Raw genomic sequence first — 57671 nt, forward strand, 5'->3', positions numbered from 1 at the left:
CATCACGAGAGCGCCGTAAACTCTCGCCAGAGGGGCCCGGCACCAGAAGTTTGGTCCGCAACGCAAGGCACTGGGCGTTGCGTGACAAGCCGGTTTTAACTCAGCCCGACCACGCGTCAAGCCCCAAATCTCCCGGCCGTATATGACTTGGGGCGGTGTGTGGCGGATTTCCAGTGGCAGTCAAGACATCAAGCGAAAATTGCTGGAACCGGCCAAGGACAGCGGATGAAAGCCTGCGAGTGACCTGCATCAATGGCTCATTGCCGAATTCGCTTATATTCGCTGTGTTCGAGTATCCGAAGGAGGGGATCGTGGACAGTCGTTGGATTATCGTGATTGCGCTCTTGCTTGACGTCTTTGCCGTCATACCCGGAGTTTTCTCTGCGGCCCATGCGCAGGATTACCGGGCGATGAGTTGCGAGGATCTGTGGTACGCCCGCAACGAGATTTATGCGGAGCGGGGTTATTGCTTCAAGACGCAGCGCGCCCGCGCCGTCTTCGGGCGCGGATGCTTCCCGCCTTATGGCGATCTCTCGCCGACGGAGATGCGGGAAGTGGCAAGGATTGAGCAATGGGAGATGCGGAAGGGTTGCAGGTGACGGGGGTCAGTCGCCGAGTTCGATCGAGAATTCGGGATTTCCCGCCAGCGTGTTGCTGACCGTGCAGATTTCTTCTGCGGCATGGACGATCTTCCGGCGGGTGTCGGCGTCGAGGTCCCCCGCGATGGTCATGCGGACGTCGAAGCGCGTGACCCGCGAGGGTCCCTCATAGGCCTTCTCGCCCTTCACTTCGGCCGTGATGTTCGTGACCTTGTCCATGACATGCATCTGAGTCGCTGCTATGCGGGCGCTCATGGCGAGGCAGGCGGCGAGCGATGCGTAAAGCAGATCGACCGGATTGAAGCCCGGTTGGCTCGGACCGGTGACGATATCGATCTCGCCTCCGGTGGCAGATACGACATGGGGAAAACCGCGATGGCCGAGCGTTGCCGTTGCGCCGGTTTGTCTCGTTTTCAGTTCCGTCATGGCCGCGACCCCTTTTCCAGTCGGTCATGACTTACGCTCGTCGGGACCGCGGGGCAAGCCGCCCGCTGCTCCGGCAGCATGAATGGCGTTTTCAGGACCGGACGAAAAAGCCCACTGTTGCCGCACGTCCGGCTGCGTCGATGACGGTCAGCGTTGAATAGCCGACACCCTCCGGTCTCCATTCCGTCGTGCGTCGGCGGGTGGGTTCCGAAAGCGGCTTGCCATTGGCAAGCCAGCGAAAGGGTGCGCGCCCGGACTGCAGTTTCAAGGCAAGGGGCAGCGGCGCGCCATCGGGACCGGTGCCAAGTTCGATCTGGGCGCCCTCGGGCGGATAGACGATCTGCGGGGGTTTTTCGCGCGTCGAGGCAGAAAGGAGACCGCTGGGATCGAGCGAGAACCGACGCTGGCTGATCGGCAGTTCCGACTGGGCGATGCGGTTTGCGCCGCGCGGGGTGGAGGGAAGCGGAGTGCCTGAAAGGCCCGATTTCGAAAACGCCTCGAACAGCAGGGGAGCCGCCGTCGCGTAACCGGAAATACCGGGTACGGCAGCGTTATCGGGGCGGCCGATCCAGACGCCGAGGACATAACGGCCATCGAAGCCGACCGACCAGGCGTCACGGTAGCCATAGCTGGTGCCGGTCTTGTAGGCGACGCCGATGGCAGGGCTGCCGGATGGCGGCAGTACGCCCGAGAGAATGTCCGCGACATTCCATGCCGCGACGGGTTCGAACAATGCGGCGACGTTTTCGATCTCGCCGGGCTGGTCGTTGATGCCATCACCCAGCCGCACCGGCGTCTGGCGGTTGGCGAGGCCGGCATAGAGCTGGACGAGTTCCTTCAGCGTCAGGCCGGCTCCTCCGAGCGCAATGGCAAGTCCGGGCGCTTCCGCGGTCGGCAGGCGCGGACGCACCTCGGCGCGACGCAGCCTTACCATCAGCTTCGAAGGGCCGAGCGCATCGAGCAGCCGCACCGCCGGTACGTTCAGAGAGAGTTGCAGAGCCTGACGGATGCTGACGTCGCCCTGATAGCTCATGTCGAAATTCTTCGGCCGGTAACCGAAGAAGTCCGCCGGCCGATCCTCGACAATGGTCTCCTGCGCGACCAGACCTTCCTCGAAGGCCAGCCCGTAGATGAAGGGTTTAAGCGTCGAGCCGGGCGAGCGGTTGACGCGAGTCATGTCGATCCAGCCGGAGCGGGAGGCATCGAAATAATCGGCCGCGCCGATCTCGGCGACGATTTCCCCGGTCTCGGCATCAGCCATCAGCATGGCGAGCGACACCTTCGGGTCGAGACGCTGGGAGGTTGTCCGCGCAACGGTTTCCAGCCGCTGCTGCACATCCCGGCGAAGCGTCGTTCGATATGTCGTTTCAGCCGGAGCCTTGCGTCTTGCTGCTTCCGCCAGATGGGCGGCGAGCGCCGGCAGTTGCAGGCGTTTTTCCGGCAGGGGAGCGATTTCGGCGCGGGCGATCTCGCCGGGTTCCAGCACGCCGGCGGTGTTCATGCGTTGCAGTACGCGCTTGCGGGCCGCTTCGGCGTTTTCCCTGTAGCGGTCGGGGCGGCGTCTCTCCGGCAGTTGCGGCAATGCGACCAGCAGGGCGGCTTCCGCTGTCGAAAGGCGTTTCGGTTCCTTGCCGAAATAGGCAAGGCTTGCCGCCCGCACGCCTTCGAGATTGCCGCCATAGGGCGCGTGGGTGAGATAGAGGTCGAGGATCTCCGATTTTTCCAGCCGCCGTTCGATCTGCAGGGCGCGGGCGATCTGTATGAGCTTCGCCGTCAGCGACCGCTCTCGGCGCGGTTCGATCAGGCGGGCGACCTGCATGCTGAGCGTCGAGCCGCCCGAAACGATGCGGCCATTGGTCAGCAGTTGCCAGCCGGCGCGCCCGAACGCCATGAGGTCGATACCGGAATGCTCGTAGAACCGCCGGTCCTCATAGGCGACCAGCATTTTCACAAGCCGCGGATCGACATCGGCAGCCGTCGTTTTCAGGCGCCACAGCCCGTCCTTCGTCGCGAAGGCGCGCAACAACTGCCCGTCGGTATCCAGCACTTCGGCCGAGACCGTGGCGGCCTCCGGCAATGGCGGCGGAAAGGCGCGGTCAGCGGCGTCGAGGGCAAAGAGTGTTGCGGTCGCTGCGACGGCAGCAACCGCAAGACCCAGACCCGCGACGCGCAGCTTTCCCATCACCGCTTTCCCGTTACTCCGCTGCCGAGACCTGCATGCGGCCGGTGGCCGTGCGGGCCGAGAACTGCGGCCGGTACATGTCCTCGACCGAGGCTGCCGGATGTTCGTATGTGCCGGGCGTTACGGCGCGGACGACATAGGCAAGGGTGATCTCGCCGTTCTCGCTGGCCGGCCGGTTGATCGCCGCGACGAAACGGTCGTTGCGGAATTCGAGGTGGGCCGTTTCCGTCTCGCCGATCCAGTCGAAGTTGGCGAGCGCCGCACTGTCGACGAGGCTCGGATTGTCGATCTCGAAGCCGGCGGGAAGCAGGTCGGTAATCAGCAGTTGCGCCGGCCAGTCGTCATTTTCGGTGACGGTGAGAACGACCACATAGCGCTCGTTCTGTGCGGCTTCGCTGACATTCGCCTCCTCGCCATCCAGCGTGTAGTAGGTGCGGGTGATGTCGAAGCCCTCGCCGCCTGCCGGTAGCGGAGCCTTGGGTGCCGCGACCGTGGTGATCGCTGCCGAAACCGGATCGCTGCTCTTGTTGGTCAGCGTAACCGTATGCTGGAGCAGGGCATCGCCGGTGATGCTTGCCTGATAGGCGCCGTTATGCTGTGCGCCGTTGATATCGAGCGACAGGCCGTCATCTCCCTTCTGCAGGGCGCGTGCGGCCAGCAGAAGCCAGGTCTGTTCCTGGGTGCTGAGATACTGTTTTTCGCGCCATTCGTCGGTCACGACCTTGGCGAGTGCGGGCACGATTGGCGGAACCGGACGGCTTTCGGCGGCAAGAGCGAGCACGGCCGCTCCGTCCCGCAGCGACGAGCCATAGTCCGAACGGTTGAGGCTGACCCTGGTCAGGCGCGCTTCTTCCGACATGCCGGCAGCATCGAGGAAGACCGAGCGCGAGCGTTCGGCATCGCCATAGAGCGAAAGTGCCGCGGCCAGATGCGCCTTCGAAAGCGGGGTCGGGAAATCGCCGAGCATCGTATCGGCGTAGTAGCGCAGGTCGCTGATCGCGGCCTTGCGATTGCGCGCCAGCACGTAGAGCGAATAGGCGATCTCGTTGCCGCGGCTGCGGATATCGGCGTCGTAGCCGATGCGGTTCTGCAGGTTTTCGATTGCCTGCAGCATCGCCTGTTCCGGCACTTCGAACCTTTGCTCGCGGGCGCGGGTGAGAAAATCGGTGACATAGGCATCGAGCCACAGGTCCTCATAGCCCGGAGCCCAGAGGCCGAAGCTGCCGCTGGAGGACTGGTAGGAGAGAACCCGGTAGATCGCGTCCTGCACCCGCTTCTTCACATCCGCGTCGTCGGGAAGGCCGGAAACCGCGGAAAGTTCGCTCAGATAAAGCAGTGGCAACGCCCGGCTGGTGGTTTGTTCGGCGCAGCCATAGGGGTAGCGGTCGAGACCCATCAGCAGGGCCGGAAGGTCGAAGCCATCGGCACGGCTGACATTGAGGCTGACCGCCGCATCCTGGAGCAGGCTGTCGGCCAGCAGGTCGGCATCGACGGTCAGGCTCTTGCCGGGGGCGAGAGACAGGACCCGGCGTTCCGTCACCGGAAGGGATGCAGGACGGACGGGAACCTCGAGGCTCTGGTCGAGCGACAGGCCGGAAGCATTGGAGAGCGCAATGTCTATGGTCGCCGCACCCGGCTCGACGCCGATGACGGGCAGTGTCACGACCGTCTTGCCGCCGGCTTCCAGGCTGATTGTCTGGGTCGCGGCCTGCGGATCGATGCGAACCGCATCGTTGGACGACACCGCAAGGGTGTAATCGCCGGTCGGAGCATCGGTTGCGGCGATATCGAGGCGCAGTTCGGTCTCATCGCCGGGGGCGAGGAATTTCGGCATGCTGGCCGTGACCACCACTGGATCGCGGATGATGACATCGGTTTCGGCGTGGCCGACGCCGGATTTCGACCAAGCGACGGCCATCACTCGGGCCGTGCCGTTGAACTGCGGGATATCGAAGGACACTGCGGCGCGGCCATCGGCATCGAGCTTCACCGGACCGGCAAAGAAGGCGACCAGCTTTTCCTTCGGCGGATTGCCCTGAAGCGGGCTTTGTGCGCCGTCACCGCCAGTGCGCAGGCGTCCCATCGCGCCAAGCGATCCGTCGATCAGGCGGCCGTAAAGGTCGCGGATCTCAAGACCCAGCCGACGCTGGCCGAAATACCAGTCTTCCGGGTTCGGGGCTTCGTAACGCGTCAGGTTGAGGATGCCGACATCGACGGCGGCGACCATGACATAGGCTTCCTCGCCAATGCCCGCACCTGCCACCTCGATGGGGATTTCCAGCGGCTGGCGCGGCAACGTCTGTTTCGGCGGGTCGAGCTTGATCGCCAGTCGGTCCATGCCCGGATCGACCTTCAGCCAGCTTACGCCGATGGCGCGCGCCGGCATGCGGCTTTCCTGCGCGTCGCCGGGCCGGAAAAGCGTTGCGGTGACATAGGCTCCGGCACCGAATTCCGCGGTGACGGGAATGGTGACTTCGCCTCCATCGGCGGGAATGGTCGCCACCTGCGTGGTGACGAGAGATTCGGTGCCGACGGTTACAAGCAGTTCGCCGGCAAAGCGCGGCGAGACCTTCAGCGTCGCCGTATCGCCGATGGCGTAGCTTTCCTTGTCGAGCCCGATTTCAAGCGCATCGGGTGTTTCCGTGGTGCTCGCCTCGACAAACCAGCCGGCGTCGAATTCCACGCTGGTCGCGGGGCCGTTGAGGATCGCCGTTTCGATTTCAAGGCGGTAGCGACCCCATTGAACCGGAGCGGAAACTTCGGCTCCATTGGCGGAAATATCGACGGTACCATCCGCCACCTGCTTGGTGGTGATGATCGGCTCGTAGCGCCAGGATGTGCCCTCGCGATACCACTGGTAATTCCGCTCGAGGCTGACGAGTTTCCACTTTGCGCCGGAAAGCGCCTGACGCTTACCGTCGGGACCGAGCGCGATGACGTTGAATTTCGCGATCGAATTTTCGGCAAGGTCGCCGGTGAATTCGGGCTTGATGCCGATCATCGGGCCTTCGGGGCGAACCGGAAGCGTGAGCTTGCGCTCCACGGCGCGGCCGCCGCCTTCGACAAGGCGCAGGACGACTTCGGCGTTGAGAAGCTGCGTCGTCGATGGCAGTTCGCCGAGTTCGACATCGAAGGTCGTCTTGCCGTCCTCGTCCAGCGGTTCCAGCGCTTCGAGCGGCACCTGGGTTTCTTCGCCGGCCTCTTCGTCCGCAAGGCCGAAGACATAGCGCTCATAGTCCGGATGGCTGCGGGTCGGGCGGATATTGACCTCGCCCTCCAGCGACAGGCCGGCGGCAGGTGCGCCGTAGAGATAGCGTCCGTCGACGCTGACTGCGACGGAGGCGCCGGGTTCGATGTCCTTCGCTTCGCTGGTGATGTCGAATTCCAGCCTGTCCGGCACAAAGTCGTCGACCAGGAAGGTCTTGCGAGCGATCGCTTCCTTCTTTGGATCGGTATGGATCGCGAGGCTCCATGTACCGCGCATGGCGTTGGCGAGCAGCGGCAGGTCGACGGCATAGCCGCCAAGCGTTTCGCTGGTCACCACCATGCGGCGGAATTCAACGCCATCCGGCCGGGAAAAGATGAAGGTGAGCGGCAGCCGGTCGATGGAGTCGGCCTCGATGTCGCGGGCGAGCGCCGCTGCATGCACGGTCTCGCCGGGGCGGTAGATGCCGCGTTCGGTCCATGCGAGCAGATCGATTGCGCCGGGAGCAGGCCGGCCTGTGACGCCACGGTCGGAAAGGTCGAAGCCTGCGCGGGTCATGTCGAGGAAGACGTTGTCGTCGTCCTGCAAGCGGGCGGCGATAACGGCCGGGGCAAGCGCTGCGCCGGCACGGATGAGGCCGGCATCGAAGCGGGCATGGCCATCGTCATCCGTCTTCGCCGTCGCCAAAACCTCATTGTTCTTGGCGATCAGCTGCAGGTCGACGCCCGCCAGCGGTTTTGCCGTCGCAAGAGAGCGGGCGAAGACGTGCAAGCCATCGGTGCCGGCGAAGGTGGATAGCCCGATGTCGGAGACGACGAACCACTGGGTCGCGCGGCTGTCCCAGTTCTCGGTATTCGCGTTGGCGACAGATGCCGTCATCACGTAAATGCCGGGCTTGCGCTGGGGCAGGGCCTCGTCCACCGGGAAGCTGGTAACGACGTCCTTGTTGAGTTCGGTGGCGATATCGATAGAACCCTGCCAGACAAGTTCGCCTGTTTCGCTTTCGATGCGGTCGGCGCTGTAGCCGTCGAGCTGGGTGAGGAACTGCGAGGCGGAAAGCAGGGGAGCGACGTTGCGGTCGCCGATGCGATAGAGCTTGAGGCTGGCGCTGTCGGCGTTGACCGAAACCAGCGGAATGCCGCGCCGCGCCGTGGAGGGCAGGACGAAGCTGTCGCCGGTGAAGCGAACCGATGCGGAACGGTCGCGGACATAGATTTCGAGATCGACCTGCGCCTCGAGGCTTTCCTCGACGGAGGAGGGTAGGCCGGCGCGGAGCGCCAGCTTGTAGCGGGCGCCATGCGTCAGGCCCTCGACGCAGATCTGGTTGTCCTTGGCCTCCAAGGCCTTGGGTGCTGCACCGTCGAGCATCACGAAGGGCGTGTAATCGACCCCGCGCTTGACCAGCGGGTCGGAGAATTCGACGCAGGCGCGCGGCGTCAGGCTGTCGGCATCGACGCTGTTGGAGACGACACGGAAGCCCTTGCGGGAACGCAGGTCGTTATAGGCGGCCTGCACGGTCTTGGCGGTGACGAGCTTGAGGCTTTCCTTGTAGGCATTCAGCGCGTTGCGGTAGTCCTCGGAGTTTTCCAGACCCTTGGCGAGAGTGGCGAGCGCATCGGCGCGGGTCTGTGTGTCGCGGCTCAAGAGGTAGCCGTTGAGTGCGGCGAGTACACCTTGCCCGATGACGCTGCCGTTGCCGGTAATTGTATTGGTAGCACGGGCCATTTCCAGCCAGATGGCGGTGTCGTCAGGCGTGATCGCGAGCGCACCCTTGAAGGCGTAGAGCGCCGCGTCGATGTTGTTGTTTGCGAACGACTGACGGGCGATGACGAGCAGGGCGCCCTGGCCGAGCTGCTGCTGGTCTTCTCCGAGTGCGAGGTCTGCGCGCTGCGTGCGGGCATCCTCCATCAACTGGTCGGAGACGAATTCCGGTCGCTTGGCTGCCCCGAGGTCCTCCTCAACGCCTGCTTCCACCACGCGACCGGCAATGGCGCCGGCAAAGGTGTTGAGCTGGTTGAAGTCGGACTTCAGGAAGCACCATTTCACCTTTGGATTGTAGGTGAAAGCGCGACAGGCGCCGTCAGCGATGCAGCTTGCCTCGCATTCGTCGAGTGAGAGGTTCTTTTCCGTTCGAAGGTCGAAGCCGAAGTAATCGCCGTCAGGCGTGGTGACGATACTACGGGTGTCGGCCGCGACTACAGGCGTCGCCAGCAGCGAGATTGCCAGGAATCTTGCGAGAAAACCAAAAGCCTTGCGCCCAGACATCCTGTCCCTCCCACGCTGACCGTTTTATTAGGAGGTACTCTTCTTCCATAACAACAGCTTGTCAATTGGACCGAAGATGAGGCTGTGCGCGGGGACACAGGCTCATCTATGCCTCTTTCGTTCCCGAACGGACGTCTACATATGCGAGACGCCCGGCGCCCCAGCCGTTGATCGCGGCGCCGAGACCGATTGCGACGAAAAGTAGAGCCGTTGCCGAAAAACTCCCGCTCCAGCTCCTGGTGAGTCCGACCAGCAGGGGGCCGATGGCTGCCAGAAGATATCCGACGAACTGCGCCATCCCCGAGAGATGGGCAGCGACGTGGGAATCCGGCGAACGCAGGACGATGGCGGTCATGGCGAGGGCGATCAGGCCGCCCTGGCCGATGCCCTGCAAGATGGCCCAGATCCATATCGTCGAGAGGGGTGCAAACAGAAGGCCGAGCAATGCGACGACCGCGATAATGGCCAGCGCCACATTGATGAGCCTCTGGTCACGACTGCGCACGGCGATCTGCGGCGAAACGATACAGGACGCCGCCTGCACCATTACGGAGACCGAAACGATGGCGCCCGCGGTCACCCCGTCGATACCGCGTTCGCGCAGGATGGGGACCAGCCAGCCGAAGACGCAATATGCGAGCGCCGATTGAAGTCCCATGAACAGCGTGACCTGCCAGGCCAGTCGATCGCGCCAGAGGCCCTCGATGCAGGTGCCGCTGCCCTTGGCCGGTTTTGTGCTTCGCAACGCCTGCGGCAACCAGATGAGCGCCACCGCGAAAGCGGGCAGGGCCCAGAAGGCGAGCGCTGCACCGAGCGAGCCATTGAAGGCTTTCTCCACAGGCAGGCTGAGGCCGGCGGCGCCGGCAGCCCCGGCGCAGAGCGCCATGGTGTAGAATCCGGTCATCAGCGCCGCGCGATCGGGAAAATCCCGCTTGACCAGCCCCGGCAGGAGGACATTGCCGATAGCGATGCAGGCACCGGCAAGGGCAGTGCCGAAGAAGAGCAGGGGAACCGACGAAAGGCCCCGTAAGGCCGTTCCGGTGGCCAGGAGAAAGACGGCAAAAAGCAAGGTTCTTTCCGCGCCGATCCTCTGGGCAAGACGGGGTGCCAGCGGAGAAAAAAGGCCGAGGCAGACAACGGGCACTGTCGTGAGCAGGCTCGCGCCGAAGGCGGAGAGTCCGAGTTCCGAACGAATTTCGGGCAGCAGGGCCGATGCGCTGGAAAAGACGGGACGAAGGTTGAAGGCAATGAGCACGAGGCTGACCGCCAGAAGCCAGCGAGTGGCCGGACCCGTGACCCCGGTGACGGCGGAGGACGAAGGCGTGTCTTCGGCGTCGATCAGAAGCTCGTCCGCGAGGTCGAGCACATGGCTGTCGGCATTGTCGGTCATCAGTCGTCCCGCCGGTCGAGATAGGCAAAGACCGGGGCCATGAAACGGCGCACAGCGGCGTCTGCCTTGTCGGGCTCGCCGGTTTCGATCGCATCGACGATTGCCATATGGGCGGCCATGTCGGGTTCGGGCAGGTCGCCCGCTGTCGTGGCTTCGATGGTTTCCGTGATCGAGGCAGAGAAGAAGTCGTAGAGTTCGACCATAGCCCGGTTGTCGGACGCTGCGACGACGGCCCGGTGGAAGGCGAGATCGCGCGCAATGAAGGCGGCGCGGTCGCCTTTATCGGAGTTGCCGCGCTGGGCGAGCAGGGCGCGCAGGCGGACGATGGTTGCGGCGTTGGCGCGGAGTGCGGCAAGGCGCGCTGCCTCGACGTCCAGAGCGCAACGGGCCTCGAAACGATCCCGCAGGCTGGCGCGCCGGGCGGCATCCAGCGCACCATCGGTTCCTACAAGGGAGCGCACATAGGTTCCCGAACCGTGGCGCACGTCGAGAAGTCCCTGCGAGGCCAGGACCCGCACGGCCTCACGAATGGTGCCGCGGCTGACGCCGAGCGTTTCCGAAAGGGACGCTTCATTGGGAATGCGAGAGCCGACCGCCCAGCGGCCGCTGCGGATCTCCGCGCGCAACGCTTCGGTGGCCGTATCCGAAAGACTGATTTTTTGAAGCGCCTTCATGGTTCGATGATTAAGTCATCTGATGATTTTGGTCAAGCGCGTGGCTCGATGCATCCGACAGGCTGTCACATCAGGATAGCTGCTCGCCGCGGCCGAACTGACGGGCGTTGAATTCGCGAACCTGTTCCAGAAGCCATTGGGAAAAGGCGGAGGCGGGCGGGTAGGCCATCTTCGATAGGGGCCTGACAAGGTAATAGGCGCTGGCGCTCCTGACCTCGTGGTTCCAGGCGCGCACCAGTTGCCCGCTGGAAAGCTCGGGTTCGATCAGGAAGGTCGGCACGAGAGCGATGCCGAGATCGGCGAGGCAGGCTTGCACCACATTGGAAATCTGTTCGAAGCGCATGCCGCCGCCGCGGCCGTTCGGTATGTCCAGGCTCGCGAACCAGTGCTCCCAGGCGCGGGGCCGCGACGCGAGATCGAAGAGCGGCATGGAGAGCAGGTCTTGCGCACGGGCAACCGGATGATCGCGAAGAAAGGCTGGGCTGCAGACGGGCGCCACCATCTCCTGCATTAGGAACTGGCAATCGGTGCCGGGCCAGTTCGGTTCGCCGATATGGATGGCCGCGTCCAGTCCGGAGCTTTCGAAATCGAACTGCCCGATGCGGGTGGCGAAATCGATGATGATGGAGGGGTTGCGGGCGAGAAAATCCGGAATACGCGGCATCAGCCAGCGGGTGCCGAAGGTCGGCAGCATCGCAAGGCGCAGATGGGTGTCGCCCGCCTTGGCCATCGCTTCGAGAGAGAGCGTGCGGATGGTCGCCAGCGCGTCGCCGATGCCCTTGGCGTAGTCGCGGCCGATGGGGGTCAATTCGACGCCCCGGTTGTTGCGTTCGAAGAGCTTGACGCCAAGCTGATCTTCCAGAAGGGATATCTGCCGGCTGATGGCCCCTTGGGTCAGCGCCAGTTCGTTGGCCGCGGCGGAAAAGCTCCCAAGCTTCGCCACGGAATCGAAGGCCGCGAGCGCGCTGGTGGAGGGCAGGAAACGGCGTTGATGGGTCAGCATCCGATATGAATAGACCTGATGGCAGCATGAGTAAACATGGCTTGCGCAGGGGGGCGAATTCGTCAATCTGGCCTAAAATCTGAAGAGGATATGAGTGATGAGCGACATGCGGCCTTTTTCCTGGAGCGATCCTTTCCTAATGGCAGAGGCTCTTTCCGAAGACGAGCGGATGATCCAGTCGGCGGCGGCGTCCTTTGCCGAAAGCGAGCTTCTGCCGCGGGTGAATGAGGCCTATCTCGGGGAGACGGTCGAGCCTGGAATCTTCCGCCTCATGGGGCAGGCCGGACTGCTCGGGGTGACGCTGCCGGAAAAATACGGTGCAGCCGGTGCGAACTACGTATCCTACGGTCTCGTCGCCCGAGAAGTTGAGCGCATCGATTCCGGCTATCGCTCGATGATGAGCGTGCAGTCGTCGCTGGTCATCCATCCGATCTACGCCTACGGCTCCGAGGAGCAGAAGGACAAGTACCTGCCCGGCCTCGTGTCGGGTGAACTGATCGGTTGCTTCGGCTTGACCGAGCCGGATGCCGGCTCCGATCCGGGCGGCATGAAGACGCGCGCCGAAAGGATCGAGGGCGGTTATCGCCTGCGCGGCTCCAAGATGTGGATTTCCAACGCGCCGATCGCCGATGTTTTCGTCGTCTGGGCGAAATCGGAGGCGCATGGCGGCGAGATCCGCGGTTTCGTGCTTGAAAAGGGCATGAAGGGCCTGTCGGCGCCGAAGATCGGCGGCAAGCTTTCCCTGCGTGCCTCGGTGACCGGCGAGATCGTGCTCGATGGCGTCGAGGTCGGTGAAGACGCATTGCTGCCGGGCGTCTCCGGCCTCAAGGGGCCGTTCGGTTGCCTTAACCGCGCCCGCTACGGCATCTCGTGGGGTGTGCTCGGCGCGGCTGAAGATTGCTGGTTCCGCGCCCGTCAGTATGGCCTCGACCGCAAGCAGTTCGGCAAGCCGCTGGCCGGCACCCAGCTCTATCAGAAGAAGCTCGCCGATATGCAGACGGAAATCACGCTTGGCCTTTTCGCCTCGCTGCGCGTCGGTCGGTTGATGGACGAGCATCAGTTCGCGCCCGAGATGATCTCGATCGTCAAGCGAAACAATTGCGGCAAGGCGCTTGATATCGCCCGCATGGCCCGCGACATGCACGGCGGCAACGGTATCCAGATCGAATACCATGTCATGCGCCACGCCCAGAACCTGGAGACGGTCAATACCTACGAGGGAACCCATGACGTGCACGCACTGATCCTCGGCCGGGCCCAGACCGGCATTCAGGCATTCTTCTGAGTCCGGGAATGTCGTTTCGCGGGCGTCCGCCGGCACGCATTGCGGCAAGATATTTTTCCCGAGGAATCCAAGGCTCGTCACTGACGAGCCTTTTTCGCTTCCGGCATCGCTGACGACCCCTTTGCCGAAAGGCTACTCCAACGCGTAGGCCGATGGCTTTTTGCGCTTCGTCAATGTCAGGCAAAACGTCATTGTTCTTCAGCAATATGTCATGTAGCTGTCGGACAGCGGATTGACGTCCTGTTATAATTTTAGAAAATACTGAAATACTGTGCCCGGTGTCCTCCATAAGGTTTCCGCGAAGGGTTGGCCTTAGGCGCGGCGCCAGCTTCGGGGAGGAAGCGGAATGTTCAACGTCGCGGTATTGGAAGGGCAGGCTCTCGATCTTTTCAGGCATGAACATCCCTGGCTCGGTTTTCCGAAGGCGATCCGAAACGTGACCCTGTTCCTGGATGACAATGGCGGCCCCACGCGTCTCACTGCGGAGGCCACCGACCAGGACGGAAACGCATACGCCTTCGATGTCGACAGCCTCGGTGTCGACACGCTTCTGTCACTGATCCGATTTGCTCCGAGAGGTGTCGAAAAAGTCGTCGAGACTCCAGAGGAAGCGCAGGTGTGGCGGATCCTCGAAAATCTGCCGCTTGCTGACGAAGGCGAGCCAGATGACGTAACACTGGAAGCAGAGCGGATGCGCATGCTGGAGGAGGCCTACGGTATCGTGCGCGAGATGGCCGCACGTGCTTTTCGCGAGAAAGGCGCTACTGCCAGCTCGCCCCAGGACGGGACTCGACTCGATAAGGCGGAGCGAGAACTGCCGAAGTGTCTGACAGAACTGACGGAGGCTCATAAGCCGCTTTTCCTGGAAGTGGACCTGTGGCGTCTGGCCGCTATCCTCAGGGACGAGGTATCGATGCCCATCGACATCGAGCTGAGCAACGACCGGCTTTCCGCACCCGGCGCGCTTGAAGATTTCGCTCCAGATACGGTAATCGGCGAGGCGGGGAGAGATTCCCTGATCCAGGCGCTCTTCGATCTTTCGCCCGTGGCTTTCTCGATTTCCACCACCGGGCAGAACTGTTCGCGCTATGTGCGCGTCAACAAGGCCTATCTCGATCTCGTCGGAAAGTCCTGGGAGGAGATCAAGGGCCATGAAATGGTGTCGTCAGGCCTTGTCGTCGACAACGAGGCGCGCGGCGCGCGCCTTGCGCGCCTCGACAAGGAAGGGGGATATGCTGGCGAACGTGCGGAAATCCGTAACGCCGCCGGAGAGATCATACCCGTAATCATCACGGCGAAGCGGTTGTCCATTGCCGGACAGTCATACGATTTCGAAGTCCTGACGAAAGCGCTTCCATAGGATCTTGAATGCGCTTTCCGTCCGGCGCATTTCCCGCTTCAAAATCGCCTATTCCGGTCAGTGTCTTCCGGCCCGGCCGGGTGTCGAGGAGTAGGTCGCCGAGACCGGGTCACTCGCAGGGAAGGAGTCTTCGAGACCTTCTTCGAGTTGATCCTCCAGTTCTTCGCTGTCCTGGGCCCGCCGCGCGCTGAGGACAGCATCGGAAATGCCGGTCTCTTCCGGGCCAAGGGGATCGAAACCACCTCTTTCCTTGCTGTCCGCCCCCGCGAAGGAACCGACCTGAAGCAGCAATGCTCGCGCCTTTTCCAGAGCGTTGTGCCGATCGATTCCGCCCGACGCGGTCTGCTTCATATGGACCGAAATAACCTCGCCACCGTCGCCGACGAATTCAACCGTGAAGCCCGGTCGTCGGCCCGCCTCCTCGTGAACCTGTGTGCTGATGACCTGCATTGTCTTTCTCCCTGGGAAGACTGCGACGCCAACCGGAACAGCCGGAGCGCCCCTTGCCGGTTAGGCAGCCCCGTAACGAGACCAAAGAACTCTTTTCGGGAACTGCACGTATGGCATGGGATAACGCGGTTGCGCGATGGAGGTTCCGCGTTCACAAAAATAACCGTGAAACAATTCGTTAACCAAGAAACTCGTTCATTTATGGGAAACCGAACAATACCGGGCCGGCCGCGTTGTGTCGCAAAAGGAGACAGGCAATGCAGTCGAAAAAAGAACCCCTCGAGGCCGATACGGTCCTTATTGTCGAAGATGATGCCCTCATTTCCATGGATGCGGCGGAAAGCGTCGCGCGGGCCGGCGTGAACGTCATGACGGTGGAAACGGTCGCCGATGCACTCGATGTCCTGGATCATGAACGGATCTCGGCGGCGATCCTCGACTTTCATGTACGCGACGGCGCTGTCACCCCGGTCGTCGAAAGATTGCGACGGTCGGGTGTGCCCTTCCGGATCGTATCGGGGTCGCCGCTTTCCGAAATCGCTGCAAAAGGTATCCCGGTCGACCTTTGTGCCCAGAAGCCGGCGGACTATCTGAAGGTTCTCATTTCTCTGATTGGAGAGCGGCCCTGGGTTTCGCTCAGAGCCAGCCATTCATAGTCACGCAGGGCGGCGCTGGTCCAGAAGCCGGGTCAGTGTGCGTTCGACAACATCGACCATTACCATCGTCTGGTGGTCGACTTCTATGTTCAGCTCGTCGCCCGGCTTGTAGCGTGGGAACGTCGTCTGGCGCAGCGTTTCGGGAATGAGGTTTATGGTGAACTCGTTCCTGTCTGCATCGGCCACCGTCAGGCTTGCGCCGTTGACGGCGAGGAAGCCCCGGGGGAAGACGTATTTCGCCCATTCCTCCGGCACCGCGAAGCGAATGAAGGCGCCCGGCATTTCCATCTTTGCATCCACCAGTTTCGCGGTTGTCGCGATGTGTCCTGCGATGGCGTGCCCGCCGTTTTCGTCCGTCGGCTTGGCGGAACGCTCGATATTGACGTCATCCCCTTTGTGCAGGGCGCCAAGGTTGGTGCGTGACAGGGTGGCGTCCATGGCGTCGAAGGTCACGGTGTTGCCATCGATCGATGTTGCCGAGAGGCAGACGCCTTCGACCGAAACGCTGCCGCCGATCTGCAAGCCTTCCAACAGGTGCTCGGGAATTTCGACGGAGAGCGTGGTATAGCCGTCGTGACGGGTGATGTCGGTGATGGGAGCCACGGTCTGAACGATACCGGTATACATTGCCAATCCTGCATTTTTGGCCGGCGGGGTGTCGCCGGATAGGTCGTGAAATCCCCTCAAAGGTAATGCCTGCCCGGTCAAAGACAACCGGGAAATCGGAACGCTGCGTCAAGATTTTCTGAACAGCCTTGCGGAGATGTTCCGCAAATTGCAAACCGGGCTCTCCTTTGCGATGAAGCAAGGGAAGGTTCGGTGAACCGGAGCAGGCGGAAGGATTGTCTCATGCAGCCTTATGACTATTGGCAGGAGTTTTATCCGGCCGGCAGTTTCGACCCCGCCGGCCCGCATGAAGCGAGCTTTCCGGCGACGCTTGGTGACGGACGTCAGTTGCTGCTGCCGATCAGGATGCTTGCCGGCGGGCAGCAGGCAATCGCCTCCCTGATTATCAATCAGGCGAGCTTTTCCGTCCTGCGCCTTCTGGCTACGGACATCGCCTCAAAGCTTCGTGCCTACCGGCCGGACGTGGTCGTCGGCCTGCCGACGCTCGGCCTGACACTTGCCGCTGCCGTCGCCGAGGCACTCGGCCACCCGCGCTATGTTCCGCTCGGAACCTCGCGCAAATTCTGGTATGACGAAAAACTCTCCGTGCCCCTGACCTCGATCACCACGCCGCACCAGCAGAAACGGCTTTATGTCGATCCGCGCATGCTGCCTCTCATGACGGAGCGTCGGGTCGTGCTGATCGACGATGTGATGTCGAGCGGTGCGTCGATGGCAGCGGGTCTTTCCCTTCTGGCGACGGTCGGCGTCGAACCGGCGGCGGTCGGAGCGGCCATGCTGCAGACGGATCGCTGGCGGGCTGCCATTGCCGGCGCCGGCACCCATTGGCCGGAGCGTGTGGTCGGCGCTTTCTCTACGCCGCTTCTTGTCCTTGGTCCCGAAGGTGGCTGGATCGCCGAACCCATTCGCCTTTCGGAGCGTTGAACGGGGGTAATCGCACAGTTATACCGGACGGTGGGCAATTCTGTCATCGCCATCTGATTTTCTTTGATCTGTCATAGTGGAACGGTAGCTTCGGGCATGTCGAAAATTCTCTCCATCGCACTCAACCCCGCTATCGATATTTCCAGTGACGCCGACGAGGTGCGCCATACGCACAAGACCCGTACCCACAATCAGCGCCAGCATGCCGGCGGCGGCGGTATCAATGTCGCCCGGGTTATCGTCGAACTCGGCGGCCATTGCGAACTGCTTTATCTTTCCGGCGGGGCGACCGGAGAATTGCTGGAAACCATGCTCCGGCCGCTCGGCATCCGGCAGCATGTAATGAAAATCCATGATCCGGTGCGGGTCGCCTATAACGTGCATGAGCTTTCGACAAATCTCGAATACCGTTTCGTGCCGGAGGGGCCGCTGGTCAGCGATGCTGAACTCGCTTCCGTTTTCGATATCCTGGAAAAGTGCGACGCGGATTATGTGGTGGCCAGCGGCAGTCTGCCGCGAGGCGTTCCGGCCGACACCTATCTTCGCATGGCTGAAATTGCTGCCCGACGAAACCAGCGCTTCGTGCTGGACACGTCCGGCGAGGCATTGCGCGAGACACTGGCAAGCTGCCATGTGTTCCTGGTGAAGCCGAGCCTTGGGGAACTGGAAGGCCTTGTCGGACGCAAGCTCGATCACGAAAGCGTCGGCCCGGCCGCCCAGGAAGTCATTCGCCGTGGCGCGGCGCAGTATATCGCCGTCACGCTCGGCGCTGACGGGGCGGTTCTGGTCGGTGCCGACAGCATCACGCGGGTTCCAGCCATCAAGGTGGCTGTTCAGTCGGCGGTCGGCGCTGGCGACAGTTTCGTCGCAGGCATGACATGGTCGCTTGCCGAGGGAAAGGATATCGTCGAAGCTTTCCGTCTCGGCATGGCCGCCGGCGCCGCTGCGGTCATGACCTCCGGCACGGAGCTTTGCCGCCGCAGGGACATTCTGGACCTTTATGTGGCCAACAGGGGCTGATGTCACCCGTGATGGATCGCGAACATCGTCCCTCGGGTAGCTGACAGGATGAAGAACCTCTGCGCGCCGTCATGCACGGACCTCTCCCGAAAATCTGCAAGCGATCGATTTCTTTGATGTAAGAAGATCCTCGGCACGCGGCCGAGGATGGCGTCGGGATAGAACGGTGCGCCTCGCTTAGCGACGTCCGAGTGCTGCTTCCGTTTCCGCGACCTTGCGTTTGACCTCCATGAAACTGTCGGGGCTGACAGACATGGAGTCGATCCCGCATTTTACCAGGAACTCGGCAAATTCCGGATGATCGCTCGGCGCCTGGCCGCAAAGGCCGATCTTGGCTCCGGCCTTGCTGGCTTCCGCAATCACTTTTTCGATCATCCACTTCACTGCTTCATCCTGTTCGTCGAAGAGGTCGGCAAGTTCGCCGGAGTCGCGGTCAACGCCAAGGGTCAGTTGGGTGAGGTCGTTCGAGCCGATCGAAAAGCCGTCGAAGCGGTCGGCAAACTTGGCGGCCAGGATGACGTTCGAGGGGATCTCGCACATCACGTAGACCTGCAGGCCGTTTTCTCCCCGCTTCAGACCGTTGTCCGCCATGACGGCCAATACCTTGTCGGCTTCTCCGACAGACCGGCAGAAGGGGATCATGACGACGACGTTCGTGAAGCCCATCTCATCGCGCAGCCGTTTGATCGCCTTGCATTCCAGCGCGAAGCCTTCCCGGTAGCGTGGCGAATAATAGCGTGAAGCGCCGCGGAAGCCGATCATCGGATTTTCCTCGGCTGGCTCGAATTCCGCGCCTCCCATAAGGCCGGCATATTCATTGGTCTTGAAGTCGCTCATGCGAACGATCACCGGCTTCGGATGGACAGCCGCGGCAAGGCGGGCGAGGCCGCGGGCGAGCTTGTCGACGAAATAGTCGGTCTTGTCGTCGTAGCCCGCCGTCAGGACGGAGATCTCGGCTTTCGCTGCCTCATCCTTCAACAGATCGAAGTGGACGAGCGCCATCGGATGGACGCGGATTGCGTTGGAGACGACGAATTCCATGCGGGCAAGGCCGATACCATCGGCGGGCATGCGCCACCAGCGAAAGGCTGAACCGGGATTGGCGAGATTGAGCATGACTTGGGTACGGGTGGCGGGAAGGTCACTGACGTCGAGCTCATCCACCGTATAATCCGCTATGCCCTCGTAGACGAAACCTTCGTCGCCCTCGGCGCAGGAGATCGTGACCTCCTGGCCGGTATGCAGAAGCTCCGTGGCATTGCCGGTGCCGACCACGGCCGGCAATCCAAGCTCGCGGCTGACGATTGCCGCATGCGAGGTCCGCCCGCCATGATCCGTCACGATTGCCGCCGCCCGCTTCATGATCGGCACCCAGTCCGGGTCGGTTGTCTGGGTGACGAGGATGGAGCCGTCGACGAACTGGTCGATGTCCCTGACGCTTTCTATGAGGCAGACCTGTCCGCTTGCCACCGCATCGCCGATCGACAGGCCCTTCGCAAGCACCTTGCCCTTGTTGTTGATCGTGTAGGACTTGAAGACACCCGCGCCGCGACGCGCCTGAACGGTTTCCGGGCGGGCCTGGACGATGAACATTTCGCCGGTCTTGCCGTCGCGCGCCCATTCCATATCCATCGGGCAACCGTAGTGGGTCTCGATGATTGCGGCCCAGCGGGCGAGATCGAGGATTTCCGGATCGCTCAGCACATAGGCTGCGCGCTCCGCCTTTGATGTCGGGACGTTGCGCGTCGGTTTCTCTCCGGTCGCGTAGATCATCTTGATCGCCTTGGCGCCCTTCTTCTTCTCGATCAGCGGCTTCAGCACGGGATCGGCAAGGAGTGGCTTGAACACCTGATATTCGTCCGGGTCGACGGCGCCCTGCACGACGTTTTCACCAAGCCCCCAAGCGGCGTTGATCAGCACCACCTTGTCGAAGCCGGTTTCGGTGTCGATCGAAAACATCACGCCCGAGCCGCCGATATCGGAGCGCACCATGCGCTGCACGCCGACGGAGAGCGCGACCTTCATGTGGTCGAAACCCTTTGCCTTGCGGTAGCTGATGGCGCGGTCGGTAAAAAGCGAAGCGTAGCAACGGCGGCATGCGTCGATCAGGGCGGTTTCCCCCTTGATGTTCAGGAAGGTCTCCTGCTGGCCGGCAAAGCTCGCATCCGGCAGGTCTTCCGCCGTGGCGCTCGAGCGGACGGCAACCTCGACATCATCGACACCGGCGCGCCTGGAAAGCTCGCGATAGGCGGACCGGATTGCTGCCTCCGTCTCAGTCGGCCAATCGCCTTTCAGGAAGATGTTGCGGATCGCCTGGCCGGTTTCGGCGAGAGTTGCCTTGCCTGTCTCCCATTCGACGAGCATTGCGGTCATCCGGTCTCTGAGCCGATTGGCTTCTACATAGTTCCAATAGGCATCGGCAGTGGTGGCGAAGCCGGGCGGTACCCGGATGCCCTTTGCCGCCAGTATCTGCACCATTTCGCCGAGCGAGGCGTTTTTGCCGCCAACGCGGGCGACATCCCCGCGAACGAGATTTTCGAACCATGCGATGGATTGCAAGTCTGCGGACATGAGGGCCTCCCGTGGCGCGATAGGTTCCTGGATTGCCAGAAACGCTCTGGATGTTGTGCAGCATAACCACCCATGAGGTCGCCGCTTTGACAACGATCAAACCAGCGCCGAACGTCCATGCGGCGAACGTCGATCCGAGACGCAGGACCGAGAGCCCCTTTTTGCTCCCATGCAGCTTTCTTGTATCTTTTTGTCCTGTTTTTGATGTCCGATCCGGTTTATTACTTGTCAAAAGAAGTCAAGTTTACTATCGAAGACGAAGTCGCAGCCCACCGATCCCAAGCGGGCCGGGTTGCTTTGTCCTGTTCAGTCATTGCCAAAAGGAGCTCCCAGTGTTTCCTCGTCATTCGGGACCTTCCACCGCGGCCGCGTTTGCAGCCAGTCTGATGATCTTTGCCGCCCAGCCGGTCATTGCCCAGGAGGCGACATCCGTCACCGCCCCGGAGGCTCCTGCTGCAATGCAGGCGGCCCCAGCGCCAGTGGCACCAGCGGCAGGCGGCGGCGCAGCTACTTCGGCGCCGGAAGCTCCGGTAGCGCAGCCGACCGTCCCGCCAGTCGCTTCGGACAACCAGGCCGCACCCGCACTCGCTCAGCCTGAAATGCCTACGGCGGCGCAACAGCCTGTAACTCCGCAGCCCGCCGCACAGCAGGTTTCTCCTGTTACGGCCGAGGCCGTAGCGCCCCAGGCGGAGGCGGTCGATCCGGCGACGGCTGAAAATCTTTTGCCCGACCTCTCCGCTCCACGCGAAGACCTGCCCCACAACCTGTCGCCTTTCGGCATGTTTATGGCCGCAGACTGGGTGGTCAAGTCGGTGATGATCGCGCTGGCGCTTGCTTCGCTGGTCACCTGGACGGTCTGGCTGGTGAAGACGCTGCAGCTTACCGGCGCGCGCATGCGAGCGAAGACCGGGCTCAAGGCGGTTTCAAAGGCCGCGACGCTCGGACAGGCCCTGTCGCATGTCGAGCGACGCGGCGGGGTCGTCGCCGGCATGGTGCGCGCAGCCGATCATGAAGTTCGCCTCTCCGATGCCGCGATCGATTATGCGGGCGGCGAAGGTGTGAAGGAGCGCGTCGCATCCGCACTGGCGCGGATCGAGGTCGGTGCGGGCCGCAACATGGCCAAGGGCACCGGCGCGCTTGCCACCATCGGTTCGGTCGCGCCTTTCGTCGGTCTGTTCGGCACGGTATGGGGCATCATGAATTCCTTCATCGGCATTTCCCAGTCGAACACGACCAACCTTGCCGTCGTCGCACCCGGTATCGCCGAAGCACTTCTGGCAACCGCAATCGGCCTCGTTGCAGCTATCCCGGCAGTGGTCATCTACAACATCTTTGCCCGCTCCGTGACGGCGTATCGCCAGCTTCTGGCCGATGCCGCGGCGGGGATCGAACGGCTGGTCAGCCGCGACCTCGACTTCCGCAAGGTGCCGCATGACGGCCATCATGCCAGCGTGAAGTTTGCTGCGGAGTAACGGCAATGGCAGGCGGTATCCGCGAGAACCATTCGGGTGACGAACTCCAGGAAAACCACGAGATCAACGTCACGCCCTTCATCGACGTCATGCTCGTGCTGCTGATCATCTTCATGGTGGCGGCGCCGCTCGCAACGGTCGATGTCAGCGTCGATCTACCTGCCTCCACCGCCAAGCCGGCGGAGCGTCCCGATGAGCCGGTTTATGTGACGCTCAAGGAAGACATGTCGCTGGCGCTCGGTAACGAGACCGTGGCGCGCGAGGCACTGGGCATTAATCTGGACCGCCTGACCTCCGGCAACAAGGATGCGCGCATCTTCTTGCGTGCAGACAAGGCTGTCGACTACGGTGCGTTCATGGAGGTGATGAATCTCCTGCGTGATGCCGGCTACCTGAAGATCGCCCTGGTGGGCCTGGAAACGCTGCCTGCCGCGCCAGCGCCCGGCGCATCATCTGCTACTGCCGAAGGCCAGACCCCATGAGCGGCCCCGGCGGATATCGATCCCGGTTCGCCGCCGGCGAACTGCTGCTGTGGACTTCCGCCGCCGTACTGGTGGCTGGCGCCCATGCGGGCGCCGTTGCGCTGATGATGCGGTCGGCGGCGGAACCTCTGGGCGATCCCGCGCCGCCGGCTGCGATCATGATCGAAATGGCGCCGGAGCCGGAAGCTGCCAATACCGAGGAAGAACAGATTGTTCCCGATGAGGTGAATGCGGAGGAAGTTCAATCCGCATCGATCACCCCGCCACCGGAACCGATCGTCGAACCGCCGCCGGAACCCGAACCTCAGCCGTTGCCCGAACCGGTTAACGAGGTGGTCGAGGAACTCCCGCCGCCGGAACCTGAGCCGCTGCCAGAGCCCGTCACTGAACCGCCGCCGGAACCTGTCGAGCAAATCGATCCTGTCGAACAGTTGGTAATGGCCCAGCTCGAGAATGTCGCTGTGCCGATCCCGCTTGTTCGGCCGCCCCTGCCGCAGAACGCTGAGGAAGCGCCAAAAAAGAGACCTGAAAAAAAGGTCGAAAAGAAAAAGCAGGCACCGGAATTACCGGCTTCGAAGGCAGCACGCCAAGCGAGCATTGACGCGACTCAATCCAATCGTACCGCTGCCCAGCAGACGAGCAGCGGTGGAAACAGCAGTATGTCGCCGGCCAAATGGCAGTCACGTCTGATGTCCCATCTGGAGCGCCGCAAACGTTATCCCTCGGAGGCGCGCGACAACCGCGAAGAGGGAACGGCTTACGTACGGTTCCGGATCGACGATTCCGGTAATGTGTTATCCGTCGCATTGTCGCGATCTTCGGGATATCCGCGACTCGACCAGGAGGTGGTTGAGATGGTTCGTCGTGCGTCTCCGGTGCCCGCCCCACCGCCGGGTGTCAACAAGACCATTACCGCTCCCGTGCGCTTCAATATTCGCTAGGCCTACAACACCCTCTTGCCATGTTGCGCTGCGTCGTACAGGCTAGCTGTCGATGAAGGCAGAGGGATTTCATGGAATTGCTGCAGGCCTATGAGGCGGAATATGCGTTGATCGAGTCCTGGCTCGATATGGTTCTGCCTCAGGCCTGTGCCGATGCCGGTCTCGAGGTGATGGCGGCACAACCGCCCGAGCATGTGAGCGTCATCGCCCGCGACGAGCGCTGGCTCAGGGTGTCCCAGGAGGATTGCATCGATGCATTCCTCAACGTCTATGCCAATACCACCCGTTGCAATGTCGTGATTATCGCCGATCCGTCGACGCCTGCCGACTTCCTCGCCGAAAAGGTTCGTGCAACGACTGTCGGCGCCCGGCAGATCGGCTGGACATTTCTGACAGTGGACGACCTCCGCCTTGTCTGTTTCTTCGAGGACATGGACCTCACGGCGTCATCCGGCCGCAATTCGGGCTGGGTGGCACGCGATCTCGCCCGCATGCTGCGCTGGCTGCTGTCGCGGGGCACTGCGTTCTAAGGCCTTCCGCCGGGATAGCGCGGCCGGGAGGCCGGTGGCTTTTCCTTCGAATCAAAGACTGCCCCGGAGCCGGCCCTGAGTATTGCCGTGAGCGGCCGGTTACGCCTCTCCAGCGAGAAAGAGTAGCTTTTGCACCAGTTCGTGGGTCGGTGTCGTGGCGTCGAGCCGCGTCCATCCGATGTCGCCGATGTCCTTCGAAAGCTGGCGCTGGAGAATATCCGGCGTTGCATCCGACTGTCCCTGCGGGCGCGCGGCGATCCGCGCCATCAGGATAGCGGCATCCGCGTCCAGCCATATGCCGGTGAACGGTATCCCGGCCTGGCTCGCGACGGACTGGATAAGCCGGCGATCTTCCGCCCGGTCGAAGACGGCATCCACGACGACCGCGCCGTTACCGGCGAGAATCTCCGCGGCGTGCGTAGCAAGACCTTGATAGACCTTCTGCGAGACTTCGGGACGATAGGCGTCGAGCGGCAGGCGCTCGTGAGCGGCGACGCCGAACATCGCCTTGCGTAAGCGGTCGCTTTCCAGAAGACGTGCGCCGGGGGCGGCGCCCAGCCTCGGCGCGAGTGCATCGGCCAGCGTCGATTTTCCGGAGCCGCTAAGGCCGCCGATGGCAACCAGCCGGGGGGTGCGGGTTCGCAACAGTTCATCCGCGAAACCGAAGTAGCCACGGGCGTTTTTCGTAAGGCAACCGTCTGCATCGCCCGCCTCCTCGATCTGGGTTCCCGTGACATGGGCACGCACTGCCGCCCGCACCGCCATAAAGAAGGGGAGCAGGGCATGACCCTCGTCATCCCCGGTGCGGTCGAGATAGCGGTTCATGACGATATTGGCGAAATCGGGAAAGCCACGATGCCAGAGATCCATCAGAAGGAAAGCGAGATCGTAAAGCACGTCGACGGTGGCGATCTGGTCGTTGAAGTCGATGCAATCGAACATGCGCGGACCGGCGGGGCTCATGAAGAGGTTTCTCAGATGCAGGTCGCCGTGGCAGAGGCGCACCCTGCCATCCTGTTCGCGCCTGTCCATCAGGGGTGCATGGCCACGCCAGGCTTCACGGAAGGCACCGGCCAGGCGCTTCACGTCGCCTGGCGGGAAGACATGGCTGGTGGCAAAACCCGCCTCGTTGATGTCGAGCACGCCGGCCAGATTGGCGGAGCCGCTGCCGGCATGGATGACCGGCGCCGTGGCATGAAAGCCCGCGACCAGGCCGGCTGTTTCTTCCATGATCGCGGTCGTCAGCCTGCCTTCCTGTGCCATGCGGTCGAACAGGTCATGCTGGGCAAAGCGGGTCATCTCGACGAGGACATCAACCGGTTCGCCGTCGCCGTCGAAGACAAGGTGACCATCGGCCTCGCGCGTGATCCGCCGGATGCCGAGATAAAGGTCGGGTGTCGCCCGGCCGTTCAGCTCGACCTCGCGCCGGCAATAATGGAGCCGAAGATCGTAAGTGGAAAAGTCGGCATAGGGCAGTTTTACCGCCCGCTTCAGCTTGAAGGCGCGTCCGTCGATCAGGAAGACGATGGAGATGTGGGTTTCAATGACCTTGACTGCGCCGGAGAACCCGTAATTTACGGCTTTTCCGAGGAAATCGATAACTGCCGACTGATCGTGAATTTCCATTCGCCCTCCGGGGAACCGTCAATTTCACCAGCGGCACCTTGTCCGATTCCGATCCGGAAGGCCAGCCTTCCGCACCCGACCTTGGTCGCAGACCGACTGCGGCAAATGGGTCGCCGCGGGGTAAAAGAAAGAGACCGCGCGATCGCTGTGGATCGCGCGGCCTGAAAGGCGGGCCCGGGTCTGAACGCGGGATCAGCCCACGTCGAACTTGACGCCCTGGGCAAGCGGTAGGGTGCGGCCGTAGTTCACGGTGTTGGTCGCCCGCCGCATATAGGCCTTCCAGGCGTCGGAGCCGGATTCGCGGCCGCCGCCGGTTTCCTTCTCGCCACCGAAGGCGCCGCCGATTTCAGCGCCCGAAGGGCCGATGTTGACGTTGGCAATGCCGCAATCCGAACCGCGGTCCGAAACGAAGGCTTCCGCCTCGCGCAGGTCGTTGGTGAAGATCGAGGATGACAGGCCCTGCGGCACGTCGTTGTTCAGCGCCAGCGCGTCGTCGAAATTGCTGTACCTGATGACGTAGAGGATGGGCGCAAAGGTTTCCTCGACCACCGGGCCCGTCTGAGACGGCATTTCAACGAGCGCCGGCCGGACGTAGTAGGCATCAGCGGCTTCGTCGCCGTTCACGCGATCGCCACCGGTAACCTTGCCGCCGGCAGCCCTGGCGGCTTCCAGCGCCTTCTGCATGCGGTCGAAGGCGCCCTTGTCGATCAGCGGGCCGATCAGCGTGCCGGCCTCCAGCGGGTTGCCGATCGAAACGGAGCCATAGGCCTTGATGAGACGTGGAACCAGCGTGTCGTAAACGCTGTCATGGACGAACAGGCGGCGCAGCGTCGTGCAGCGCTGGCCGGCCGTACCCATGGCGGCGAAGGCGACGCCGCGGAGCGTCAGGTCGAGATCGGCGGTCGGGCAGACGATTGCGGCGTTGTTGCCGCCGAGTTCGAGGATCGAGCGACCGAAGCGAGCGGCGACGCGCGGACCGACGGCGCGACCCATTGCGGTGGAGCCGGTCGCCGAGATCAGCGGCACCTTGGGGTTGTCGACGAGGATTTCGCCGATATCGCGGCCGCCGATGAGCAGGGTGGAGAGGTTTGCCGGAGCCTTGTTGCCATCGGCTACATAGCGCTTCACGGCCTTCTCGAAGATCGCCTGGGTGGCAATGGCGGTGAGCGGGGTCTTTTCCGAGGGCTTCCAGATGGTGGAGTTGCCGCAGACGAGCGCGAGCGCGGAGTTCCAGGACCAGACGGCGACCGGGAAGTTGAAGGCGGAGATGATGCCGGTGACGCCGAGCGGATGCCAGCTTTCCATCATGCGGTGTTCGGAGCGCTCGGTGGCGATTGTCAGGCCATAGAGCTGGCGGGAAAGGCCGACCGCGAAATCGCAGATATCGATCATTTCCTGTACTTCGCCGAGACCTTCCGAGGTGATCTTGCCGACTTCGATCGAGACGAGACGACCGAGGTCAGCCTTGGCGGCGCGCAGCTCTTCGCCGAGCAGGCGGATGAGTTCGCCACGCTTGGGTGCCGGTACAAGGCGCCATTCGAGGAAAGCCTGATGGGCGGCGTCGATTGCGGCCTTGGTGCCGGCGGCGTCGATTTCGCCAAGGGCAGCGATCTGTTCGCCGTTGATCGGGGAGCGGACGGCCAGCGAGCCGCCGGTCATGGCCGAGGCGGGTACGCCGAGCTTGGCCATGATGGATGCGACTTCCGCGGCGAAATTCTGTTTGGCAAGGGTCATGGAGTTCCTTCCGGTATCCTGTTGTGTTCCGTTGTCTTATCGTGGCGCGGCGCGTTTCGTTTTCAGAAGCGCTCGCTGGCAAAATGGGCGATCTGGGCGCCAGCCTCGTAATAGGCGCCCTTGAGGTTGCGAAGCGGGGCCTCCTTCACGTCCGTTACCGGCAATGGCATCTCCTCCTCGGAGAGCTCGCCCAGAATATGGCGCGCCAAGGTCTTACCGAAAACGGTGCCGGGCGCAATGCCGCGGCCATTATAGCCGGAGAAGCCCACGACATTCGGCGCGAACTTGTGGAAGCGCGGGATGGCGTCATCGGTCATGCCGATGCGGCCATACCACTCGGTCTCGAAGGCGATGTCTCCGAGTTCGGGGAACAGCCTCTTCAGCGAGCGCTTCGCCCAGGAGCGGTGGATGGAGGCGCCGGTGTTGCGCAGCGCGCCGACGCTGCCGAATACCAGGCGGCCGGCCTTGTCCATGCGGAAGGAGGAAAGGATTTCCTTGGTATCCCAGCATCCCTCGCGGCCGGGCAGGATCTTTTCGAGCTGTGCCTTCGGCAGCGGCACCGTGGCAAAGTTGAAGTAGGGCAGCAGCACCTGTTCGTTGCGAACCTGTTCCCAGGGGCCGGTCGAATAGAATTCAGAGGCAACGATGATCCAGTCCGCCGAAACCGACCCGTTCGCCGTATTGACCAGCCAGCGGTTGCCATTGCTTTCGGTCGAAATGGCGGCGCTGCCGGTGTGGATTTTTGCGCCGGCGGCGATGGCCGCCTTTGCCAGGCCGCGGACATAGGCGAGCGGTTGCAACGTGCCGGCGCGCATGTCGAGGAGCGAGCCGCTATAAGCCGTCGTCCCGATGCGCCTTGCTGTTTCCTCGGCCGAAAGGACACGGACATCGGCGCCTCGCGCGGCCCATTGCGCGCAGCGTTCCCTGATTTCCTTGAGGCCGTCCTCGCCGACGGCGCAATGGAGCGTGCCATTCTTCTCGAGCTCGCATTCGATCGCATGCTTTTCGATCAGCGCCCGCACCAGAATGGGTGCGTTGCCGAGCAGATCCAGCACGCGTTCGCCATAGACCGGACCGAGCACGCCGGGGATTTCAAGCGGCATGACCCACATGCCGCCATTGATCAGGCCGACATTGCGGCCAGCGCCGCCAAAACCGATCTCATTGGCCTCAAGAAGCACCACCCTGGTTCCGGCTTCGGCAAGGTGAAGGGCCGCGGAAACACCGGTATAGCCACCGCCGACGATTACCACGTCGGCATCGACATTGCCGGAAAGGGCGGGTGTCTGAGGGGCGGCCGGGGCGGTTTTTTCCCAGAGACCGTGGGAGCGGGGGTCGTTCAGCATGATGCCATCCTCTGAGGTGGCCGCGATAACGGCCTGCAAGACGGGTCCGGACGGGATGGCGCGGGCTGCTCCCCTCTCCCTCCCTGGAGAAAACAGCGGTCGTCGACGCGTCATTCCGAAACGTAAAGTCTTGCGAAATCTAGAAGACGAAACTAACCCGTTCCAACGATAATTTCTCAAGAGTTCATTCCGGAGGCGCATGACATGCTGGCTGCCAGGCGATTTCTCCCGTCACTCTCCCTGCTTGCCGCTTTCGAGGCCGCGGCGCGCACCGGCAGCATCACGGCGGCGGCTCGGGAGCTCGATCTGACCCAGAGCGCGGTCAGCCGGCAGATCAAGGCGCTGGAGACGCAGCTTGGCGTGGAACTTTTCCTGCGCGAGCGCCAGACGATCAGGCTCACCGTCGCCGGTGACGGCTATGCGCGCGAGATCCGCGAGGCCTTGCGCCGCATCTCCAGCGCCTCGCTCAATCTTCGGGCGAACCCTTACGGCGGATCGCTCAACCTCGCCATCCTGCCGACCTTCGGCGCCCGGTGGCTTGCACCGCGGCTGGGGAAGTTCCTGTCCGCTCATCCCGGCATCACCATCAATATGGTCACGCGTCTTTCACCTTTCGATTTCCGCCTGGATTCCATCGATGCCGCAATCCACTTCGGCGATCCGGTATGGCCGGGCGCGGAACTCGCTTTCCTCATGCGGGAAACGACGCTGCCGGTCTGCAGCCCATCCTTCAAGAAGAGCCACAGGCTGAACGCGCCATCGGATGTTCTCGACGTGTCCCTGTTGCACCTGACGACGCGGCCGGATGCCTGGGAGCGCTGGCTTACCCATCGTGGCGTGACCTTCGAGAGCGTGCACGGAATGCTGTTCGACCAGTTTGCCACGGTGGCGCAGGCGGCCATCGGCGGGCTTGGCGTGGCACTTCTGCCTGTCTTCCTGTTCCGCGACGAACTGGAACGGGGCGAACTCGTGCCGGCAATCGACGGTGAGGTCGAGAGCGCCGAACGCTATTATCTCGCCTTCACGCGGGAGAGAGGGGATTATCCGCCGCTTGCCGCGTTCCGGGACTGGATCGTCAAGGAAGCGAGGGACAGCGCATCCGGCTGAGCGGCTGGAGATCAGAAGGTCTGGCTCGTGGCCAGAATGACGACGAAGACGAGATGCGTGAAGTGGTGCAAGGTCTGGTCGGTGCCGAGCAGCCACCAGAATCCGGGCTGGGTGGTGGTAAGGGCAAAGCGTTGTTGAATAACGGCCTTGGACCGGTCGATCGCGAAATGGATGGCGAAGTCGACAATGCCGATCCAGGCCAGGGACGGAGAAAGAAACGCAAAGATCGCGGCGGTCAGCATGCCGTGAACGGCGGCGTGTACCGTGAGAGGCACCAGCCAACCCTCGGCCCGTTCCTTGCCCAGCGCCATCCATTTGGTCTGCCAGATGAAATCCGCCAGCAGGTGCTTGGCGAGAAACAACGCAATACCGCTCATCATCCAGGCAGTGGAGATCTGATCGGGCATGGTTAGCATCTTGCTTCCTTCGGCAGGTACGACTGCGGGCCAAGGATAAACCGGCTCGGAAAGTCCTGGGAAGACAAAATCTGCATCCGCTTGCATTGCAATGTGCGAAGCGTTGACGATTTCGAAAAAGATCCGGTGTCGACGTTATCGGGAATTAAGATTTTTTGCCGCTCCTAATATATTTCACCAGCCCTCGGAAAGCACCTTTTCCAGCATGTCCGTGAAGAAATCCGCGCTTTCCCGGCTCAGGCAGAGCGGCGGCTTTATTTTCAAAACGTTAAGATGGTCGCCGGTCGGCTGCATGATGACGCCGAGATCGAGCAAGCGGTCGCAGATCGCGGCCGTCTCCTGCGTTGCCGGTTCCAGCGTCTCGCGGTTGCGGACAAATTCCAGACCGAGATAAAGCCCCATGCCGTGTACTGCGCCGACCAGAGGAAAACGCTGGCCGAGACCCTGGAGCCGTGACTTTAGATAATCGCCGGTGTCGCGCGCATTGTCCTGCAATGACTCGTCGCGCATGATGTCGAGCACCGTCATGCCGACGACGCAGCTAACGGGACTGCCGCCGGCGGAGGAGAAGAAGTAGCCCTCTTTTTCCAGGCTGTCGGCGATTTCCCGGCGGGTGATGACGGCGCCAAGCGGCTGGCCATTGCCCATGCCCTTGGCGATGGTGATGATGTCGGGCACGACGCCCTGTTCCTCGAAGCCCCAGAAATAGTGCCCAAGCCGGCCGTAGCCGACCTGGACCTCGTCGGCTATGCAGACGCCGCCGCGTTCGCGCACCTTGGTGTAGACTTCGCTGAGATAGCCCGGGGGCAGGGGAATGCCGCCGGCATTGCCGTAGACGCTTTCGCAGATGAAGCCGGCAAGTCCGTCGCCAACGAGATCGAGAGCCTCGAGAGCCGCCTCGACCCGGGCGACATATTCGGGGGTCGACGACGGACCGCGGAAGGGGCCGCGATAGGTGTTGGGCGCCGTTACCGGATGCACCCAGTCGGGGCGGGTTTCGAGAGCACGCGGATTGTCGGCAATGGACGTCGAGACGGCGTCGCTTGCCACCGTCCAGCCGTGATAGGCTTCCAGCAGGCTGACGATGTTGCGGGCGCCGGTATGGGCCCAGGCGAGGCGCAGCGCCAGATCGACGGCCTCCGAACCGCTGTTGACGAGGAAGACTGTGTCAAGGCCCTCGGGTGCAAGCGAAGCGAGCCGATCGGAAAATTCCGCGACCGAGGCGTAATGGAAACGCGAATTGGTATTGAGCAACGACCATTGGCGACCGGCGGCGCGCGCGAGCTGCGGATGGCCGTGGCCGAGGATGGTAACGTTGTTGACCATGTCGAGATAAGCCCGGCCGGTCACATCGAACATATGCTCCTTCCAGCCGCGCTCGATCTGCGGCGGTTCGGCGTAATAGTTCTTCTGCGGCTTGGCGAAGCTTTTGCGGCGCTTTTCCAGAAGTTCGCCGCTTTGCGGCATGGGCGCATCGAGATCGATGCCGAGCAGATCCGACGGAGACGGGGAGAGCCTCGACCAGGCTGCCGCATGAGCCGGCCGAGAAAAGAGCGGCGGCACGAGATCGCCATCGCGGCACAGTTGCAGCCTTAGGCCGCCCACCGAACCCGGATGGCCCGAGACAATGCCGATCGGATCGCCTGCAGAGACTGCGGTCTGATGTTCCAGCTGGCTTTCGAGCCCGTCGATGTGCAGCCGGATATCCGGTGAGGCGATGACGAGATGGTGGCCGTCCTTCAGAAGGGTTCCGTCAAAGGGGGCGACGGCCTGCGCTTCGGCCGGTACACAGACATCCACGTGGAGCGCGAATGTGGCGGGCGCACGGGAAGAGAGGGTTTGCGTGTAGGAAAGCCGGTATTCGCCGTAACGGGTGGATGCCGCGCCGGTTTCGGCGGCGGCCCGCGCCAGTACCCGCCAGTCGATCTCGGGATCGGTCCAGTTGTTCTCGCCGAGTTCGGCGCTCAATACGGAAAGATCCGCGAGGCGGATGTTTTCCGGCGCGATATCAGGCAAAAGGCGGCCGAGAGTAACAGGTGTCCGATCCTCGATGTCAGCAAGCTGCAGGATCGCGGTTTCCATCAGGGCAAAGGGAACGGAGGTCGCGACCTCGAACATCTCCCGCTCATGGGCGGCATTGCCGATGACGTATTCATTGTCGGGATCAATGGCGAGCTGCTGCTCGGTGCTGGCAACGAGCACGCCGGCGCGTGCGACGATCAGCGGCCAAAGCGCCCGCAACTCCTCCTCGTTCAGCGGATAGATGTCGTGGAACGCGCGAATGGAGGGCAGAATGAAGAAGGGGTCGCCATCCGCGTGGTGAAGGAGAGCCGTGCAGGTCACTGCGAGGTCTGCCACCAGCCAGCCGGAGATAACGTCGCCGAAGTCGATGACACCATCCGGCCTCAGCCGACCGTCTGCGTCGGGGCGGGCGACGACGTTGTCGTCGGTGATATCGTGATGGATCGCTTGGGTGCGCAGCGCCGGAGCGAGAGGCTGAATGCGCTTCACGGCGGCGATCATCGCCTTGGCGATGCGATCGCGCCGCTCCTGATCCTTGACGGACTTGAGGAGATGCAGGGCAACCGGCCCCGCTCGCCGCAGATCCCATTGCAGGTCTCGCTGGAGGCCGGGATGGCTGAAGTCTTCCAACCCCTTTGCCAGACGTGCCGAGATTGCTCCAAGGTCCGCGACGACGGAAGGGGCGAGATATTTGCGACGGGTCAGGGACTCTCCTTCGAGGAAGGTCAGCAACCGGACCTGATAGTCTTCGCCTTCGAGGGAGAGGAAGACGATGTCGTCACCGTTTGCCGCGGCCACAGGCTGGGGGATGCGCGGCATGTCGGGAAGTGCGCCAAGGTGGCGCATGGCGGCATTCTGGGCCTCGATTTCGACCGTCGCATATTCCGCACGGCAGATCTTGAGGACGAAACGGGTCTCGCCGGTATCGATCAGGAAGTTGCGGTCCTGCTGGCTTCCGAGCTCGCGGATGACCCCTTCCAGAGCATAGTGTTCTTTCAGGATCTCGTGGGCCTGGGCGTCAGATACGTTCGGCCGCGGCAGCTCGGTGCGCTGTAGAAGAGCGGTATCCGGCATGCTTGTTTCCCCTCGTGAATCACACCTTGCGACATTACCAGAGGAAGTACGCGCGTCCATACCGCGACGCGAAGGGACGGCGGGGAGCCGTCCCTTGCCAATCAAGCGTCAGCCCATGCGTTCGGAAGCGTAGGAACCCGGGCTTGCCGGGAAGACGACCGTGCGGTTGCCGTTGATGAAGGTGCGGTGGTGGATATGGGCGTGGATGGCGCGGGCCAGTACCTGGCTTTCCACGTCGCGGCCGATCGAAACATAGTCCTCTGCGGACTGGGCATGAGTGATGCGGGCGACATCCTGTTCGATGATCGGACCTTCGTCGAGGTCGGCCGTCACGTAGTGGGCCGTCGCGCCGATCAGCTTCACGCCGCGTTCGAATGCTTGTTTGTAGGGATTTGCGCCCTTGAACGACGGCAGGAAGGAGTGATGGATGTTGATGATCTTGCCGGACATCTTCTTGCAGAGATTGTCGGAGAGCACCTGCATGTAGCGGGCAAGCACGATCAGTTCGGTGCCGGTCTGCTCGACGAGATCCATGAGCTGGGCCTCGGCCTGCGGCTTGTTTTCCTTGGTCACCTTGATGTGGTGGAAGGGAATGTCGTGATTGACGACGACCTTTTGGTAATCGAAGTGGTTCGACACAACGCCGACGATATCGATCGGCAGGGCGCCGATCTTCCAGCGATAGAGGAGGTCGTTCAGGCAGTGACCGAAGCGCGACACCATCAGCAGCACCTTCATGCGCTGCGCAGCATCGTGGAATTCGCAGTCCATGCCGAACTTTTCGGCTATCGGGGCAAAACCTTCCAACAGTGCGTCGCGGGTCGCGCCTTCCTCGGAAATGAAGCTGACGCGCATGAAGAATTTGCCGGTATCGAGGTCATCGAACTGGGAGCTGTCGACGATGTTGCAACCCGCGCCGGCCAGATAGCCGGAAATGGCGGCGACGATGCCCCTCGTGGACTTGCAGGAAACCGTCAATACATAGCTCGTCATCTTGTCATCCTCTCCTCGCCCGGAAATCCGCGCACGTGTCTCTACTCTAATCAAAAGGCGCCGGATAGATCCGACGCCATGATTCGGGAATGGCTGTTTCTCACGTGAACGGAGGCCGTGACGGCCCTAGATATCGAGTGTCGTCTTGCGTTCCCACTCGGTAAAATGGGCTGTGTAGGCGTTCCATTCATTGTGCTTGAGCTTAAGATAGGCAGCAGAAAACTCCGTTCCCATTGCGTCTTTCAAAAGCGTATCCCCGTCGTATTCGCGAAGGGCATCGAGAAGATTGAGCGGAAGGCGCGGCGCGTCCTTCACCAGATGGCCCTCCTGATACATATCGATGTCGTAGTGCGGGCCGGGGTTGGCCTTGCTGCGAATGCCGTTCATGCCGCAGGCGATGATAACGGCCTGTAGGAGATAGGGGTTTACGGCACCATCCGGCAGGCGAAGCTCGAAACGGCCGGGTCCGGGGACACGCACCATGTGGGTGCGGTTGTTGCCGGTCCAGGTGACGGTGTTCGGCGACCAGGTTGCACCCGACAATGTACGCGGTGCGTTGATGCGCTTGTAGGAATTGACCGTCGGATTGGTGATGGCGGCGATTGCCGAGGCATGCGCCATGATACCGCCGAGGAAATTCCGCCCCTTTGCCGAAAGGCCGAACTCCGCATCGCCGTCGGCGAAGACGTTGACCTTGCCGTGAGTGTCCCAGACCGAGATGTGGCAATGGCAGCCGTTGCCGGTCAGTCCCTTGAATGGCTTCGGCATGAAGGTGGCGCGAAGTCCATGTTTCTCCGCGACCGATTTGACCATGAACTTGAAGAAGGAATGCTTGTCGGCGGTTTTCAGTGCGTCGTCGAATTCCCAGTTCATCTCGAACTGGCCGTTCGCGTCCTCGTGGTCGTTCTGGTAGGGCCCCCAGCCCAGTTCCAGCATGTAGTCGCAGATTTCGGAAATCACATCGTAGCGACGCAGCAGCGCCTGCTGGTCGTAGCAGGGTTTTTCGGCTGTATCGGCTCCGTCGGAGATTTCCGAGCCGTCGGCGGAGATCAGGAAAAATTCGGCTTCCACGCCGGTCTTTACCCGCATGCCCTCGGCTGCCGCTTCCGCAATCAGCCGTTTCAACACGTTGCGGGGGGCCTGCTCGACCGGTTTTCCCTCCATGTAGCAGTCGGCGGCCACCCAGGCGACGTCCTTCTTCCACGGCAACTGGATGACCGATGAGACATCCGGCAAAGCGAAAAGGTCCGGATGGGCCGGTGTCATGTCGAGCCAGGTGGCAAAGCCGGCAAAGCCCGCGCCTTCCTCCTGCATACCCTTGATCGCCGCGGCGGGAACGAGCTTGGCCCGCTGTCCGCCGAAGAGATCGGTATAGCTAATCATGAAATATTTAACGCCATGCTCCTTTGCATAGCTTTCGAGATCCAGTGTCACTTCGTTCCCCTTTTGGATTTTATGAAGACACTTTTGGCGATGTGGCGTGGGACGTGGTCAGAAACCTCCCTTGCCGGGATACCAGCTGGTGCCCGCAAGCGGCACCTGCGCCATGGCGGCGGCTTCCATGGTGAGAGCGCAGAGATCTTCTGGCTCCAGATTGTGTAACCTGTTCTTGCCGCAGGCGCGGGCGATGGTCTGGGCCTCGAGCGTCATCACCTTGAGGTAGTTGGCGAGCCGGCGGCCGGCGACGACCGGGTCGAGCCGCTTGGCGAGTTCCGGGTCCTGGGTGGTGATGCCGGCGGGGTCCTTGCCTTCGTGCCAGTCGTCATAGGCGCCGGCCGTGGTGCCGAGCTTTTGGTATTCCGCCTCCCAATGGGGATCGTTGTCGCCGATGGCGACCAGCGCGGCGGTGCCGATCGAAACGGCATCGGCGCCGAGCGCCAGCGCCTTGGCGACGTCGGCGCCCGACCGAATGCCACCGGAAACGACGAGCTGGACCTTACGATGCATTCCGAGATCCTGAAGCGCCTGAACGGCGGGGCGGATGCAGGCGAGTGTCGGCATACCGACATGTTCGATGAAGACGTCCTGCGTTGCCGCCGTGCCGCCCTGCATGCCGTCGAGGACGACGACATCGGCCCCGGCCTTCACGGCAAGGGCCGTGTCGTAATAGGGGCGTGCGCCACCAACCTTGATGTAGACAGGCTTTTCCCAGTCGGTGATCTCGCGCAGTTCGAGGATCTTGATTTCCAGATCGTCGGGGCCGGTCCAGTCGGGATGGCGGCAGGCCGAGCGCTGGTCGATGCCTTTGGGCAGGGTGCGCATTTCGGCGACGCGGTCGGAGATCTTCTGGCCGAGCAGCATGCCGCCGCCGCCGGGCTTGGCGCCCTGTCCGACCACGACCTCGATCGCATCGGCGCGGCGCAGGTCCTTGGGGTTCATGCCGTAGCGGGAGGGCAGGTATTGATAGACGAGCTTTTCCGAGTGGCCGCGCTCCTCGTCGGTCATGCCGCCGTCACCTGTCGTAGTGGAGGTGCCGGCGAGCGTCGCGCCGCGTCCGAGCGCCTCCTTGGCATTACCGGAGAGCGCACCGAAGCTCATGCCGGCGATGGTGATCGGGATCTTCAGCTCGATAGGCTTCTTGGCGAAGCGCGTGCCGAGCACGACGGAGGTGTCGCACTTTTCGCGATAGCCTTCGAGCGGATAGCGGGAGATCGAGGCGCCGAGGAACAGCAAATCGTCGAAGTGGGGCACCTTGCGCTTGGTGCCGCCGCCGCGAATATCATAGATGCCGGTTGCCGCCGCGCGGCGGATTTCGGCCAGCGTATAATCGTCGAAGGTGGCTGACTTGCGCGGCGGGGTGTAGGGGTTGTGATAGCTCATGGCTTTTCCTCGCCTCAATACGCGTCGGCGTTGTCGATGTTGAAATTGTAGAGCTTGCGGGCGGAGCCGTAGCGCTTGAACTCTTCCGGCCTGACGCCCTTGACGCCGGCCTTTTCGAGCAGTTCGGACAGCTTTTCGAGATGTTTCGGCTTCATCTGCTTTTCGACGCAATCCGCGCCGAGGCTTTTGACCGTGCCGCGCACGAAGAGCTTCGCTTCATAGAGGCTGTCTCCCAGCGCCTCGCCGGCATCGCCGAGCACGACCAGATGGCCTGACTGGCCCATGAAGGCGGACATATGGCCGATGCTGCCATGGACGACGATGTCGATGCCCTTCATCGAGATGCCGCAGCGCGAGGCGGCATTGCCCTTGATAACGAGAAGCCCGCCGCGGCCGGTCGCACCTGCATATTGCGAAGCATCGCCTTCGATGACGACAGTCCCGGACATCATGTTCTCGGCGACGCCGGGACCGGCTGAACCGTGCACGGTGACCGTGCCGCCGTCATTCATGCCGGCGCAATAGTACCCAACGGAACCCTTCACCTCGACGGTAACGGGGCTGTCGATGCCGACGGCGACGGCGTGGCTGCCGCGCGGGTTCACCACTTCGAAGACGATGTCGTTTGCGCCTTTCTCAATCTGGTGAAGGGCGCTGTTGAGTTCGCGGAGCGGCGTTTGGGAGAGGTCAAAGACTGGCATGGCTGCAATTCCTGTCGGGTGGCGGTTCAGGCGGCCTTCTGGTGGTCCCAGAAATAGACGGTTGCCGGTTCCGGCTCCCAGATCCTGGCGTTTTCGATGCCGGGCAGGCCGACGAGTGCGCGATATTCGGAGCCGAAGGCGACGTACTGGTCGGTTTCGGCCATCACAGCCGGCTTGCAGGCGATCGGATCGCGCAGCACGCCGAAGCCGGATTTCGTGCCGACGACGAAGGTGAAGAAGCCGTCGAGATCGTCGAGGGCGCTTTCCAGTGCTTCGCCGAGATCCTTGCCCTTGGCCATTTCCGCGGTGAGATAGGCGGCGGCGACCTCGGAGTCGTTGTCGGTTTCGAAGGACATGCCTTCCCGCTTCAGTTCGCGGCGCAGGTTGTTGTGGTTCGAAAGCGAGCCGTTATGCACGAGGCACTGGTCGGGACCGGTGGAAAAGGGGTGGGCGCCGAGGGTGGTTACCGCGCTCTCCGTCGCCATGCGGGTGTGGCCGATGCCATGGGTGCCGCCCATGGCGCGCACGTCGAAACGGGAGACCACATCCTTCGGCAGGCCGGTTTCCTTGTAGATCTCGACGCTTTCGCCCGAGCCCATGATCCGGATATGGGGGCGGATTTCCGCAAGAGCCGTGCGGATTTCGCCAAGCTTGCCTTCATCGGTCTCGATGACGGCATGGGTGCTTTTCAGGGTCACGCTCGCCGGGATTCCAGCCTTGGAGAGGTCCGCTGCCAGATCGGCGAATTCCTGTTCCGGCTCGGCGGATTGGACCGTGATCTTGGCCTTGCCGGCGGGCGCGCCGCCATAGATCGCTATGCCGGCCGAATCCGGTCCGCGGTCGGTCATTGTAATCAACATGTCCGAGAGCAGGGCGCCAAGTTGGGGTTCAAGGCTCTTGTCCTTGAGGAACAGGCCGACGATTCCGCACATCGCTCTTCTCCTTCGCCAGTGTGCAATGGCACAATGGCTAGCAAAGGAAAAACGGCAAATCAACCTAAGAGAAATTTAATTTCCTACAGTGAAATTTATGTTGAATGTGACGAAGGTTCGACCGTCAATTCACAGGCTGCGGCCTTTTTTCGGCGTCGTGCCGTAGAGTTCCCGGTAGCGCCGGGCGAAATGGGCCGGGCTTGCGAAGCCGCAGGCGAAGGCGATTTCGGACACGGAAAGGGCGCTCTGCTGCAGCAGCTTGCGGGCGTGTTCGAGCCTGAGGCGACGATATTCCTGCAGGAAGGTCGAGGAGAGGTGTTCGGCGAACAGCCGGTCGAGATGGCGGGGCGTGATGCCGGCAAAGCGCGCCATGGCGTCCCGGTCGAGCGGGTGTTCGATCGTCGCTTCCATCTTCTCAAGCACCGCGAGCAGGGCTGGATGGTGCAAGCCATGACGTTCCGCGAGTGAAGCCCGCTGCGGTTCGGCCGATGAGGCGACATGGGTATGCAGGTACCAGTCGCTGACTCGGGTGGCGAAGGCGGGACCGAAACGGGCCGAGATCAACGCATGCATCATGTCGAGAGGTGCCACGCCGCCGCCGCAGGTCAGGAGATTGCGGTCGAAGATGTAACGCGCCTGCTCGGGCTTGAGGCCCGGAAAATCTTCGATGAGGGCCGGTGCGTGCTCCCAGTGAATGGTGAAGCGGTGATCGGCCAAGAGGCCGGCAGCGGCCAGCAAATAAGGTCCGCCCGAGATCCCGCCAATCGTCACGCCATCGCGCTCGAAGGCACGCAGGCTGGCGTGAACGGCCGGCCATTGCCAGCCGGAGGGATGGCCGCCGGCGATGACGAAGAGCGAATGCAGGCGATCCCGCCTCGCCGAAACCAGCGGCTCGGCCGGGACGACCGCTCCCGAAGAGGAGGGAACGAGTTCACCCGAAGGCGAGTAGACGTGGACGCGGTAGAGTTCTCGCCCGGCGAGCAGATTGACCGCCCGCAGCGGCTCCACAGCGGAGGCATAGCACATCAGGGCAAAGCCGGGGATCAGGATGAAGCCCACATCCTGCACATTGTTGTCGGTTTCCCGCATGCTGCTGTGTTCCGGACTCTTCATCGCAAGATCGTTTCCGGCAGAAAACATGAGCGCGGGAAAGCTGGCAAGGGAGACGCATGGCTGACGCGCTTCTCAGCCCGCTTCCACTAGGACGATTCCGAGCACGATGTCGCGGCTATAGCCCAGTCTTTCAAGGAGATCATCGATATCGGGGGCGTTCGTCCTGCCGATCTCCATGAAGAGGAGAATGGCATCGGCCTTCTGGACGAGTTGGGGAAGATATTTCGCTGCCGGCGTGCCGCAGGCATTGATCGCCACGATATCGGCGTTCGAGGGATGAGCGATGTCGCCGTGGTTGGAAAAGCGCCGGCTCCGGCCAGCAAGGGGCGCCGTCGTTCCGATGGCTGCGAGATGCTCGTATTTCAGGAGGTCGGCGAATGGCGCGGACCCCTCCGTTCCGGCGTCGGCGAGACCCGTCAGGCCCAGGCGGGCCGTGGAGTTGAAGCGCGTGGCCTTCGGCTTCAGCGCACCGGGTGCATAAAGGATGTCGTGGCCGGCATCGACCAATGCCTGCACGATGTCTGCCGCAACGCCGCTGGCGTGGTCGACATCGCCGACGCTATAAAAGACGATCGTTCCGCGGTGCCCGCCCGGCATGGCGGCCTGCAGCCGCTTCGCCACATCGCTGACCCCATCGCCCGAAACCTCGACCGGCACTTTTCGCCCGCTCCGGCGGAAGCCCAGAAGCTGCGCGAGCCCGGGCGACTTCCGCGTTCTCCCCAGGCCGGAGGGAATGCGGGCGAGCACCGGAAAACCCGACCGTTTCATGAGGGCTTCTTCGGAGAGGCGCCTTGCGGAAAACAATCCGCCGAGCCAGGTCAGACAGCTGCCGATGACGAAACCACCAAGCAGGATGGCGCCGAGCAGAGGCAGCAGCCCGACAGGTGCATATCCTTCAACCGGTGCGGCGGATGTCAGGATACGCGAATTCAGCGTTGCCAGTGATTGCTGGCGAGCGTATTCCTCGGCGCGGCTTGCGGCTTCTTTGTAGAGGCTGCGCGCGGCTTCCGCCTCGGTCTCGAGCTGGCGCAATCTGCTGCGGGCGGTGCCGTTGTCGACGCTCGCCCGCGTCAGTGTCTCCAGCTTCTCGGCCAGGGTGCGGGTGTTGGCCGTCGCGCGCTGATAGCTGGATCGCAGGGATTGCCGGAGACGATCGAGCTCCATCGTCATCGTTTGTCTGATATTGGCCATCTGCGTATCGATGGCGCGCATCCGGGGATGGTCGGGCCCGAGATGAACGGCAAGCTCCGACTGTTTTTCGCGCAAGGTTTCATAATGTTCGCGTAAACGCGCAATCGCTCCGGATTCGAGAACTTCGGGGATCGTGCCCTGCTCAAGAAGGTCGAGCGTCAGGTTGCGCGCCTGCTCGTATATCGTCCGCTGCTTCTCCTCGGTGTTACGGGCATCGAGCAATTGCTGGTTCAGGCTGGCGAGCTGCTGGTCTGCGAGCAATCCCACCTGATCGGCGCTGATGAGCCCGTTTTCCGCCTTGAACGTTTCCACTGCAAGCTCGGTCCTGCGAACGCCTTCACGCAATTGCTCCGCCTTTTCCGTCAAGGTGCCGGCGATGCGTCGAGCGGCTTCTTCACGGGCTTCTTTCAACTGCCGGAGATAGATAACCGCTGCGGTATCGGCGATTTTTTCAGCGCGCTTTCCATCGGGATGGCTGGTCGTGATCCTGAAGACGCTCGACCGTCCGACCCTTTCGATCGCCAGATGTGCCTTCAATCTTTCGGCGATCTGTGCCTCGCCGTCCGATGTATCTCGGGACGAGCCTTGAGGCGGGGCGAAAACGGGGTCTTTCCGGAGGTCGAGTTCCGCGGCAATACGGTCCAGAACCTGGCGCGACTGCATGACATAGGCCTGGCTGTCGAGGCTTGACGGATACGGCCGCGTGGCTCCCCCCGCAGCATCGATGCGTGCGGTCGCGAGATCGTTCGGATCGACCAGGAGTTCGGTCGTCGCCGTAAAGGTCGGCCTTTGGCGCAGGATGTGGATTGCCGCGACGATTGCGCAGAGCGCGACGGCGCAGGCCACATAGAGCAGCCATCGCTTCCATATTCCCGTCTGTCGAAAGATGCCGATACCCGTTCTCCCGTCAGATGCGTCCTGTCGCCGGTTCCGTCTCGCCCGGCGGTTTCGTCGCCGATCATGTTTCCGCGCATGTCCGGTCCCTTCGCATATGGCCGACAAGGCTGTCGCCGGTCGAAGGCGGTTTTTGACAGATCTTCGCAACTCCACACTTAACCAAGCCTGAATACAAGCTATTGCAAGTATTAACCTTGCTCGCAAGCAAGGGGGTTGAAGAGCGCGGGCAACACCTGATGTTAAGGGTTGCAGGCGTTGAGAATACGCCATCGCAAAGTGTTTTCCCGGGAGCGGCCGATGCTCGCCGGGCGAGAGAACCAGGCAGGTGAAAATGGCGTTCAGCTCGTCTACAGCCGGATCAATTCCGCTCGGAATGTCTGATGCTCCGCTGGTCGTGCAGGTCGTCCGTCAATATCCGCCAAGCCGCGGCGGGTTGGAAGACGTCGTGTCCAACCTCAGCCGTCTGCTGCTGAAACGCGGCTTTCGCGTCCGTGTCGTGACCCTTGACCGGTTGTTCATCGACCCGGAGACGACACTGCCGGCGCATGACGTGATCGACGGAGTCGAGGTGGTGCGCATTCCATGGAAGGGAAGCTCCCGCTATCCTGTCGCTCCGCAGGTTTTCCGCCATATCGGCGACGCCGATCTGGTGCATGTGCATGCCATCGATTTTTTCTTCGATGTACTTGCCTGGACGCGGCCGTTTCACGGCAAGCCGATGGTCGCGACGACCCATGGCGGGTTTTTCCATACGAAGAATTATGCGGCGATCAAGAATGTCTGGTTCAAGACCGTGACCCGGCTTTCGGCTTCCGCCTACCGTTCGGTCGTCTGCTGCAGCCAGTCGGATCTCGACCTGTTCTCGCAGATTGCCGGCCGTCGATGCGTTCTTGTGGAGAACGGCGTCGATACAGAGAAGTTCGCGCGGCTTTCGTCGCCGGCGCCCCAACGCCGCATCATCACCATCGGTCGTTTTTCCGTAAACAAGCGGCTCGACCGGCTGTTCGACACGATGTCGGCGTTGAACAGGATCGAGCCCGGCTGGATGCTCGATGTCGTCGGTTCGAATTCGGACCATAGCGAGGCCGAACTGCGTGGCGAAATCGCGCGACGCGGTCTTGAGAGCCAGGTTACCCTGCATGTCGGGCTAGAGAACACGGAAGTCCGCGAACTGATCGGGCGAGCATCGCTTTTTGCTTCGGCATCCGAATATGAAGGCTTCGGTCTCGTTGCGGTCGAGGCAATGAGCGCGGGCCTCGTGCCGGTTCTGCACATCAACGATGCGTATAACGCGCTCGGCAAGCGGCATCCCGGTATCTTCCTTGCCGATTTCGCTCGACCGGAAGAGAGCGCTGCAGCCATCCGGAAGGCATTCCTGCATCTTTCCTCCGATGCAGAAAGCGTCCGCAACGCCATGGTCGGGGCGGCCGCAACGCATGCCTGGGCGAGCGTCGCCGATCGTTACGCCGAGATTTACGAAGGCGCGCTACGCGGACGACGCATCCGGGCGGGCGCCTGACCCCATGACCGTATCCCGCATGCCCCGCCGTGTGCTCATCGTCAGCGGTCAGCATTTTGCCGACGCGCCACGCAAGGTCGATCTGCATTTCATGGCCGACGCCTTGCGCGGACAGGGCGATCACGTGGATTTCCTTACCTGCCGGCTCAGCCCGGTCAGTCGGTTCCTGAAGGACGGTCGTTACGCTTATGCGAAAGATCGGGTCGTCAATCGCTGGGTCGAGATCGGAGAGCGTTTCGAGGAATTCATCTGGTTTGCAGCCTTTCATCCGATGAATCTCAAACGGCCGCTTTTCAACCGCTTGTCGGGTTTCCTGTTTCGGCACTACGCGGATCTGCTGCCGAAGGCGGTGCGGGATCGCCTGCCTGACTACACCCATGTGCTGATCGAAAGCGGACCCGCTCCGCTGCTGACGCCGCTCATTCGCCGGAAGGCGCCCGGCGCGCGGATCGTCTATCACGCGGCAGACCGCCTGAAGACCATTGGAGTTCATCCGGTGATCGAGGAGGTGCTGGCCGAAACCATTGGGTGCTACGACCTCGTTCACATCATGGCGGAGGCCATGCGGACGGATTTTCCATCGGACGCACCGGTTCTCTACCTGCCGCATGGCATCAGCAAGGCCGTCTTCGACCAAGCGGTGGCAAGCCCCTATTCGAAGCCGCTCAATGCCGTCAGCGTGGGTGACATGCTGTTCGACGCCAATGTGATCGATACGTTGGCGGAAGCCGACCCGGACTGGACGTTTCACCTTTTCGGCAAGAAGGCGCTGCCGCTTCGGCCGCGCGACAATATCGTCGTGCATGGCGAGGTCGCCTTCGAGACGATCGTTCCTTTCATCAAATTCGCCGATATCGGCCTTGCGCCCTATCGGCTGAGCGAGGGGGCGGATTATCTCAGTCAGTCCAGCCTGAAGATGATCCAATACAGTTACTGCAAGCTGCCGATCGTGGCGCCGGCTTTTGCCGCAGCCGGGCGCAGCCATGTCTGCCCCTACGATCCGGCGGATCGGGCCTCCATCCAAGAGGCCTTCCTTCGCGCCCAGGTCTATGATCGCTCAATGATCGACCGGTCGGGAATACGAACCTGGGAAGAAGCCGTGCAGGTGATCTTTCCGGCAGACAGTCCAGGTTAACCACATTTCGAACTCATGAGAGCGTCAGGTCGCGCCAAGATAGTATTTCTCAATGATTTCCCAATAAAAGCGCTTGATGTACGCGCCCGCATGATGCGGGGCTTTCCTAGAGGCCAGATGGTGAAGCGGATCGTCGCGAATTCAGCTTTGAATGCTGCCGCAGGCATGTCCCTGCTGATGATCGGTTTTGCCTGCTCCATCATCACCGCGCGCCTTCTCGGACCCGAGGCCAACGGCATCATCGCATTCTCGCTCTGGCTTGCCGTTACGGCGGCGCTGATTGCCGAACTCGGCACCGGCATCACCTTGCTTCGGCTCCTGCCGCAGCTTCGCGCGCAGGGCTATGACGATACGGCGCGGCGGGGCTTTGCGGTCTATCTGCTGCGACCGGTGGTCCTCGCGACCATCCTTATCACGGTGCTCTACGGGGTTGTGTATTGGGTCGCGGAACACGAGCATTGGGCGACGAGCACACCGATTGTTCTGATCTTCACCGGCATTCTGCTGTTCGTTCAGTCGATCGGCGCCTTCACCAAGAACGTGCTGCTCGGTGAGCAGGATGTGGCAGCCTTTTTACGAATGTCGGTGGTTGCAGGCATATTGCAGTTTGCGGGTGTTCTGTTCGGTGCGATCTTCTTCGGCATAGCCGGAGCGCTTTGCGGCTATATCCTCGGCTTTGTCATCCAGTTCTTTTATTCGCTCAGCCTGTTCCGAAGTCCGGCCAACCCTTGCGGCATCGCGCCGCGTTATCTGGTGACATCGTCGGCCATGCTGTCGGTGCAATATATCATCGAGTCGATCTTTCTCACCCGTGTGGAAATTTACTTCCTCGAACGTTCCCATGGCGTCGAGATGGTGGGTTACTATGCGGCGGCGCTGTCGCTTGCGAACCTCGCCCTGCAATTGCCAGTCCAGCTGACCGGCAGCCTCGTCCCTTATTACTCGGAAAAGATCCATGCCAACGGGCATGGGCGCTTGCCGGTCGAGGTTTTCGAAAGCGTCGTCCGCAGCCTGTCCTACATCACCCTGCCGATGAGCTTCGGGCTTGCTGTTATCGCGCCGCGTCTGGTGACGACCGTGTTCGGCGAAGCCTTTTCGGAGAGCGGCCCGATGCTCACCATCCTCGCGCTGGTGACGCCGATCTATGTCTTCGGGCTTGTCTGTTCGCAATATCTGCTGTCGCTCGACCGGGTGCGCGCGCGTCTCGTTATCTGCTTTATCGGGGCCGTCATCATGGTCGGCGGAGCCTTGCTGGTGGTTCCCGAATTCTCCGGTGAGGGTGCCGCCTCCATCCGTTTCATCGTTTTCCTGGTCATGGCGATCCTGACGCTGCGGCAACTGGAATTCGTGGGGTCGTTGCGCGGCATGTATGTGACGCTCGTTAAGGTGACGATTGCCGCGACCCTTTGCGCAGGCGCTGCCTACGGCGTTCTCCACCTCGTTCCGGGCTTGGCGGGCCTGGTTCTGTCAATCGGCTGCGGCGCGCTCGTTTATATCGCGGCTCTCAGGCTGTTCGGCGCCATTCCGGCGGAAGATCTCGCGGCGATCGAAACCATTGTGGTGCGTCTGCCTCGACCGGCCGCGTCGCTGGCCAACGGGCTGCTCGGTTTTCTTGTCGCCAAGCCGCGTGTCTTCGAGGGGAGTAACTAACGCGGATTGCGCGTGGTTGATGGGGGAGCGCCATGAATGCCTTGTCGAAGATATCGTGTGAGAGTGTGGAACCGGTCCTGAAACCGGCTCTCTCCGCCGCTCGTCCCGTGACGTTTTCCGGCACGGTCGGCCTTTTCATGCCGCCCGCCGCGCCGCGCCTCGATCTCGCGGTATTGTTCGTCAGTCCGTGGGGGCTGGAAGAGCTCTGCCTGCACAAGTTCTGGCGGATGCTCGGCGATGGGTTGTCGGCAAAGGGTATCGCCAGTTTCCGCTTCGACTATTCCGGAACCGGCGATGCGCTCGACATCGTCGACGGCGCTCCGTCGGGTCTTGCTCGTTGGGAAAACGACATCGTCGAAGCGGCGGCGCAATTGCGCGCCTTATCCGGCTGCGGCACGATCGCCGTGGTGAGCCAGGGGCTCGGTTCGATGCTTGCGCTACGGGTTCTGGAGCGGCTCGGCAGTACCGCCGGTATTGCCTGTCTTGCTCCGGTTGTTTCGGGCCGGGCGCATTTGCGCGAATTGCAGATTTGGTCGCGTATGGTCGATGAAGGGCTTGGAGTTCCGGAAAAGGACCGTGTTCGCGATCGGACTGCGATCGGCGGGCTGTTTATGCCGGAAGACATCGTCTCCGATCTCCGCAAGGCCGGGATGCCTGAGGTTGCCGTTCGAAAGGCGCTCGTCGCCCTTCGTCCTGATCGGCCGGGCGACAAGCAGTTCGCTGAAACTCTCCGTGGCGCCGGAGCCGATATCTGCGAGATCGACTATGTCGGTTACGACGCATTCGTTTCCAATCCCCTGATCTCGGTGATGCCGGAAGGCGTTGGGGAAAGGCTGATTGCCTGGGTGTCCAGCCTGCGTGGTCCTTCGTTGAAGGATGACGCACATGCGGGGGCGATGATCGCCTCACCTGCCGAACTTGCCGGTCGGCATTTCCGGGAGTTGCCGGTTACCTTCGGGGAGAATGGCAGACTGTACGGCGTCCTATGCCAGCCGCTCGGCAAACGGAGGGGTGCGACGACGATCATCCTGGGAACGGCTTATGACAGACATGCCGGCTGGGGCCGGTCCGGTGTCGAGATGGCGCGGCAGCTCGCAAGGGAGGGGATTGCATCGCTACGGTTCGATGCCGCCAATATCGGCGACAGCCCCCCGGTGCCGGGTGGACCGAGGCAGGTCCTCTACCATCCCTCGCAGCTCGACGATGTCGAAGCCGCTCTTGATTTCCTCGAAAAGAGCGAGTTGCTGCCGGCTGTCATCTGCGGCCGTTGCAGCGGCAGCTATCTCGGGTTTCGCAGCGTGGTTGCCGATCCTCGGCTCAAGGGAGCAGTGATCGCCAATCCCTATGCCTTTCAGTGGGACCCGGCTCTCGATGTCGATGTGGTGATCCACTCCGCTCCGCGCCAGCTTCACGAATATCGCAGCCGGATGCTGAAGCTCGAGACGTTCCGCCGTCTGCTAAGGAGGGAGGTCGACGTCCTGGGCGCTGCGACCAACATGGTGCTGGCCGTCCTTCGTCGGCTGAAGCGCTACCTGCTTCCGGTTCTCAACCGCTTTTCACACAGCGGCTCGCTGCATTCCCGGATCATCGGCGAATTCCAGATGCTTCTGGACCGAAATACCTCTATCGACCTGATCTACAGCGAAGACGATGTCGGTCTCGTACATCTTGCCGAACATTTTGGCGAAGGTGGACGGGGGCTTTCTCGCTATCCCAATGTGCGGATGACGATCCTGCCGGATGCGGATCACAATCTCACGCCGGTTGCCGCGCGCGAAGCCTATCTTCGCGCGGTACAGGACATGGCGGTTCTCAAAAACTGAAACGACGCTGCGAGCCGAGATGGGAGACGGTTCCCGCCGGCATGCTTTCCCCGGACGCACCCATCGGGCGAAGGCCGATGCGTCGCTTTGCGCCCGGCGCAAGATGGAACCAGTTCTCCTCCGCGTCATGGGTCTCCGAGGAAATATGGACGGACTGGGCGAAGACCCTGGCAGATAGTTCGAGCATCCAGCCACCCTCGGTTTCCTGCAGGGAGACCTCCAGTTCTGCCGGGTGAAGGGCTGTCGTGCGGCCCTGCGGGAAGTGAAAGGCTTCGGCGAGCATGACGCCCGTTTCGCCATCCAGAAGGCGGGCCACGGTCACGTCATGGGACGGTGGGCCGAAACGGAAGGCATAGGCGGTATCGAAGAAGGCACCGAACAGATCGGTGCAGGCAATCGTTTCGCCGCTGCGGGCTGCAAGCAGCGTCTCCCGCTTACCGCTGACGACCGGATGTGCGCCTTCGCGAAGGCAGGCGACTTCGACAACGACGTTTCTTGCAGTCGCGGTATCGTTCAGCAAGTGAACGTCAAGGCCGTTGGTGCCTTCATCGGTCAATACGATCTGCAGCGGGCGGAAGGCGCGCTTCAAGGCATGCCATACGGCCTTTGGTTTTCCGGTTGAATCGATGACGCCCCAGCCGGGGCCGGGCTGAAGGTCCTGGAGGGTCCAGACGAGGGCGCCGTTGCAGGTCGATTTCGGCCTGCGCCATTCGGCATAGGTCTCGGTTACGACCTCGGCGACGACCACGCGGGAGAAATCGAGATAGCGCCCGGCATCCTCGCGGCGCAGGCGGGCGGGGTCGATGCCGTAGAGATCGCCGAGATAGTGATCGCGGACATCCTCGAAATCCCAGGGTGCTCCGCGGTCGCGCGGCACGCGCGCCTTCCAGCGGGGGTCGTGAACGGGCGCGACTGGAAGGTGCCGGTCGAGCGTTTCCTGTTCCGGCACGCTGGCGAAGGCGAGGCTCTCGGCGGCGAAGCGCACACCGGCGCGACGGGCGTCTTCCAGCGGGCGGCAATAGGCGCCGACGCCGTAATAATGGGTGACCCCGGCGTTTGGCGAAAACGGCATGGCCCCGCCGGAAGGGGAGTTTTCGACATAGGGCACATTGGGCCGGACATTGGAGACAATGCGGGGAAGAACTTCGGCGAAGAACGGTGTCTTCCAGATCCGTTCCGGCAGGCCCAGCATGGCGGCCTGCTGATAGACCTCGCTGCCGCCGCAGACGACGGCCAGCGATGGTGAGACCTGTGTTGCCGACAGCAATTGCCGGATTTCCGTGTCGATCGAAGCGATGAAGGCCTCGTCCGCGACGGGATAGTCGAAATTCGCAAACATCAGGTCCTGCCAGACCATAATGCCGAGCCGGTCGCAGAGGCGGAAGAAATCGGGGCTCTCATAGCACATGGTGCCGCCGATGCGGATCATGTTCATGTTCGCTTCGGCCGCCTTCGCAAGCCATGGAGCGTAGTCTTCCGCCGCACCGGGCAGACGAAGGATATCGGCATTGGTCCAGACGGCGCCACGGCAGAAGATGCGCGTACCGTTGACGAGAAGAGCGAAGTCCTCTCCGTCGGCTCCGCGATCGATCTCGATCCGTCTGAAACCGGTGAGGCCGAGCGAATGGCGCATGCCGTCGATGTCGAGGATGACGTCATGCAGCTTCGGTTCGCCGTGGGTGCGTGGCCACCAGGGTTGCACGTCGGGCAGGGAAAGCTCGGCCTGCCAGCGTCCTTCTGCGGTTCGTGCAAAAGCGGCTTCCCGACTGTCGCAGCCGAGGCGAAGGTTCCCGGCGGTCTCCCGCAGAAAAAACGAAACCGAAAGCGTTCCTGTCCCGTCTTCAGCAAGGCTGCCGCGGATCGAGAGATCGTCAAGGCCAGCCTTCGCCCGTATCAGGCTGATCGAGCGGAATGGGCCGACTGGATGGACATCCGGACACCAGCCGGGCATGCGCCCGAGCGCCGTGGTCCGGACGAGCCGAAGCCCCTGATTGTCCATCAGGTTGGGACGCCAGCGGGCGCGGGGGCCACGTTTAGCGAGTTCGGCTTCCAGCGCGCGGAAGCATATGGCGATTTCGTCCCGACCTGTCAGGACGATTTCCAGGTCATGCGCCTGATACATGCTTGTGGAGGAGAGCTTGAGCTCTCCGTTCAGATAGATATCGGCAATGGTCGCAAGACCGCCGAACCGCAGGATGGCCGAGCCCGGCTCCTCGCCTTCCAGGGAGCGGAAATACCAGGCGTCCTTGTCATGGAGCGAGTGGGGCTTTTCGGGATCGAAGAGACCGGCGCCGGCAAGCGCGGAGGCGACGGTTCCGGGAACCGGTGCGGGAATGCGCGCCGCCGGACGATGCACGTCGCGTGCGGTGGCATAGCGGCCCGCCTCGGTGACGAGCATCGTCCAGCCGGTTTCGAGCGGCCGCTCGTCAGCGCCGAGATAGGTCGTCATCATCTGTCAGCCCCCGCGAAATTGCAGCCGGTTCTTGTCCTTAGGCCGGATCGTGACGTCAGGAAAGCGTCTTGCCAAGTTCGCCTATCATTCTGTCCCAGGCTTCGGCAGCCGGGTCGAGGGCCGAAACAAGGGGGTCGAACTTCTTGCGCGTCACGGCGCGTGCAAGCTGGAACTGCACCGATTTCGCCATTTCCGAAATCTTCAACGCCTGCTCGACGACCGGGACGTAGCTTTCCTCGGAAAGCCAGGTGAGATGGCTTGCCAGAAGTTCGAAATTGGCGCCGAACTGGCGGAGCGTGTTGAAGGCGTATTTGTGGAAGTAGCCGAACGGACGCTCCGCGATCGCTTCGACCTGTGCCGGAAAGACGTCTGCAAAGGCTGCGATCGGGTTGGCACGGGGCCGGCGGTCATAGTGGCGGTGCAACAGTTTTGCGGCGACCGTACGCTTGTGTTCGCGGGGAACTGGCTTTGCCGGAAACTTGGCGAATTCCGTATACGGCAGGAAGGGCAGGGCGCCCTCGGGGGCGTTCAAATGGAACAGGCCGTCGAAATCCTCGCCGTCGACATGAAAGAAGCCGCCATTGTGGAAATAGTCCATGGCGCGACCGGCCATGTCCAGCCGATTGATCGCGACCGTTGTCTTGCCGTGGTCCTGCCGGTAGCCGACGCCGCGGGTGTCGGGCATGTAGAAGCTGTCCATCTCGACGAGGCAGATGCGGCCGCGCCGGATCTGTTCCGCGACATGGGCCTGGACGCTGTCGAAGATCGCCAGTTCCGTGACGCGGATGCCATAGAGCTCCTCGAGGTCCTCCAGCGGTACCTTGAAAAAGGTGAACTGGTCGCCCTCGAAATCTTGGGTCAGGGTGAAGCCCAGCATGGCTTCGGGTGCGACGTGGTGGCTTGCCAGCACCTCGATCCAGAGGTCGACATAGCAGTTGGTTTCCGGCCACATCCGGTCGCTCGCATGCAGGGCATGGGCTACGTATTTGGCCGGCTCGATGCCGGGGAAGACTGCGTTCATCGGTCGGCTCAACCCCAGAGCGCTGCGCGGACCGATGCCGGCCATGCGTCGGTGTCGAGGCCGTGGTGATGGAAGAGCGCAAGCGCGATGCGCTCGAGACCGAAGCCGACGCAGGCCGTGTGCGCGACGGTTCCGTCGGCGAGGTTGAGGCCCCACTTCGTGCCGAAGGCATCCTGATGATAGTTGAAGCTCATGCAGGCCGTCGGCTTGGCGACCGAGGTGATCGGTATCAGCAATTCGAACTTCAGGTTCTGGTCACGCTGGTTGTTGGCGAGCATCTTGCCGGCGCGGCCGAAGAAGGGGTCGTTCGCCACGTCGATTTCGACCGGCAGACCAACTTCGGCCATCATCTTGACGCCGCGGTCCATCCAGGTCTGGCGGAAATCGGTGACGTCGGCCTGCGTGCCCATGCGGACATATTCGCGCATGCGGAAGAGCTGCTGGCGGGCCGGATCGTTCGACGGCTCGTGGCGGAAGCAATAGGACTGGAGGTCGTAGAGGCCGCCGGCTTCCGGCAGGTTGCCGCGTTTGGCGACGGTCGGATAGAGCGGATAGCAGGCCGCCGGCGTCAGCACGATATCGGTCGCCTTCTGCTCGGCCGTCCAGTCGCTGCCTTCGTCCATGCATTTCAGAAGGCTGACGTGATCCAGTTCGCAGCCGCAGAAGCTGTGCACCGTGCCCGCAAGCTGCGGGAAGCTCTTCATGTAGCCGCTCTTTTCGAAATAGGCCCGGTTCATGCCGGGCGGAAAGCGGATCGCTTCCGCGCCGTCGGCAGCGCCATAGCGGTCGATGAGGCGTTCGAACGCCGCGATCACGCCTTCGAAGCGGCCGCTGCGGCCGTAAAGGCCGTCGACACCGGTTTCGATCAGGAGACCGCTTTCGAAGAGGCGGTCGAGAAAGCTTACCTGCATATCCATGGCTTTTACCCCAGCAATCCGGTTTCCTGCTTGTGAACGAGCAGCATGGTGGAGGTGTTGGCGAGAATGCGATCGTTTGAGATCATCAGTTCCGCCGAGTGGGCGTCGCGCAGGTGGCGACCGAGGCTGTAGGGCGTGCCGTTCTTGTAGCCCATGATGCCGCAGATACGCATGGCCTGGTTGATGACCGGCAGGATCATCTCCGAGGAGGCGATCTTGACGTTGTTCATCGCCACCGCGAAGCCCATCGACGACAGGCGGTCGGGGTCCCTGCGCGCGGCTTCGAAGGTTTCGAGGCCGGTTACGATGTTGGCGCGGATCACCTGCAACTGGCTCGACATCTCCGCGAGCTGCACGAGGCCGGGAGGCTGCGTGCCCGGTGCCTTGCGGGCGGCGGTACGGACGAAGTTTTGGGCGCGGGCGAAGGCATCGACGGCGATGCCGTACCAGAGGGCGCTCCACAGAAGGTGGGCGTTCGCCAGCATCGACTGTGCCGCGATTTCAGCGAAAGGCAGCGGCAGGATCTGTTCGGCCGGAGCTTCCCCGCGGAAGATGAAGCCGTCCGAGCAGGTGCCGCGCATGCCGAGCGTATCCCAGGTCTGGGTGTGCTCAAGCGTGTACTGATCCCTGGTGAAGACGGTCATGACCTGGTCGGTGGACGCCGCATCCTTGTGGCTGCGGGAGGTAATCAGGATCGCGTCGGCATCCGCGCCGTAGGAAATGACGGTTGCGTCCTTCTCCAGGCGGCAGACGCCGTCCTCGACCTCGATGGCGCAGATGCTGTTGCGCATGTTTCCGCCGATGCCGGCTTCCGTGGTGGCGGAGCCGAGCAGGAGCTGTTCGGCGACGACGCGGTGCATGAAGGCGCGATGCCATTCGGCGTCCTTACCATGGGAGACGAGGCTCGACGTCTTGATCTGGTGCATGGCGAAGATCATCGCGCTCGATGCGCAGGATTGCGCCAGCAGGGTGCAGGCCTCGGCGATCTCGGCGTGGGAAATCCCCTCGCCACCGAATTCGACCGGGATCATGATGCCGAGCAGGCGTTCCGCCTTCATGGCATCGATTGCCTCGCGCGGAAAGCGTCCCGCCTTGTCGACGTCATCTGCGTAGGCGGCCGCCACGGCCGCAACGCGTGTCACCCTGCTTTTCAGGCTCTTGTCGATCGATCTTGCCGAGAGGTCCATTACGCGACCTTTCTGTCTTCCAGAATCGTCGAGAGAGTGGCCTCGATCGCGGCGATGCTGGCGAAGGATTTGCGGTTGAGCAGGTGGTCGGGGAATTCCAGATCGAAGGCCTCTTCAAGGCCAAGCATCAATTGCACGGAGGCGAAGGATGAAAGACCGGCCGCATAGAGATCGGCCTCATCGGAAATCGCTTCGACGGATATTGACAGTCCACCAACCTTGGCCAGCAGAGAACGAATGGTTTCGTTCATGTTTCTCCCCTTCCTTTACATGAATTTCAAAATTTCGGGGAATTTTTACTGCAGCAGGGCATAAGATTCCGCTAAGTCACGTAGTTAAACAAACGTGATTACCTCTCATCAATTTGAAGGAATTGTATGAAGGGGTCCGGAAAAGTCTTTCACAGGAGGAAACTTGCCGTGGCGGTTTTGCCCCCGTCGCTCAAGGATAGCGATGGGTTGTCCCATTTCGGTCCAGTATTTCGAAAACGCCTTCATCCGTTTCGTGGATGGCGCCTTCGCCGACCGCGACCTTGCCGTGACCGCCCGGCAGGTCGAGAATATAGGTCGGAATGCAGAGGCCCGAGACCCGGGCGCGAAGCTTGCGCATGATGGCCTGCCCCTCGGAGATCGGCAGTCGAAAGTGCCCTGTTCCGGGCGCCATGTCGGGATGATGCAGGTAATATGGTTTGACCCGGGCCTCGACGAAAGCGCGCATCAGTTCCGCCAGAATTTCAGGATCGTCGTTGACGCCGCGAAGCAGCACGCTCTGGCTGACCATAACGATCCCCGCGTCGGCTAGCCGGCCGCAGGCCTCCCGTGCCGCCTTTGTCATCTCGCGCGGATGGTTGGCGTGGAGTGCCAGATAGACGGTCTTTTCGCCGGCCTTCAGCGCCTCGATCAGTTCGGCAGCGATGCTGTCAGGATTGACGACGGGCACGCGGCTGTGAATGCGGACGATCTTCACATGCGGCATCGAGGCGAGCTCGACCATGATGGTGCGGAGCCGGCGAGGCGACATCACCAGCGGGTCGCCGCCGGTCAGGATCACTTCCCAGATCTCGTCATGGCTGCGGATATAGTCGAGGGCTGCGGTGAGCTTTTCCGAGCTCAGGTTGCCGTCTCCCTGTGGTCCAACCATCTCACGACGGAAGCAGAAGCGACAGTAGACCGGGCAGACATGCACGGCCTTCAACAGCACCCGGTCGGGATAGCGGTGAACGATGCCTTCGACGGGCGTATGAGCGTGATCGCCGATCGGGTCGTCCCGTTCGCCTTCGGCTTCAATCAACTCGGCTGATGTCGGTACAAACTGGGCGGCAATCGGGTCTGCCGGGTCCGCCGGGTCGATCAGGTTGACGACCGTCGGCGTCAGCGCGACGGCATAGCGATCCGCGACCTGTCGGATGCCGGAAGCGTCGGAGGCCGGCAGCAGCCCGGAGGCGACGAGATCGTCGACGGTGCGCAGGGTGTTTGCGCTCAACGGGTGACCTCCGCGACCGGAGCCCACATGACCTGTTCGATCCTCAGTGCGCCGGTTGCCAGCATCACAAGACGATCGAAGCCGAGCGCGACGCCGGAGGCTTCCGGCATGATCGCCAGCGCATCAAGGAAATCCTCGTCCAGCGGATAGGTCTCGCCGTAGATACGCTGCTTTTCCGCCATCTCGGCCTGGAAGCGGCGGCGCTGTTCGGTTGCATCCGTGAGCTCCCCGAAGGCGTTGGCGAGTTCGACGCCGCAGACATAGAGTTCGAAGCGTTCGGCAACGCGCGGGTCGCGGGCGGACGGACGTGCAAGGGCAGCTTCGGCAACCGGATATTCATCGAGAATGGTGGCACGGCCGAAACCGAGATGCGGCTCCACCTTTTCCACGATCACACGGCTGAAAAGGTCGGCCCATGTGTCGTCTTCGGCGATGCGAATGCCGGTTCGCTTCAACTCCGCGGCGAGGCGCTCGCGATCCGTCGCGCCGCCCGGCTCCACCGAGGAGAGGAGATCGATTCCCGCGTAGCGCTCGAAAGCACTGGCGACCGACAGTCTTTCCGGCTCGGCAAAGGGGTCGCATTCGCCGTTGCGGAAGACAAAACGGCTGGTCTTCGCAACGTCGGCTGCGAGTGCAAGGATTTTAGCACAATCCGTCATCAGCCGCTCATAGCTCTCACCGGTGCGGTACCATTCCAGCATGGTGAATTCGGGATGATGCAGCGGTCCGCGTTCGCGGTTGCGATAGACATGGGCGAAGCAGGCGATCCGCGGTTCGCCTGCCGCCAGCAGCTTCTTGCAGGCGAATTCGGGCGAGGTGTGCAGGTAAAGTGGTGCCGCCTCGCCGTCGTTGCCGATCGCCTCGGTCGCAAAGGCATGCAGATGCGCCTCGTTACCGGGAGAAACCTGCAGCGTGGCGGTGTCGACCTCGATGAAGTCGCGAGCGGCGAAATAGCCGCGCAACGCTGCCTGAATTGCGTTCCGCCCGAGAAGGAAGGGCCTGCGATCCGCATGGATCGAAGGCATCCACCAGGAAGGAGAGGCGGGGCTGCGAACGCTCATTCAGGCTTTCTCTGTCCTTGTTGCAACACGGGCTGGCTATTTCGCCGATTTTAGGTTAGTTGCGCCCAAGAAATTTGAAGACGTCATACGGACGGCGGGTCGTCCTTTACGACGGCTCACAGGCAGATACAAGGAATTCCCATGGTCAAGATCATCGCTTCTTCCGTCCGCAAGGGCAATGTCCTCGAAGTCGACGGCAAGCTCTACGTCGTGCTCACCGCCCAGAACTTCCATCCCGGCAAGGGCACGCCGGTCACCCAGGTCGACATGCGCCGCATCGTTGACGGTGTGAAGGTGTCCGAGCGCTGGCGCACCACCGAGCAGGTTGAGCGCGCTTTCGTCGAAGACCTGAACTTCCAGTTCCTCTACGAGGACGGCGAGGGCTTCCATTTCATGAACCCGGAAAGCTATGACCAGGTCGTCGTCGACGTCGAGACCATGGGTGACCAGAAGGCCTATCTGCAGGAAGGCATGACCTGCGTCCTGTCGATCCATGAAGGCGTTCCGTTGGCCGTCGAACTGCCGCGTCACGTCACGCTCGAGATCGTCGAGACCGAGCCGGTCGTCAAGGGTCAGACCGCATCGTCCTCCTACAAGCCGGCCATGCTTTCGAACGGCATCCGCACCCTGGTGCCGCCGCATATCGACGCCGGTACCCGCGTCGTCATCGCGACCGAAGACAACTCCTACGTCGAACGCGCGAAGAACTGATCTTCCGCTCGATCCGGATATCGAAAAGCCCGGTGCCGATGGTGCCGGGCTTTTGTTATGGGGAATACAAAGATCCCCGGTCAAAGCCGGGGATCTTCGTTTCAGGATAGGTACTGCAGCTTATTCGATGCCGCCGAGGCACATGTACTTGATCTCGGTATAGTCATCGATCCCGTATTTGGAGCCTTCGCGACCGAGGCCGGACTGCTTGATGCCGCCGAAGGGTGCCGTTTCGGTGGAGATCAGGCCGGTATTGATGCCGACCATGCCGTATTCCAGCGCTTCCGCCACACGGAAGATCTTCGCCACATCCTTCGAGTAGAAGTAGGAGGCGAGGCCGAATTCGGTGTTGTTGGCCATCTCGATGACTTCTTCTTCGGTTTCGAACTTGAAGAGCGGGGCGACGGGACCGAAGGTCTCTTCGGTGGAGACGCGCATGTCGGGCGTCACGCCGGTCAGGATGGTCGGTTCGAAGAACAGGCCGCCCTGGGGAGCCGGTTTACCGCCGAGTTCGACCTTGGCGCCCTTGGAAACGGCGTCGGCGACGTGTTCCTCGACCTTCTTCAGGGCGTTCTTGTCGATCAGCGGGCCGGTGGTGACGCCTTCGGCAAAGCCGTCGCCGACCTTCATCTTACCGACGCGTTCCGCAAGCTTCTTCGCAAAGGCGTCGTAGACGTTG

The 57671-nt window shown here is 62.2% G+C and carries 45 protein-coding genes (1 of these 45 only partly in view); 16 read left to right on the plus strand and 29 right to left on the minus strand.

Features of this window, described 5'->3' with window-relative positions:
* The first annotated feature begins 311 nt into the window (after positions 1 to 311).
* Entirely contained in the window at positions 312 to 599 is a 288-nt protein-coding gene (locus J5N58_RS19005; protein WP_244712248.1) for a YARHG domain-containing protein, read from the plus strand.
* Between the two features lie 6 nt (positions 600 to 605).
* On the opposite strand, the gene J5N58_RS19010 is transcribed toward J5N58_RS19005, so the two are convergent.
* The 6 genes from J5N58_RS19010 to J5N58_RS19035 all read right to left on the minus strand — a co-directional run bounded on the left by J5N58_RS19010 (position 606) and on the right by J5N58_RS19035 (position 11744).
* On the minus strand, positions 606 to 1025 hold the full coding sequence (locus J5N58_RS19010; protein ID WP_244712250.1) for an OsmC family protein: 420 nt from the start codon (positions 1023 to 1025) through the stop codon (positions 606 to 608).
* Positions 1026 to 1116: 91 nt separating this feature from the next.
* Positions 1117 to 3207 (minus strand): penicillin-binding protein 1C, encoded by a 2091-nt coding sequence (gene pbpC, locus J5N58_RS19015; RefSeq protein ID WP_244712253.1) that lies wholly within the window; start codon positions 3205 to 3207, stop codon positions 1117 to 1119.
* Between the two features lie 13 nt (positions 3208 to 3220).
* Positions 3221 to 8677 carry an alpha-2-macroglobulin family protein gene (locus J5N58_RS19020; RefSeq protein ID WP_244712255.1) on the minus strand — a complete coding sequence of 1819 codons (5457 nt, stop codon included), beginning with the start codon at positions 8675 to 8677 and terminating at the stop codon, positions 3221 to 3223.
* Positions 8678 to 8783: 106 nt separating this feature from the next.
* Positions 8784 to 10067 carry a CynX/NimT family MFS transporter gene (locus J5N58_RS19025; RefSeq protein ID WP_113424675.1) on the minus strand — a complete coding sequence of 428 codons (1284 nt, stop codon included), beginning with the start codon at positions 10065 to 10067 and terminating at the stop codon, positions 8784 to 8786.
* Complete coding sequence (locus J5N58_RS19030; RefSeq protein WP_113424673.1) at positions 10067 to 10741, minus strand: FadR/GntR family transcriptional regulator; 675 nt, start codon at positions 10739 to 10741, stop codon at positions 10067 to 10069. Before J5N58_RS19030 ends, J5N58_RS19025 begins: the two co-directional genes overlap by 1 nt.
* Positions 10742 to 10811: 70 nt before the next feature.
* Positions 10812 to 11744: a LysR family transcriptional regulator gene (locus tag J5N58_RS19035; protein ID WP_113339333.1), complete on the minus strand. Its 933-nt coding sequence runs from the start codon at positions 11742 to 11744 to the stop codon at positions 10812 to 10814.
* A gap of 106 nt (positions 11745 to 11850) precedes the next feature.
* Here J5N58_RS19035 and J5N58_RS19040 point away from each other — a divergent pair, with 106 nt between their 5' ends.
* A complete protein-coding gene (locus tag J5N58_RS19040; protein WP_425314479.1) occupies positions 11851 to 13029 on the plus strand; it encodes an acyl-CoA dehydrogenase in 1179 nt (392 codons plus the stop codon).
* Between the two features lie 346 nt (positions 13030 to 13375).
* Positions 13376 to 14389, plus strand: coding sequence for a PAS domain-containing protein (locus tag J5N58_RS19045; protein WP_113457380.1), 1014 nt, complete (start codon positions 13376 to 13378; stop codon positions 14387 to 14389).
* 57 nt (positions 14390 to 14446) lie between these two features.
* Here J5N58_RS19045 and J5N58_RS19050 read toward each other — a convergent pair whose 3' ends face one another.
* On the minus strand, positions 14447 to 14839 hold the full coding sequence (locus J5N58_RS19050; RefSeq protein ID WP_113339330.1) for a hypothetical protein: 393 nt from the start codon (positions 14837 to 14839) through the stop codon (positions 14447 to 14449).
* 257 nt (positions 14840 to 15096) lie between these two features.
* Here J5N58_RS19050 and J5N58_RS19055 point away from each other — a divergent pair, with 257 nt between their 5' ends.
* Positions 15097 to 15495, plus strand: coding sequence for a response regulator (locus J5N58_RS19055; RefSeq protein ID WP_113339329.1), 399 nt, complete (start codon positions 15097 to 15099; stop codon positions 15493 to 15495).
* Here J5N58_RS19055 and J5N58_RS19060 read toward each other — a convergent pair whose 3' ends face one another.
* Positions 15496 to 16122 (minus strand): riboflavin synthase subunit alpha, encoded by a 627-nt coding sequence (locus J5N58_RS19060; RefSeq protein ID WP_113339328.1) that lies wholly within the window; start codon positions 16120 to 16122, stop codon positions 15496 to 15498.
* Between the two features lie 222 nt (positions 16123 to 16344).
* Here J5N58_RS19060 and J5N58_RS19065 point away from each other — a divergent pair, with 222 nt between their 5' ends.
* Positions 16345 to 17046, plus strand: a complete 702-nt coding sequence (locus J5N58_RS19065) for a phosphoribosyltransferase (RefSeq protein WP_113339327.1) — start codon at positions 16345 to 16347, stop codon at positions 17044 to 17046.
* Positions 17047 to 17142: 96 nt separating this feature from the next.
* Complete coding sequence (locus J5N58_RS19070) at positions 17143 to 18066, plus strand: 1-phosphofructokinase family hexose kinase (protein ID WP_113339326.1); 924 nt, start codon at positions 17143 to 17145, stop codon at positions 18064 to 18066.
* A gap of 177 nt (positions 18067 to 18243) precedes the next feature.
* Here the strand turns inward: J5N58_RS19070 and ppsA are convergent, their stop codons facing one another.
* Positions 18244 to 20637, minus strand: a complete 2394-nt coding sequence (gene ppsA / locus J5N58_RS19075; protein ID WP_244712257.1) for a phosphoenolpyruvate synthase — start codon at positions 20635 to 20637, stop codon at positions 18244 to 18246.
* Positions 20638 to 21023: 386 nt separating this feature from the next.
* Here ppsA and exbB point away from each other — a divergent pair, with 386 nt between their 5' ends.
* From exbB to J5N58_RS19095, 4 genes are all read left to right on the plus strand, one after another.
* Entirely contained in the window at positions 21024 to 22109 is a 1086-nt protein-coding gene (exbB, locus tag J5N58_RS19080) for a tonB-system energizer ExbB (protein ID WP_113467184.1), read from the plus strand.
* Between the two features lie 5 nt (positions 22110 to 22114).
* Positions 22115 to 22591: a TonB system transport protein ExbD gene (gene exbD, locus J5N58_RS19085; protein ID WP_244712262.1), complete on the plus strand. Its 477-nt coding sequence runs from the start codon at positions 22115 to 22117 to the stop codon at positions 22589 to 22591.
* Positions 22588 to 23532, plus strand: coding sequence for a TonB family protein (locus J5N58_RS19090; RefSeq protein WP_244712265.1), 945 nt, complete (start codon positions 22588 to 22590; stop codon positions 23530 to 23532). Before exbD ends, J5N58_RS19090 begins: the two co-directional genes overlap by 4 nt.
* Before the next feature lie 71 nt (positions 23533 to 23603).
* Positions 23604 to 24062: a hypothetical protein gene (locus J5N58_RS19095; RefSeq protein WP_244712267.1), complete on the plus strand. Its 459-nt coding sequence runs from the start codon at positions 23604 to 23606 to the stop codon at positions 24060 to 24062.
* A gap of 99 nt (positions 24063 to 24161) precedes the next feature.
* On the opposite strand, the gene J5N58_RS19100 is transcribed toward J5N58_RS19095, so the two are convergent.
* The 3 genes from J5N58_RS19100 to J5N58_RS19110 all read right to left on the minus strand — a co-directional run bounded on the left by J5N58_RS19100 (position 24162) and on the right by J5N58_RS19110 (position 28768).
* Positions 24162 to 25688, minus strand: a complete 1527-nt coding sequence (locus tag J5N58_RS19100) for a bifunctional aminoglycoside phosphotransferase/ATP-binding protein (RefSeq protein ID WP_113442983.1) — start codon at positions 25686 to 25688, stop codon at positions 24162 to 24164.
* 192 nt (positions 25689 to 25880) lie between these two features.
* Positions 25881 to 27422 carry an L-piperidine-6-carboxylate dehydrogenase gene (gene amaB, locus J5N58_RS19105; RefSeq protein ID WP_112829538.1) on the minus strand — a complete coding sequence of 514 codons (1542 nt, stop codon included), beginning with the start codon at positions 27420 to 27422 and terminating at the stop codon, positions 25881 to 25883.
* 62 nt (positions 27423 to 27484) lie between these two features.
* Positions 27485 to 28768, minus strand: a complete 1284-nt coding sequence (locus J5N58_RS19110) for an NAD(P)/FAD-dependent oxidoreductase (RefSeq protein WP_244712269.1) — start codon at positions 28766 to 28768, stop codon at positions 27485 to 27487.
* 204 nt (positions 28769 to 28972) lie between these two features.
* On the opposite strand from J5N58_RS19110, the gene J5N58_RS19115 reads away from it, so the two are divergent.
* Positions 28973 to 29875 (plus strand): LysR family transcriptional regulator, encoded by a 903-nt coding sequence (locus J5N58_RS19115; protein WP_113448679.1) that lies wholly within the window; start codon positions 28973 to 28975, stop codon positions 29873 to 29875.
* An 11-nt stretch (positions 29876 to 29886) separates the two neighbouring features.
* On the opposite strand, the gene J5N58_RS19120 is transcribed toward J5N58_RS19115, so the two are convergent.
* From J5N58_RS19120 to J5N58_RS19160, 9 genes are all read right to left on the minus strand, one after another.
* Positions 29887 to 30282: a DUF3307 domain-containing protein gene (locus tag J5N58_RS19120; protein ID WP_244712304.1), complete on the minus strand. Its 396-nt coding sequence runs from the start codon at positions 30280 to 30282 to the stop codon at positions 29887 to 29889.
* A gap of 183 nt (positions 30283 to 30465) precedes the next feature.
* The gene (locus tag J5N58_RS19125) at positions 30466 to 33387 is read right to left on the minus strand and encodes an aminotransferase (RefSeq protein ID WP_244712306.1); all 2922 of its coding nucleotides are present in this window, start codon (positions 33385 to 33387) and stop codon (positions 30466 to 30468) included.
* Positions 33388 to 33495: 108 nt separating this feature from the next.
* Entirely contained in the window at positions 33496 to 34380 is an 885-nt protein-coding gene (gene purU, locus J5N58_RS19130) for a formyltetrahydrofolate deformylase (protein ID WP_244712308.1), read from the minus strand.
* A 126-nt stretch (positions 34381 to 34506) separates the two neighbouring features.
* A complete protein-coding gene (glnT, locus tag J5N58_RS19135; protein ID WP_244712325.1) occupies positions 34507 to 35814 on the minus strand; it encodes a type III glutamate--ammonia ligase in 1308 nt (435 codons plus the stop codon).
* A gap of 57 nt (positions 35815 to 35871) precedes the next feature.
* Entirely contained in the window at positions 35872 to 37200 is a 1329-nt protein-coding gene (locus J5N58_RS19140; RefSeq protein WP_112829543.1) for an FMN-binding glutamate synthase family protein, read from the minus strand.
* Between the two features lie 14 nt (positions 37201 to 37214).
* Positions 37215 to 37901 (minus strand): GltB/FmdC/FwdC-like GXGXG domain-containing protein, encoded by a 687-nt coding sequence (locus J5N58_RS19145; protein ID WP_112829544.1) that lies wholly within the window; start codon positions 37899 to 37901, stop codon positions 37215 to 37217.
* Between the two features lie 26 nt (positions 37902 to 37927).
* Positions 37928 to 38833, minus strand: a complete 906-nt coding sequence (locus J5N58_RS19150) for a class II glutamine amidotransferase (RefSeq protein WP_113442981.1) — start codon at positions 38831 to 38833, stop codon at positions 37928 to 37930.
* Between the two features lie 129 nt (positions 38834 to 38962).
* Complete coding sequence (locus J5N58_RS19155) at positions 38963 to 39946, minus strand: GlxA family transcriptional regulator (protein ID WP_425314478.1); 984 nt, start codon at positions 39944 to 39946, stop codon at positions 38963 to 38965.
* 72 nt (positions 39947 to 40018) lie between these two features.
* Complete coding sequence (locus tag J5N58_RS19160) at positions 40019 to 41983, minus strand: GumC family protein (RefSeq protein WP_244712328.1); 1965 nt, start codon at positions 41981 to 41983, stop codon at positions 40019 to 40021.
* Between the two features lie 424 nt (positions 41984 to 42407).
* On the opposite strand from J5N58_RS19160, the gene J5N58_RS19165 reads away from it, so the two are divergent.
* The 4 genes from J5N58_RS19165 to J5N58_RS19180 all read left to right on the plus strand — a co-directional run bounded on the left by J5N58_RS19165 (position 42408) and on the right by J5N58_RS19180 (position 48161).
* On the plus strand, positions 42408 to 43553 hold the full coding sequence (locus J5N58_RS19165; RefSeq protein WP_244712330.1) for a glycosyltransferase family 4 protein: 1146 nt from the start codon (positions 42408 to 42410) through the stop codon (positions 43551 to 43553).
* A gap of 4 nt (positions 43554 to 43557) precedes the next feature.
* The gene (locus tag J5N58_RS19170; RefSeq protein WP_244712332.1) at positions 43558 to 44688 is read left to right on the plus strand and encodes a GumK N-terminal domain-containing glycosyltransferase; all 1131 of its coding nucleotides are present in this window, start codon (positions 43558 to 43560) and stop codon (positions 44686 to 44688) included.
* A 117-nt stretch (positions 44689 to 44805) separates the two neighbouring features.
* Positions 44806 to 46338, plus strand: coding sequence for an oligosaccharide flippase family protein (locus tag J5N58_RS19175; RefSeq protein WP_244712334.1), 1533 nt, complete (start codon positions 44806 to 44808; stop codon positions 46336 to 46338).
* 32 nt (positions 46339 to 46370) lie between these two features.
* The gene (locus J5N58_RS19180) at positions 46371 to 48161 is read left to right on the plus strand and encodes an alpha/beta hydrolase family protein (protein ID WP_244712336.1); all 1791 of its coding nucleotides are present in this window, start codon (positions 46371 to 46373) and stop codon (positions 48159 to 48161) included.
* On the opposite strand, the gene J5N58_RS19185 is transcribed toward J5N58_RS19180, so the two are convergent.
* The 7 genes from J5N58_RS19185 to epmA all read right to left on the minus strand — a co-directional run bounded on the left by J5N58_RS19185 (position 48151) and on the right by epmA (position 56281).
* On the minus strand, positions 48151 to 50610 hold the full coding sequence (locus J5N58_RS19185) for a glycosyl hydrolase 2 galactose-binding domain-containing protein (RefSeq protein ID WP_244712358.1): 2460 nt from the start codon (positions 50608 to 50610) through the stop codon (positions 48151 to 48153). The two genes, J5N58_RS19180 and J5N58_RS19185, sit on opposite strands and share 11 nt — an antisense overlap.
* Before the next feature lie 58 nt (positions 50611 to 50668).
* Positions 50669 to 51634, minus strand: a complete 966-nt coding sequence (locus tag J5N58_RS19190) for a DUF1839 family protein (protein ID WP_244712339.1) — start codon at positions 51632 to 51634, stop codon at positions 50669 to 50671.
* 8 nt (positions 51635 to 51642) lie between these two features.
* Complete coding sequence (locus tag J5N58_RS19195; RefSeq protein WP_113424643.1) at positions 51643 to 52551, minus strand: amino acid--[acyl-carrier-protein] ligase; 909 nt, start codon at positions 52549 to 52551, stop codon at positions 51643 to 51645.
* A 5-nt stretch (positions 52552 to 52556) separates the two neighbouring features.
* A complete protein-coding gene (locus J5N58_RS19200) occupies positions 52557 to 53738 on the minus strand; it encodes an acyl-CoA dehydrogenase family protein (protein WP_113339308.1) in 1182 nt (393 codons plus the stop codon).
* Entirely contained in the window at positions 53738 to 53989 is a 252-nt protein-coding gene (locus tag J5N58_RS19205) for an acyl carrier protein (RefSeq protein WP_113339307.1), read from the minus strand. Before J5N58_RS19205 ends, J5N58_RS19200 begins: the two co-directional genes overlap by 1 nt.
* Before the next feature lie 190 nt (positions 53990 to 54179).
* The gene (locus J5N58_RS19210) at positions 54180 to 55220 is read right to left on the minus strand and encodes a lysine-2,3-aminomutase-like protein (protein ID WP_244712341.1); all 1041 of its coding nucleotides are present in this window, start codon (positions 55218 to 55220) and stop codon (positions 54180 to 54182) included.
* A complete protein-coding gene (gene epmA, locus J5N58_RS19215) occupies positions 55217 to 56281 on the minus strand; it encodes an EF-P lysine aminoacylase EpmA (RefSeq protein ID WP_113442973.1) in 1065 nt (354 codons plus the stop codon). Before epmA ends, J5N58_RS19210 begins: the two co-directional genes overlap by 4 nt.
* A gap of 141 nt (positions 56282 to 56422) precedes the next feature.
* On the opposite strand from epmA, the gene efp reads away from it, so the two are divergent.
* A complete protein-coding gene (gene efp / locus J5N58_RS19220) occupies positions 56423 to 56992 on the plus strand; it encodes an elongation factor P (protein WP_112829556.1) in 570 nt (189 codons plus the stop codon).
* A gap of 120 nt (positions 56993 to 57112) precedes the next feature.
* Here the strand turns inward: efp and J5N58_RS19225 are convergent, their stop codons facing one another.
* A protein-coding gene (locus J5N58_RS19225; protein ID WP_112829585.1) for an NAD-dependent succinate-semialdehyde dehydrogenase crosses the window boundary here: on the minus strand, positions 57113 to 57671 show its 3' portion. Its footprint extends 926 nt past the window's final position; the window shows 559 of its 1485 coding nt (coding positions 927-1485); its start codon lies beyond the right edge, outside the window; the stop codon is at positions 57113 to 57115.

Source organism: Paenirhizobium cremeum, from assembly GCF_022884085.1.
GTDB lineage: Bacteria > Pseudomonadota > Alphaproteobacteria > Rhizobiales > Rhizobiaceae > Allorhizobium > Allorhizobium cremeum.

Bases quoted from the DNA above. Each gene is read 5' to 3' on its own strand.
- J5N58_RS19010 (WP_244712250.1), bottom strand. From the start codon at position 1,025: ATGACGGAACTGAAAACGAGACAAACCGGCGCAACGGCAACGCTCGGC.
- pbpC (WP_244712253.1), bottom strand. From the start codon at position 3,207: ATGGGAAAGCTGCGCGTCGCGGGTCTGGGTCTTGCGGTTGCTGCCGTC.
- J5N58_RS19020 (WP_244712255.1), bottom strand. From the start codon at position 8,677: ATGTCTGGGCGCAAGGCTTTTGGTTTTCTCGCAAGATTCCTGGCAATC.
- J5N58_RS19025 (WP_113424675.1), bottom strand. From the start codon at position 10,067: ATGACCGACAATGCCGACAGCCATGTGCTCGACCTCGCGGACGAGCTT.
- J5N58_RS19030 (WP_113424673.1), bottom strand. From the start codon at position 10,741: ATGAAGGCGCTTCAAAAAATCAGTCTTTCGGATACGGCCACCGAAGCG.
- J5N58_RS19035 (WP_113339333.1), bottom strand. From the start codon at position 11,744: ATGCTGACCCATCAACGCCGTTTCCTGCCCTCCACCAGCGCGCTCGCG.
- J5N58_RS19040 (WP_425314479.1), top strand. From the start codon at position 11,851: ATGCGGCCTTTTTCCTGGAGCGATCCTTTCCTAATGGCAGAGGCTCTT.
- J5N58_RS19045 (WP_113457380.1), top strand. From the start codon at position 13,376: ATGTTCAACGTCGCGGTATTGGAAGGGCAGGCTCTCGATCTTTTCAGG.
- J5N58_RS19050 (WP_113339330.1), bottom strand. From the start codon at position 14,839: ATGCAGGTCATCAGCACACAGGTTCACGAGGAGGCGGGCCGACGACCG.
- J5N58_RS19055 (WP_113339329.1), top strand. From the start codon at position 15,097: ATGCAGTCGAAAAAAGAACCCCTCGAGGCCGATACGGTCCTTATTGTC.
- J5N58_RS19060 (WP_113339328.1), bottom strand. From the start codon at position 16,122: ATGTATACCGGTATCGTTCAGACCGTGGCTCCCATCACCGACATCACC.
- J5N58_RS19065 (WP_113339327.1), top strand. From the start codon at position 16,345: ATGCAGCCTTATGACTATTGGCAGGAGTTTTATCCGGCCGGCAGTTTC.
- J5N58_RS19070 (WP_113339326.1), top strand. From the start codon at position 17,143: ATGTCGAAAATTCTCTCCATCGCACTCAACCCCGCTATCGATATTTCC.
- ppsA (WP_244712257.1), bottom strand. From the start codon at position 20,637: ATGTCCGCAGACTTGCAATCCATCGCATGGTTCGAAAATCTCGTTCGC.
- exbB (WP_113467184.1), top strand. From the start codon at position 21,024: ATGATCTTTGCCGCCCAGCCGGTCATTGCCCAGGAGGCGACATCCGTC.
- exbD (WP_244712262.1), top strand. From the start codon at position 22,115: ATGGCAGGCGGTATCCGCGAGAACCATTCGGGTGACGAACTCCAGGAA.
- J5N58_RS19090 (WP_244712265.1), top strand. From the start codon at position 22,588: ATGAGCGGCCCCGGCGGATATCGATCCCGGTTCGCCGCCGGCGAACTG.
- J5N58_RS19095 (WP_244712267.1), top strand. From the start codon at position 23,604: ATGGAATTGCTGCAGGCCTATGAGGCGGAATATGCGTTGATCGAGTCC.
- J5N58_RS19100 (WP_113442983.1), bottom strand. From the start codon at position 25,688: ATGGAAATTCACGATCAGTCGGCAGTTATCGATTTCCTCGGAAAAGCC.
- amaB (WP_112829538.1), bottom strand. From the start codon at position 27,422: ATGACCCTTGCCAAACAGAATTTCGCCGCGGAAGTCGCATCCATCATG.
- J5N58_RS19110 (WP_244712269.1), bottom strand. From the start codon at position 28,768: ATGCTGAACGACCCCCGCTCCCACGGTCTCTGGGAAAAAACCGCCCCG.
- J5N58_RS19115 (WP_113448679.1), top strand. From the start codon at position 28,973: ATGCTGGCTGCCAGGCGATTTCTCCCGTCACTCTCCCTGCTTGCCGCT.
- J5N58_RS19120 (WP_244712304.1), bottom strand. From the start codon at position 30,282: ATGCCCGATCAGATCTCCACTGCCTGGATGATGAGCGGTATTGCGTTG.
- J5N58_RS19125 (WP_244712306.1), bottom strand. From the start codon at position 33,387: ATGCCGGATACCGCTCTTCTACAGCGCACCGAGCTGCCGCGGCCGAAC.
- purU (WP_244712308.1), bottom strand. From the start codon at position 34,380: ATGACGAGCTATGTATTGACGGTTTCCTGCAAGTCCACGAGGGGCATC.
- J5N58_RS19140 (WP_112829543.1), bottom strand. From the start codon at position 37,200: ATGAGCTATCACAACCCCTACACCCCGCCGCGCAAGTCAGCCACCTTC.
- J5N58_RS19145 (WP_112829544.1), bottom strand. From the start codon at position 37,901: ATGCCAGTCTTTGACCTCTCCCAAACGCCGCTCCGCGAACTCAACAGC.
- J5N58_RS19150 (WP_113442981.1), bottom strand. From the start codon at position 38,833: ATGTGCGGAATCGTCGGCCTGTTCCTCAAGGACAAGAGCCTTGAACCC.
- J5N58_RS19155 (WP_425314478.1), bottom strand. From the start codon at position 39,946: ATGAAGAGTCCGGAACACAGCAGCATGCGGGAAACCGACAACAATGTG.
- J5N58_RS19165 (WP_244712330.1), top strand. From the start codon at position 42,408: ATGTCTGATGCTCCGCTGGTCGTGCAGGTCGTCCGTCAATATCCGCCA.
- J5N58_RS19170 (WP_244712332.1), top strand. From the start codon at position 43,558: ATGACCGTATCCCGCATGCCCCGCCGTGTGCTCATCGTCAGCGGTCAG.
- J5N58_RS19175 (WP_244712334.1), top strand. From the start codon at position 44,806: ATGGTGAAGCGGATCGTCGCGAATTCAGCTTTGAATGCTGCCGCAGGC.
- J5N58_RS19180 (WP_244712336.1), top strand. From the start codon at position 46,371: ATGAATGCCTTGTCGAAGATATCGTGTGAGAGTGTGGAACCGGTCCTG.
- J5N58_RS19185 (WP_244712358.1), bottom strand. From the start codon at position 50,610: ATGACGACCTATCTCGGCGCTGACGAGCGGCCGCTCGAAACCGGCTGG.
- J5N58_RS19190 (WP_244712339.1), bottom strand. From the start codon at position 51,634: ATGAACGCAGTCTTCCCCGGCATCGAGCCGGCCAAATACGTAGCCCAT.
- J5N58_RS19195 (WP_113424643.1), bottom strand. From the start codon at position 52,551: ATGGATATGCAGGTAAGCTTTCTCGACCGCCTCTTCGAAAGCGGTCTC.
- J5N58_RS19200 (WP_113339308.1), bottom strand. From the start codon at position 53,738: ATGGACCTCTCGGCAAGATCGATCGACAAGAGCCTGAAAAGCAGGGTG.
- J5N58_RS19205 (WP_113339307.1), bottom strand. From the start codon at position 53,989: ATGAACGAAACCATTCGTTCTCTGCTGGCCAAGGTTGGTGGACTGTCA.
- epmA (WP_113442973.1), bottom strand. From the start codon at position 56,281: ATGAGCGTTCGCAGCCCCGCCTCTCCTTCCTGGTGGATGCCTTCGATC.
- efp (WP_112829556.1), top strand. From the start codon at position 56,423: ATGGTCAAGATCATCGCTTCTTCCGTCCGCAAGGGCAATGTCCTCGAA.